A 54555-nucleotide genomic window follows, 5' to 3' on the forward strand; every position below is an offset into this window, starting at 1 on the left:
CATGCGCCTGCGCTGAACCTCCAGACCTGACCCCAACGTGCTCCCATGACGTGGGGACGCCCTTTCAGCTCTGGAGGCCTGACCCATGCACTGGTCCCACACCTTTTACGAACAGCAAGACCGCCTGACGGGTTACTACAGCCAACCCATCCACCCCTTTCACACCGCCCTCGCCGCGCGGGTCACCGCCCACCGGGGACGGCCCGGCACGCTGCTGGAACTCGGCGCGGGCGGGGGGCAGTTTGCCACCGCCGCCGCCCTGGCCGGACACACGGTCACGGCGCTCGACCTGTACAGGCGGGGCGGCGAACACGCGCGCAGGCTCGCCGCTGGGCACGGGGTCGCCGCCGCCGTGCGCACGGTGACCGGGGACTTCTACACCGCCGACCCTGGCGGTCCCTTCGGCACCGTCTGCTGCTGGGACGGCTTCGGGATCGGGGAGGACGCCGACCAACGCTTCTTGCTGTCGCGCGTGGCCCGCTGGCTCCCGGAGGGCGCGGCGGCTTACGTGGGGGTGTACACCCCCTGGTACTGGGCGCAGCACGCGGGGTTTACCCGGCACACGGAGGGCTACACCCAGACCTACGGTTTCGACGCGGACGGGTGCCGGATGCTCGACACCTATGCCCCCACGGCCGCGCCAGCGCTGACCCAGTCGCTGCGCTGCTCCAGTCCCGCCGACCTGCGCCTGTTGCTGCCGGGCACGGGCCTGACGCTGGCGGACGTGTGGGCAGGCGGCGCCTACCACACGCAGGCGGGCGTCTACCAGCCACAGGTTTCGCTGGGCGAGTGCATGAGCGACGTGGCGGTGCTGCAAAGAGGCTGACTGGGGGGGCTGCTGACTGGGGAGCTTGGGCCTGATCCCCTCTACCAGTGCCGCGTGTCGTGGTCGGGTTCCTCGGCCAGCAGCCACAGCGAGCGGCCCCGGGCGGCGGCCTCGGCCTGGGCGCCGAGGAGAACTTGCTGAAGCTGCGGCCCCAGCTGCTTGTGGCGGGCCTGAAAATGCCCGTAGTCGCGCAGCACCAGCGCGAAGCGCACCGGGCGCGCGTCGGGGTCGGTCAGCACGTCGTACAGGGCGTCCCAGTTGCGCCCGAAGTGGTCGGTCAGCCCCAGGCCGCGCAAAAAGGCCAGCATCAGCCCCTCCTTGTCGGCCACGCCCTCCAGATCGACCTCGCGCACCGCGACCTGGTGACCCGCCGCCAGGATGCGCGGCTCGTGCGGAGCGGTCTGGATGCCCTGCGGGGGCTGCTGAAAGACGTTGATCACGGGGCGATCCGGCGAAAGGAGGCGTAATGGTCGGCGGTGTAGTAGCACTCGGCGTCCGGCGGCGTGAGGGCCGCGCAGACGATCCGCCGCGCGCCCCGGTCGTCCTCGCCGGGCGTGGGGACGGTGTACTCGCGGTAGCCGCCGCCCGGACGCGGGGGCAGCAGGCGCTCGCGGTTGCCGAAGGAGCTGCCGTCCTTGCGGTACGGGAAAGGGCCGCCTGCGCGGATCAGCGCCAGGGTGCGCCGCCCCTCGCGCGGAAGGTCGCTCGCCCCGATCCAGCGCAGGCCGCTTTGGGGATCGCGTTCCTCCCGGGTGGGGGCGGCGGGTCCCCGGGTGGGGCGGGGTGCCGGGGCCTGGACAGACGCCGGGCCGACCTGCGTCTCCGTTTCGGGCAGGTCGCAGGCGGCCAGCCCCGCCGACAGTCCGGCGGCCAGCAGCAGCGGCCACAGGCGGGAAAAGGGGTGGCGCAGGCTCACGCCCAGAAGTCTAGGACGCGGCGGGCAGGGCACTCCTTTAGCGATTGCTGGGGCTGGCCCCGGGACCGGCCCTCCTCAGCCCGCCTGCCCGTCCAGCCAGCGCAGCAGGTCCGCGAGTAGCGGCGTCAGGCCCTTGTAGCTCACCTGCTCGGGCGTCATCGTCCGCAGGGCGGCGGCCAGGGCGCGGGCGTCCCCGGGCCGGGCGACCGCTTCCCGCAGCGGGTAGGTGTAGGGCCGGATGGTGAAAAGCGCCCCCTGCGCCTCCGGGAACCCGGTCAGCGTCTGGCGCTCGACCCGCAGGAAGGCGGCGCCGGGGTCAAAGCGGGTGGCGGGCGCGCGGTCGGTGTCTGGCGGGGCGGCCGGGTGGTGGTCCAGCCGGTCTCCCATGCTGACGCCCCAGGCAAAGCGCACGAACGGCCCGCGCGCGATCACGGCCTCCACCAGCCGGGGGGCGGTGGCACTCAGAAGGCCGCCGCCCGCGACCGGCGCGTGGACGGCCGCGAAGTCGCGCCCCAGCTTGTCGCGCGGGTCCCAGTGCTGCGGCGAGAGGACGTGCGCGGCGGCCAGCCAGTCGCGCCCGCCGCCCTCCCCTGCTCGGGCGGGGTCGCGGGCGATCAAGGCGAGGTCCTCGGGGACGTTGAGGCCCAGAAAGTCCAGCGCGTTCAGGGGCGTCACGTCCCCGATCAGGTCGGCGTGCGGGGCCGTGAAACGCTCCAGTCTCTCCACGTTGCCCCAGCGCAGGCCGAGGTCGGCTGCCCAGCCCAGGGCACGGTTGCTGAAGCGCCGCCCGTCCCAGCCCATCACGCCGCCGCTCTCGGCGGCCAGCGTCCGGGCGAGAAAATCCAGCGCCGCCTCCCGCAGCGCAGGCGTCAGGCCCGCCTCACCCGCGTACTCGTGCCGCGCGCGGCGCCAGGCGGCGGCCTTGCTCGCCACAAAACGCCCGTAGTCGCGGTCGAGGGCAAAGGTATGCGCTTCCGGCTGGCCGTCTTCCCTCCACGGCAGCGGCTGGACGCCCAGCCGAAACAGGCCCGCCGACACGCTGTACACCCCGTTCAAAAAGGGGCGGTACACGGTCGGCGGGCGGGTGAACACAGGGACAGTGTGGCAGAGGCGGCGGGGTGCCTGCGGGGCTACAGCCGCCCGGCCCCCACCAGCAGCAGAATCACGGCGCCCACGATCACCCGGTACACCGCGAACCCCTTGAAATTGTTGGTGGAGACGAACTTCAAGAGCCAGCCGATGGCGAGGTACGCCACCACGAAGGAGGTCGCCGCGCCCAGCACCACGTTGAGCAGGCCGATCTCCCCGAAAATCACCTCGCGGCCTTGAATCAGGTTGAGCAGCGCCGCGCCGCCCAGGGTGGGCACGCCGAGGTAGAAGCTGAACTTGGTGGCCGTCGGGCGGTCGAGGCCCAGGACCATCCCGCCCAGAATCGAACTTGCGGAGCGGGAAAAGCCCGGCCACAGCAGCGCCAGGCATTGCAGCGCCCCGATCATCAGCGACTTGCGGACGCCGATCTCCTCGATGGAATGCACGTCCGGCTGCGCGCGGCGGCTCTCGATCAGCCACATCAGCACGCCGCCCACGATCAAAGCCCAGGCGACCACGGTAGGGTTGAACAGCCTTTCCTGAATCAGGTCCCCGAACAGCAGGCCCAGCACGACCGCCGGAAGGGTCGCCACCAGCACGCCGGTCCAGAGCGTCTGCTGGCTGCGGTCGCTGCCGATGTGCCGGATTTTCAGGAAGTCGCGCCAGTAGTACACCAGCACGCTGAGAATCGCGCCGCCCTGAATCACCACCTCGAAGGCGTCCTTGACCTCCTTGGGCCAGGGCACGCCCATCAGGTTGCCGGTGAGGATCAGGTGCCCGGTCGAGCTGATCGGCAGAAATTCGGTAATACCCTCGACGATTCCGTAAATGATGGCGTAAATCCAGTCCATGGTCCGGGGGAGGCTAGCACCCCGGCTGCGGGCGCGGGTCATGCCAAAGGTGGAGGAGGAACAATAGGGCTGTGCCCTTCGAGCCGTATCTGACCCGCTGGGACCTCCTCCCGGACGGCGAGCCGGTCCACACCCCCACCAGCGACCTGTTGCCGGTGCGTTCTCAGGGTCAGGCCGCCATGCTGAAGGTGGCCCGCAACGACGAGGAGGAGGTCGGCCACGGGCTGATGGTCTGGTGGAGCGGCGCCGGAGCGGCGCGGGTCCTGGCGCACGCCGGCCCCGCGCTGCTGCTGGAGCGGGTCGGGGGCGGCCTCCCGCTGACCGAACTGGTCCGGCGAGGGCACGACGACGAGGCTTCGCGGATTCTTTGCCGGGTGGCGGCGCGGCTGCACGCCCCACGCCCAGAGCCTGCGCCCGCGCTGGTGCCGCTGGAGAGGTGGTTTCGCGCGCTGGAACCCGCCTCACGGCAGTACGGGGGCGTTCTGGTGGACGGCGCCGCGACCGCCCGGCACCTGCTGAGCGCGCCGCAAGACCCCCGCCCGCTGCACGGCGACCTGCACCACGCCAACGTCCTGCACAGCCCGGAGCGCGGCTGGCTCGCCATCGACCCCAAGGGGCTGACGGGCGAGCGCGGCTTTGACTACGCCAACATCTTCTGCAATCCCGACCTGCCCACCGCCTCCCGGCCCGGACGGCTCGCGCGGCAGTCGTGGGTGGTCGCGCAGGCGGCGGGACTCGACCGGCACCGTCTCCTCGAATGGGTGCTCGCCTACGCGGGTCTCTCGGCGGCGTGGCACCTGGAAGACGGCCGGAGCGACCTCGCCGCGCCGGTGCTGGAAGTCGCGCGCCTCGCGGCGGCGGAGGGGCGCCGCTGAACCGGAGGGCCGAGCTTTCTGCTACAATTCCCGTTTGGGTGCCCCCGTGACCCCTGCTCCCGCGTGCTGGAACGTCGCGCGTGGGCCTGGCCGCAAGAACGTCGCAACGGACGGAAGGCTGGCACGAGGACGGCAAACTTTTCCCGGATCAACGTTCAGGAGCTTACCGTGTCGTACATTTCCATGAAGCAGCTGCTCGAAGCGGGCGTCCACTTCGGCCACGAGACCAAGCGCTGGAACCCCAAGTTCAAGCGGTTCATCTTTGCCGAGCGCAACGGCATCTTCATCATCGACCTGCAAAAGACCCTCAAGCAGATCGACCGTTCCTTCGATTACATCAAGGACCTGTCCGAGCGCGGCGGCGTGATCCTCTTCGTGGGCACCAAGAAGCAGGCCCAGGAGATCGTGGAACTCGAAGCCCGGCGCACCGGGATGCCCTTCGTGACCAGCCGCTGGCTGGGCGGGATGCTCACCAACTTCCGCACCATGCGCACCCGCATCGACCGCCTGAACGAACTCGACGACATGTTCGAGTCGGGCCGCATCAACGACCGCCCCAAGGCCGAGCGCATCGCCCTGGGCACCGAACGCGAGCGCCTGCTGCGCTTTGTGGGCGGCATCCGCAAGATGACCCGCCTCCCGGACGCGATCTTCGTGGTGGACCCCACCAAGGAAGTCATCGCCGTGCAGGAGGCCAACAAGCTGGGGATTCCCGTGATCGCCTTGGCCGACACCGACTCCGACCCCGACGTGATCGACTACATCGTGCCGGGCAACGACGACGCGATCCGCAGCATCCAGCTGATCGCCCACCGCGTCGGTGACCTGATCGTGGAGGCGCGCGGCGGCGGCGAGGACGTGAGCGGCGGGCGCGTGGAGGGCGAGAACGACGCCATCGTGGCTGCCGAGCAGGGGGAAGAGGGCGACACCGCCCAGCTCACCTCCAGCCAGGGCCGCAGCTAAGCTCCCCGACCACGCATTGTGGGGGCGTCCGGCGGGAGTGCGGGCCGCCCCCTTCTTTGAGAATCAAGAATCCAATCTCCTGGAGGTACGCACCATGATGGAATCGATCAAGAAGCTGCGCGAGCTGACCGGCGCGGGCATGATGGACGTGAAAAAGGCCCTGGCCGACGCTGGAAACGACGAGGACAAGGCGGTCGCCCTGCTGCGCGAGCGCGGCATCGTGAAGGCCGCCAAGAAGGCCGACCGCGAGGCCAAGGAGGGCCTGGTGCGCTTCGTGGTGGACGGCAACAAGGCCGCCATCGTGGAAGTCAACAGCGAGACCGACTTCGTGGCCCGCAACTCCGACTTCCAGGCGCTGGTCGAGAGCCTCGCGCAGGCGGCGCTCAAGGCCGGGACCAACGACGTGGAGGAGTTCAAGAACTTCACGCTGGAGAGCGGCGACACGGTGGGTAACGCGGTCGCGGCGGCGGCGGGCCGGATCGGCGAGAACCTGGTCCTGAACCGGGTGGCCTACGTCGAGGGCGACACGGTGGCCGGGTACGTGCACTCCAACGGCAAGATCGGCGTGCTCGTCGACGTGTCGGGCGGCGACAGCGCCAAGGCCAAGGACGTGGCCCTGCACGTGGCCGCCGAGCGGCCCCAGTACCTCAGCCGCGACGAGGTCAACCAGGACGACATCGAAAAAGAGCGCGAGATCCTGACCAACAAGGCGCTCAACGAGGGCAAGCCCCAGCAGATCGTGGACAAGATCGTGGGCGGCCAGATCGGCAAGTTCTACGAGGAAAAGGTCCTGCCCGAGCAGAAGTTCGTCAAGGACAACAGCGTGACGGTGGGGCAGTACCTGGGCAGCGGCCAGATCAAGCGCTTCGTGCGCTTCGAGATCGGCGCGTAACACGGCACACCCGGGGCGGCGCACACAGCCGCCCTTTTTCACGGGCTTTCACGGGGCCGCGATCCCTCTGCTCCCTTCTCTCCCGCGTCCAGTGGCCCCAGTGGGTCTGCTGGACGTTTTCTCTGCTCCGTTTGTCTCCTGTGGCCCCTTTGCCGCCCGCTTCTCTCCCGCCTGCTTTCCACCCTGCGAGGTCAAGTTCATGTTCAAACGCGTCTTGCTCAAACTGTCCGGTGAATTTCTTGCCGGTGACTCCGGCTTCGGCATCAGCCCCGAGACGACGGCGGGGCTGGCCCACCTGATCACGCAGGCGCACGCGGGCACCGGCGTGGAGCTTGCCATCGTGATCGGCGGCGGCAACCTGTGGCGCGGCGCGCGCAACGGCGCCGGCATGGATCCCGCGACCGCCGACTACATCGGCATGCTGGGCACCGTGATGAACGCGATGGCCCTGCAAGACGCGATGGAGGCCGCCGGGCAGCCCACCCGGGTGATGAGCGCGATCCAGATGCAGGCGGTGGCCGAGCCGTACATCCGCCGCCGGGCGATGCGCCACCTCGAAAAGGGCCGGGTCGTGATTTTCGGCGGGGGCAACGGGGCGCCCTTTTTCACCACCGACACGACCTCGACCCTGCGCGCGCTGGAAATCGGCGCCGACGTGGTCCTGATGGCGAAAAACAAGGTGGACGGCGTGTACGATTCGGACCCCCAGAAAAACCCGGACGCCCGGAGGTTCGACACCCTGACCCACATGGACGTGGTCGAGCGCCGCTTGGAGGTGATGGACGCGACCGCCCTGACGCTGTGTCAGGACAAGGGGCTGCCCATCGTGGTGTTCGACCTGTTCGGGGAAGGCAACCTGCGGCGCCTGCTCTCGGGCGAGCGGGTGGGCACACTGATCCAGACGCCCGTGCCGGACCCCGCCGCCGCAGGCTGAGCCGGGCTGGGCTACAATCTGGCCCGACCCCCAGCCTCCACCCACGACCCCTGTTCAAAGGAGACTTCCATCATGGCGGACATGAAAGCCATTCAGAGTGACGCGCGTGAGCGCATGGGCAAGGCCATCGAGGCGCTGGAGAACAACCTCAGCGTGCTGCGGACCGGCCGCGCCAACCCCGGCATTCTCAAGAAGGTGCTGGTGGATTACTACGGCTCCACGGTGCCCATCGACCAAGTGGCGAGCATCACCACGCCCGACGCGCGCACGCTGGTGATCACCCCCTGGGACCGGGGCGCGCTGAACCCCATCGAAAAGGCGATCCGCGACAGCGACCTGGGCCTGAACCCCAACAACAAGGGCGACACCATCTTTATCAGCCTGCCCATGCTGACCGAGGAGCGCCGCAAGGACCTCGTCAAGAACGCCCGCAACTACGCCGAGGACGCGCGCATCGCCATTCGCAACCTGCGCAAGCACGCGCTCGACGAGGTCAAGAAGGTCGCGGGCGTCGGGGACGACGAGATCAAGCGCGGCGAGGCCGAGGTCCAGAAGATCACCGACGAGTTCATCGCCCGCGTCGAGACGACCTTCCACAAGAAGGAGCAGGAAATCCTCGGGTGAGGGGCATGGGGCCGGTGGCGTGTGGCGTGTGGAGCCGGACCGAGCGCCGTCCACACGCCCCATGCCACGCGCGGCAGGCTGGCCGGAGGTGCCCATGGAGTCGCTGAGCACCCGCGTCCTGACCTCGGTGGTGGGGTTCGTGATGATCAGCGCGGTGGTCTGGGTGGGCTGGGTGGCGATGCTGCCCGCGCTGGTGTTCGTGTCGGTCATGGCGCTGTTCGAGTACATCCGGATGCTCGACCGCAACGACATCGACGTGCGGCGGGTGTCGCTGGGCATGTTCGGCACGGCGATCATCGTGGCGAGCCTGCCGATGCTGCCCGCGCCCCCCTGGGAAGGCGGCTCGTGGCGCGAGGTCGTGCTGACGGTGGCGCTGGGCTACCTGCTGGTGATGGAGGTCATGCGGCCCGGCGAGCGCCCGCTGGAGCGCGTCGTGTACTCGCTGTTCGGGCTGCTGTATATCCCCTGGCTGCTGGGCTACTTCCTGCTGCTGCGCTACAGCCCCGACGCCGGGGACGGCCTGCTGTATTTCGCGCTGCCGCTGCTCGCCACCTTCGCCGCCGACATCGGCGGGTATTTCGGCGGCCACTTTTTCGGTCAGCGCAAGCTGGCGCCGGAAGTCAGCCCCGGCAAGACGGTCGAGGGGGCGATCGGCGGCCTGGCCTTCAGCTTCGTGACCGTGCTGGTGATGACCCAGCTCACCCAGGTCGGCTCGCCGCTCGACGCCCTGCTGATCTCGGTGCTGATCGCCAGCGCCTCGCAGCTTGGGGACCTGTCCGAGAGCCTGATCAAGCGCGCCCTGAAAACCAAGGATTCGGGCAGCAGCCTGCCGGGGCACGGCGGCTTTCTCGACCGCCTGGATTCGCTGCTGTTCGCGGTTCCGGCCACGTACCTGTTCCTGAACATCAGCGTGTTTCCCCGGTAAGCGGGAAGGAAAAACGTGAGCGGAAAGAGAGTCCCGGCCCGTGCCGGGGCTTTCGCAGTTTGGGTCCGTCGCCACGGCCCAGCTTGACGGCCCACGCACCACTTCCCACTATCCACGCCGCCCGCGTGCGCCATGCTGTACAGGTGAACCTGACGGTGCTGGGCAGTACGGGAAGTATCGGAACGCAGACGCTGGATGTGGCGCGCGAGCGCGGCTGGCGGGTGGGGGCGCTGGCGGCGGGGCGCAACCTGGAGCGGCTGGAGGCGCAGGTGCGCGAGTTCCGCCCCGGGGTGGTGAGCGTGGCGCCGGAAGCCTACGCCCGGGCCAGCGCCCTCTTTCCCGGCCTGCGGGTGATCGCCGATCCCGCCGAGGTCGCGGCCCTGCCCGCCGACGTGGTGGTCAACGCCATGAGCGGCCTGCCGGGCCTCCTCCCCACCCGCGCGGCGCTGGAGGCGGGGCGGGCGGTCGCGCTGGCGACCAAGGAGGCGATGGTCACGGCGGCGGCGCTGATCTGGGCGGCGGCGGCGCGCGGCGGGGGCCGGGTGGTGCCGGTGGATTCCGAACACACCGGCGTCTACCAGTGCCTGACCGGCGAGCATCTGGACGACGTGGCCGAACTCATCCTGACGGCCTCGGGCGGCCCCTTCCGCGACGGCCCTGCCGACCTGAGCCGGGTCACGGCCGCAGAGGCGCTGCGGCATCCTTCCTGGAGCATGGGCCAGAAGATCACCATCGACTCGGCCACGCTGATGAACAAGGGGCTGGAGGTGATGGAGTGCGCTTCCCTCTACGGGTTGCCCCTCTCGCGGGTCGGGGTGGTGGTGCATCCGCAGAGCGTGCTGCACGCGGCGGTGCGCTTCCGCGACGGCAGCCTCAAGGGGCAGTTCGGCCCCACCGACATGCGGCTCGCCATCGCCTACGCCGTGGACGCGGCGCCGGGGGGCATGACCCGCCCCGGCGACGTGCGCGGCGCCCGGCGGGGTCCCGAGGTCGCCGGGCACCTGGGCTGGCCGCTGCGGGGCGGGTGGGAATTCCGCGAACCCGACGCCGCGCGCTTTCCCTGCCTGGGACTGGCGTACCGGGCGGGCGAGGCGGGGGGCCTGGCCCCGGCGGCGCTGAACGCGGCGGACGAGGTGGCCGTGCCTGCCTTTCTGGCCGGGCAGATCGGGTTTCTGGACATCCCGCGCGTGATCGAGCGCGTCCTCGACGAGACGCCCTCCGGCGAGCTGAGCTGGGACGCGCTGGCCGGGACCGAAGCCTGGGCGACCGCGCGGGCGCGTGAGCTGGTGGCTGGGGTGCGCGCGTGAACGTCTTCCAGAGCATCGCGGCGGCCCTCAGCCCCCAGGGCCTGCTGTGGACCCTCCTCATCATCGGCGTGGCGACTTTCCTGCATGAGCTGGCGCACTACGCGCTGGCGAAAAAGCAGGGTGTAGGCGTGAAATCCTTCAGCGTCGGCATGGGGCCGGTGCTGTTCAAGCAGGCCTGGCGCGGGACCGAGTGGCGGCTCTCGCTGCTGCCCATCGGCGGCTACGTGGAGATCGACGGCATGGCGCCGGAGGAAGGCCCCGGCGGCGTGTACCGCTCCCCCACCCGGGGCTTCGCGGCGCTTCCGGCGTGGGGCAAGGTCGCCGTGCTGCTCGCCGGGCCGCTGATGAACCTGGCGCTGGCCATCGGGTTGATGACGCTGACCTTCACCTCGCAGGGGGTGCCCGCGCCCGACCGCGCCCGCATCGAGGCCGTGTTGCCGGGGTCGCGGGCGCAGGCGCTGGGGCTGCGGGCCGGGGACGTGGTGACGGCCGTCAACGGGCGCGACATTCCCGACACCTACACCGTGGACGGCCAGCCGCGCGCAGGCTGGGAAACCCTGCGCGACACGCTCGCCACCAGCGGCCCCAAGACCCTGACGGTCGAGCGCGGGGGCCAGACGCGCGAGGTGGCCTTCGACTGGCGGGCGCAGGTGAACGGAGAGCGGCAGCGGCTGGGCATCGAGTACCGTCCGGACGTGCAGCCTGCCAGCGTTCCGACCGCCTTCGTGACCTCGCTGACCACCACCGCCGAGGCGGTGCCGCAGATTCTGCGGGCGTTCGGGGGGCTTTTCGCGCGCTTCTTCACCCTCGACCTCTCGCGCGACGAGAACGTCAGCGGTCCCATCGGCACCGCCGAGATCGTCAGCCAGGCTGCCGCGCTCAGCCCCTGGGCGCTGGCGCAGGTGGCCGTGCTGCTCAACCTGTCGCTGGCTTTTTTCAACCTGATCCCGATTCCGGGGCTGGACGGCGGACGGATCATGCTGGTGCTGGTCGGGGCGCTGCGGGGCCGCCCGCTGACCTTCGCGCAGGAGCAGGCGATCAGCGTGGCGGGCTTCGCCTTCGTGATGCTGCTGATGATGTTCGTGGTCGTGCGGGACGTGAGCCGCTTTTTCTAGCGACCAGCTGTCAGCACACTCCAGGGGTCAGCAGAACAGGTGATCCCCCACACGGCCTCGGGCGCCCGAGGTCGGCTGATCGCTGGCGGCTGGGAGCTGGCCGCCCCAGGCTTTACCATGAACGTGATGCAGGAACCAAAGCCGCAGGGAACCGGGTCGCGCGTGGCGGTCGTGATTCCCGCGTACAACGAGGAGGACACCGTGGCCGCCGTGATCCGCACCGCGCGGGAACTCACGCCCGAGGTCGTCGTGGCGAGCGACGGCAGCCGCGACCGCACCCCGCAGGTCGCGCGGGAGGCGGGGGCACGGGTCGTGGAGCTGCGTGAGAACGCGGGCAAGGGTCCGGCGCTCAAGGCGGCCCTGGAGGCGGCGGACGCCGAATACGTCCTGATGCTCGACGCTGACCTGGTGGGGTTGACCCGCGCGCATCTGGAGCGGCTGCTCGCGCCGGTGCTGGCCGGGGAGGCCGACATGGCCATCGGGGTCTTCGAGGGCGGCGGGAGCTTTGCCAGCGACTGGGGCAACAAGCTCACGCCCAACCTCAGCGGGCAACGGGCCGCGCGGCGCGACTGGCTGCTGGGGGTGCCCCGGCTGGGGCAGGAGCGCTGGCCCGAGCCGCCCATCACCGACCACCTGCGGGCGACCGGCGCCCGCTGGACCTACGTCGAACTCGGTCAGGTCAGCCAGGTGCTCAAGGAGAAAAAACGCGGCTTCTGGAAGGGCGTGGGCTACCGGACCCGGATGTACGCCGACCTGCTGACCTACCGCCAGCGCAGGCGAAGGGGAAAATAGGAAGCCGCGCCCCTTCCCGACGTTCTGCCCTCCCCCCGGGGGCCCTGAACCGCCTTCAGCGCAGGTCCGCGCGAATCCGGGCCGCGAGGGCACCGAGTTCCGCACGCGGCGGAAAACGGCTCCAGTCCCCGTGCAGGGCAAACCCGTCACCCCGCAAGCGCGCGAAAACATGCAGGTGAACGTGGGGCACCTCCTGCCCCGCCGCCTCTCCATCGGCCAGAAAGAGGTTGACCCCCTCACAGGGGACGGCACCCCTCCGCAGCACGCCCAGCAGGTCGCGCCCGGTCCGCATCAGGCTCGCCGCCTCGGCGTCCGTGAGTTCCCCCAGACTCGGCGCGTGCCGCCGGGGCACGACCAGCAGGTGCCCCGGCGTGACGGGATTGAGGTCGAGAAAGGCCACGAGGAGGTCATCCTCGTACACGAGGCTCGCCTCGGCCTCGCCCCGGACGATCCGGCAAAAGACGCACGTCTGCCCCTGGCTTTCCACCCGCCCACCCTACTCCCCGGCGGCGCGGGCTGCCCAACAGAGTTCCCCTCTTCTCCGAACCGCGCGTGCTACGGTGGGCCGCATGTCTGAAGCGTCCGCCTCCCCGGTGTTTGACCGGGCCGCCATCGCGGGGGTGGGGTTGATCGGGGGCAGCGTCGCGCTGGGGCTGCGCCAGCGGCTGCTCGCCCGGCACGTGATCGGTTACGACGCCAGCGTGGAAGTGCTGCGCGAGGCCGAGGCGCTCGGGGTGGTGGACGAGGTGCAGACCAGCCCGGGCGAGTGGCTGCGCGGGTGCGATCTGGTCGTGCTGGCTGCCCCGATGAGCGCGCTGGCGCCGCTGGCCCGCGCGCTGGCGCCCTGGCTCTCGCCGGGTGCGCTGGTGACCGACGTGGGCAGCGTGAAGGCCGGAATCGCCGCCGAGTTGGAGGCGCTGGGCGTGCGGGGCTTCGTGCCGGGGCACCCGATGGCGGGCAGCGAGCGCGGCGGGGTGACCCACGCGCACGCGGGCCTGCTGGAAAACGCGGTGTGGGTGCTCACGCCGACTGACCATACCCCGCTGACGGCGCTGAGCCGCGCCCGCGCGCTGGTCGAGGGCCTGGGGGCCGCCCCGGTCGTGATGCCGCCCGACGCGCACGACGCGCTGGTGGCGACCGTGAGCCACCTGCCGTACCTCGTCAGCCTGGCGCTGACGCACATGGTGGCGCGCGACGAGCGCCTCAGCCTGCTGGCCGCCGGGGGCTTCCGCGACCTGACGCGGGTGGCGAGCGGAGACCCCCGCATGAGCCGCGACATGGTGGTCGAAAACCGCGCGGCGCTGAGAGACGCCCTGGCCCGCTTCCGGCGGCAGCTGGAGCGCCTGGAAGCCGACCTGGAGCAACCGGGCGAACTGCTGATGGCCGCCAGCGAGGGCAAACGCACCCGCGACAGCCTGCCGGTCGTGCGCCGCAGCCTGCTGCCCCCCAAGCACGACCTCGTCGTGGCGGTGCCGGACAAGCCCAACCAGATCGGGGTGGTCACCCAGGCGCTGGGCGCGGCGGGGCTGAATATCAAGGACATCGAAGTGCTGGCGATCCGCGAGGAGGGCGGCGCCCTGCGGCTGGGGCTGGAAAGCGCCGAAGACGTGCGCCGCGCCGCGGCCCTGCTGCGCGCGGCGGGTTTCGAGGTGCGGGGGCGCGGGTGAAGGGTGCGCCTCCAGGTGGACGCAGCTCATGCCCCGGCCCGCTAGAGTGAGCGCCCGGATGTCCGAGCCTGCCCTGCCCGCCGCCCCCTCTGCCGCCGCCCCCGCCGCGCCCCTGGATCAGGGCGAGACGGTGGCGGCCAGCGCCCTTCAGGAGGGAGCCGGGCCAGGCAGCGCGGCCCCGCGCCTGACCGCCATCGACACCTTCCGGGGGCTGACCATCCTGGAGGTCGTGGGGCACCACACGACCGGCATGGCCCTGCGCTACGCCGAGACCGGGACGCTGACGCACGACACGCTGCTGGTGATCAACCGCACCCTGCATTTCGCGGTGCCCGCTTTCGTCTTCCTGTCGGCAGTGGTGCTGACCCGCAGCCTCCTGAAACGCTTCGAGCCGGGGCGCTACCTGTGGCGGCGGCTGACGCGCGGCGGCTGGCCGTACCTGCTGTGGACCGCCCTGTACGCCCTGTGGTACGTCTGGACCGGGCAGCGGGCGCCGGAGACCCTGACCGACCCCGCGCGCTGGGAATACTGGCTGCTGTACGGCAAGGGCAGCTTTCACCTGTATTTCCTGCTGGTGGCGCTGGAAGTCTACGTGGTGCTGCCGCTGCTGCTGCCGCTGGCGCGCAGGCGCCCGCCCATCACGGTGATGCTGCTCGCGGGGCTGGCGGTGCAGTTCGGGGTTTACCTGCTCAACCGCGAGGTGCTGCGCCTGCCCTTTCCGGCAAGCACGGTGCTGTGGTACCTGCTCCCGGTCCTGCTGGGGCTGGGGGTGGGCGCGCGGCTGGGCGAGTTCCAGGCGTGGTGGCGCAGGCGGCGCTGGGCGGTGGTGCCGCTGCTGGCGCTGGCCTACGCGCTGTACCTGCCGGTGGCGCTGGCCTACCTGCGCGGCGAGGGGGTCACGCCGGTCGTGTATTCCAGCCTGAGCTGGAGCTTCACGGCCCTCACGGCGCTCACGCTGCTGGGGCTGGCGTACCGTTTGCAGCGGCGGCCCGGCCCGCTGACCCGGGCGATCTCGGTTCTGGGGACCGTCAGCCTGCCGATCTACCTGATTCACCCGGCGGTGCTGCAAGCGCTCGAACGCCTCGTGCCGCCGGACGGCGACCCCGCGCGGCTGGCGCTCACGGTGGCGGTCTTCGCGCTGGTGGCGCTGCTGCTCCCGGCGTTGATCGGGCGGCGGCTGCTGGGCAAGCGGCTGGGCCTGCTGCTGTTCGGGCGCTGAGGGCCGGTTCCCCCCTGCCCCGGCCGCGCGGCGTTCAGACTCGCTTCAGACAAGTGCCGGGGTCAGAGGCCCGTCACCGCCGGGACGCTAGAGTGCAGCGGTTGATGCGCCGCGCCTTTTTTGTTCTCTCCTCATTGCTGGCTGCCCTGAGCGTGACCGCCGGGGCCGCTGTCACGACCCCCCCGCCGCTGCCGCTGCCGACCGTGCCCGACACGGTGCAGCTCGACCGCCTCAGCGGGCCGTCCTACCTGCGGGTGCCGCCCGCGTGCTACGCGCAGGAATGCGCGCTGGTGGTCGTGTCGCACCCGCGCGGGCAGAGCGCCGAGCGGCTGCACACCAGCCCGCAGGCGCGGGTGCTGGTCGACGCCCTGCTCGCCGCCCCCTTTGCCGTGCTGCTCAGCGACGACGGCGGCGAGAGCACCTGGGGCAGCCCCGCCGCGCTCGCCCAGGTCGCCAGCCTGCGCTGGGAGGCCACCCGGCACTTTGCCTGGAACGGCCGCACCTACGCGCTGGGCCTGAGCATGGGCGGCCTGCTCGCGCTGCGCAGCGCCCTGCCCGGCAGCCCCTACCCGGTCAGCGGCGTGGCCCTGATCGACGGCTGGACCGACCTGCGCAGCGCCTGGGGCACCGCCCTCACGCGCCGCGCCGAGATCGACCACGCCTACGGGCTGGCGGAGGACGAACCCGCCCCCCGGCTCAATCCGCTGCACCTGGCCAAGGCCGCCCCCCGGCTGCCCCTCTTCATGGTCGCCAGTCCCGACGACGGCGTGGTGCCGGTGGAGAACTCCGAGCGCCTCTTTACGCGCGCCGCGCCCGGCCTGAGCCAGTTCGTGAGGGTGCCCGGCCCCCACCTGGGCGGCAACCGCTTCTCGCCCACCCTGGCGCGGCAGCTCGCCTCCTTTTTCGGGCGCCTGGAAGAGCAGGCGGGGGAACAGGCCCGCAAGCGCTGAGGCCTGGACAGGCAGCGGGAGGCCCGTCGCGCTCGGCCTCCCGCTTTCCGTTGTCCGGGCGACTACATCGCTGCCGGCACCTCGATGCCGATCAGGGCCAGCGTCTCCTCGAAGGCCACCCGCAGGCGGGCGACCAGCGCCAGCCGGGCCTCGCGCAGCCCGGCGGGACTCTGGAGGACGTTGGTGGCAGGCTTTCCGGCCTGGTCTTTCGCGTTGAACCAGGCGTTGAAGGCGGTGGCGAGGTCCAGCGCGTACGCGGCGACCACGTGCGGCGAGTGGATGCGCACCGCCTGGGTGACGACCTCGGGCAGGCGGGCGACCATCTTGGCGAGGGTGAGGTCTAGGTCGCTCAGGGCGTCCCAGTCGGCGCCCTGGCCGCCGACCGCGTACCCCGCCTCCTGTCCCCGGCGCAGGATGCTGGCGGCGCGCACGGCGGCGTACTGGACATACGGCGCGGTGTCGCCCTGAAGCGCCAGCGCCTGCTCCCAGCGGAAGTCGATCTGGCGGGTCGGCTCGGCCTTGAGCATCGCGAAGCGCACCGCCCCCAGCCCGATGCGGCGGGCGATCTCGGCGGCGTCCTCCCGGGCCGCCAGCTCGGGGTTGATGCCCTGCAACACGGCCAGCGCCCGGCTCTGCGCCTCGTTCATCGCGTCGTCGGCGCTCACCGCGATCCCCTTGCGGCCCGAGATGGTCTGGCCCTCCAGCGTGACGAAAGCGTAGGAGAGGTGAACCGAGCGCTCCTTTTTGCCCTCCTCGCCCGCCACGCCCAGCGCGCTTCTCACCACCGTCTGGGGGTGGTTCTGACGCGAGTCGATCACGTTGATGACCTCCTCGGCGTGACCGAACCGGCGTTCCAGGTCAGGCTGGCCGTCGGGGGCGCTGGTCCAGACGGTGTTTCCCTCGGGGTCCTGGGTGAAGGGCTTGAACTTCATCCCCTCGAAGAGGCCGAACTTCCAGAACTGGTAGCCGATGTCCTTGGCGGCGTACATGGCCGTGCCGTCCGAGCGCACCAGGACCACGTTGGGTTCTTCCAGCCCCGGCATGAACTCGGACACGTCCATCACCAAGGCCCCGGCGTACTTGCCTTCCGTGGGCCGCGAGGTGTAGCGGCTCTCCCGCAGGATGTTCATCGCCTGCGCGAGAAACCCGCTGCCCACCACGTCGGACTCCCAGTTCAGCAGGTCGTAGCGGGCGCCCAGCCGGAAGCAGGTCTCCAGGTGCGCGTGGACCACCTTCTCGATCTCGCCGCGCAGTTCCCCGGCCTCCAGGCGGTGCATGACGGCGCTGATGCCCTCTTCCAGGCTGGGCTTGGCGGGGTCGGCGTTCAGGCGCACGTAGCCTTCCCCCAGCCAGTGGTCGTACTTCTGCATGCCGTCCCAGACGCGGCCGTAATGCCCGGTGGCGAAGAGGGACTCGGCCGCCTGCCGCCCGGTGTCGTCGATATAGTTCTGGACCTCGACCGTGTGCCCGGCGGCGCGGAAGATGCGCGCCATGCTGTCGCCCAGCACGACGTTGCGCAGGTGCCCGACGTGCAGCTCCTTGTTGGGGTTGACCGAGGTGTGCTCGATGACGACCTTGCCGCCGCGCGCCTCCACCCCGGAGGGCCGCTCGACCACGCCCCGCACGAAGGCGCCCACGTCCACGAAGAAGTTCAGAAACGGCCCGGCGGCCTCCGCCCGGGCGATGCCCTCCGGAAGCGCGACCTTCCCGGCCAGCTGCGCGGCGACCGCCGCCGGACTTTGCCCCAGGGCCTTGGCCAGCTGGAAGGCGGCGGGCGTGCCGTAGTCGCCGGGCTTGCCCACGGGCGTTTCCTGAATCGCCACGTCAAAGGGGAGGGGCAGCGGCGCCCCGAGTTCGGCGGCGGCCTGCTCGACGGCGGCCTTGAGTTGAGCCTTGAGGTCCATAAGAGGGAAGTTTAACAGTGAGTCGGCGCTTATTTCACCGTGAAGACCGCCTCGCCCACGAACTGCCCCAAGCCCAGCCGCACGCGGTACTGACCGGGCGGCACGCGGCGGCCGAGACTGTCCTGGCCGTCCCAGCGGGCCTCGCGGGTGGTGGACTCGCCGGGTTGCAGGACGGTGACCAGAGGCCCGACTGTCTGACACGGCCCATTGCCCATCTGCCAGACACGCAGGCCATCGGAGACGCGCTCAATGGCGAGGGGATCGCAGGCGGACTGATACGTCTCCAGTGGTCCGTCCGTCTTGTTCGTGACCTTGAGCGTGAAGGCGTAGCCCTGCGCTTCGGGCGCGACGGTGACGGCGGCGCTGTGGGCGAGGGTCGGCTTCGTCGGGAACCGGGCGGGCGGCGCGACCTCGATCTCAATGGCCCCCAGGTTAAGGCCGCGCTTCTTCAACTCCGCCAGGAACGCCTCCCGCGAGAGTTCATCCGCGAGTTCGAAGGACAGGAGCGTGTCCGGCCTGGAGGAGCGGCTGCTGCGGCTGTACCAGCGGGCGCGGCTGGCGTCCAGGGCGTCGTGATAGGCCTGCGGATTCGGCGTGGGGATGGGACGGTTTCCCCGCACGACCAGCGCCGTGACCGTCCCGCTTCGCAACCACCCCGACCCCGCCGCCGCGCTGACGTTCCAGCCGCTGCGGTAGTGGACCTGTGCCCCGACCTTCTGCGGCCCCAGCGCCCGCGCATAGGTGTAGCTCGTGCGGGGGGCCAGGGTCAGCCTCTCGCCCACGCGGCGGCAGACCGGCGCCCCGGCTTGCGGGCGCAGCTCACCCACGGTCTCGTCGCGCAGCAGTGATTCGCCGTTCAGGAACTCCGTGAAGCGTTTCAGCACGGGGCCGCCCAGCGCCCGGCAGGTCAGCGTGACAGGCGCTGTGGAAGGATTTCGCAGTGTCAGGGTGAGGGTCAGCGGTGGGGGCGGGCCGTTTTGATAGGCGTGGTAGCCCTCCGGCTCCAGCCGGAACTGGAGCGCCGGGGCGGTCTGGGCCTGGGCACAGGCGGCGAGCGCCAGGACCAGGGCGGCGGACAGCCGGAAGCGGTGGGGCATGGCGCCAGCGTAGAGGGGTGAGGTGACCTCCACCTGAACCCCTTTCACCCCCGTCCGCCACGCGCCAGACTGCGCCCATGTCCGACCCCACCTCCCCCACCCCGCCCGTGCCCGACGCCGAGACGCTGGCTTTCCTTCAGGACGTGCTGGAACTCGTGCGCTTCGGGGACGCCGCGCAGCTCGGGCCACTGCTGGAGCGCGGCCTCCCGGCCAACCTGCTCAACCAGAAGGGCGACAGCCTGCTGCTGCTGGCGAGCTACCACGGCCACCTGGAAACGGCCCGGCTGCTGCTGGCCCACGGCGCCGACCCCGAACTGTTCAACGACCGCAGCCAGACGCCGCTGGGCGCCGCCGCCTTCCGGGGGGACCGGGCGATGGCCGAACTGCTGCTCGGCGGCGGGGCCAGGGTGGACGGCGCCGGGCCGGACGGCCGCACCCCCCTGATGCTGGCGGCGATGTTTGACCGGACCGAGCTGGTCGAGCTGCTGCTCTCGCGCGGGGCCGAGCTGCGGGCGCGGGACGCCGCCGGAGCCTCGGCCCTGGACGCCGCGCGGCAGATGGGCGCCGGGAACACGGCGGCCCAACTCGCGGCGCGGCTGGAAGGCTAGCGCTACGGCACCTGCACGCGAATGGGCGGGGCCGTCACCCGCGCGGCCTGACCGCCCAGTTGCCCGTCGAGCCAGGCACTCAGGGTGTAGGTGCCCGGCGGCAGCGGCGGCAGCGTGCGCCGCAACGTGAGCGTCTCGCCGGGGGCCAGGGTGCGCGAGAGCAGCAGCTCCGGGCAGGCGGCGCCCGGGGGCAGCGCGGGCGGGGGCAGCGGCTCGCCGCCCGCGCGGGCCAGGGCGACGAAGGGCGGCAGGCCGCAGTTGCCCCAGTTCATCCCGGCGGCGTAGCGCAGGGTGACAGGCTGCTGGCCGGTGTTGCGCAGCGTCAGTGTGGCGGCGACGGCGCCTGCCCCCGGCGCCACGCTGGCCCCGGCCTGGGCCGTGAGGGGCGAGCCGGGCGCCACCACCGCCGGGGACGCCGCAGAAGGCGAGAGCGAGTCGCGGACCGTGCCCAGCAGCGCGCAACTGCCCAGCAGCGGCGGCAAGGCGAGGATCAGCAGGGGCTTCATGGCACACCACCTCCGGAGGGGCGAGGCGAACGAACGGTGACCCGCACGGGCCGCGCCGGGATCTTGACGCGCGCCCCGTCCGCCAGGCCCGCGAACCAACCTTCGATCAGGTACTCCCCGGCAGGGAGGTCAAGGGGGCGTGTGAAGGCGACGCGGCCGCGGGCGGGCAGGGTCTTGGCCTGAAGTTCCTGGCTGCACAGCCGGGGTTCGGCACCGGGAACTGGAAAGACGACCTCGCGGGTGCCCACCCGCAAGACGCGCACCGTGGGAGCAAAAGCGCAGTTCTGGTCGTTGTCGCGGCCCAGCGAGAGGGGCAGCGGGGCCGCCCGGCTGGACTTCAGCGTGAGGGTCAGCGGCACTGGCCCGGTCACGCGGCGGGGCGCGGCGAGGCTGGCGCCGACGCCCGCAGGAGCCGCCGCAGGTCCGGAAGTGGAGGTCTGCTGCGCCTGCACCGGCACCGCGCAAAAGGCCGCCAGGGTCAAGGCGGCCGGAGTCAGGGCCGCCGAAGTCAGGGTGCGCGAGGCCATGGTCCGAGCGTACCCGGTGGGTGTGATGCCCGGCTGAAGAGGCGCCCCTCCCCCCCGGCTCCCTTCCCGCCGCCTGCGCCGCCTACTGGGCCGCGGTCTGGGCCGCGTAGAAATCCGCGATGCCCGAGGCGATGGCCTGGGCGAAGCGCTCACGGCCCGCCGGGTCCATCAGGAGGCGCAGGTTGCCGGGGTCGGTGAGGTAGGCGGTCTCGACGAGCAGGCTGGGCTGGGTGGTGGGGCGGGTCAGGGCCAGATTGGCGCCTGGCTTCAGGCCCGCGCCGGGGCCGAGTTCCGGCAGGGTGCGCCGCAGGGCGCTCAGGATCGCGGCGGCGGGGGCCTCGGCCTGCGGGTGGGTGAAGTACACCTCCGGGCCGCGAATCCCGCGCGGATCGCGGCCGTCGGGCAGGGCGTTGGCATGAACCGAGACCAGCAGGTCGGCGCGGGCGGCCTCGGCCTGAAGGCCGCGCTCGTACAGCCCCAGGGTCACGTCGGCGCTCCGGGTGAGGACCACCTCGGCGCCCGCCGCCCGCAGCAGCTCGGCAGCGCGCAGGACCAGCGGCAACATCAGCGCCTTTTCGGGCACGCGCAGGGCACCGGCCCCGCCGTGCTGGGTGCCCCCGTGCCCGGCGTCCAGGGCGATCACCCGTCCGGCCAGCGGGCGCGCGGCGTCCAGCGTGGGCGGGCGGCGCACGGTCAGCCACAGGTCGTCCCCCTCGTAGGTGGCGAAAAAGCCCCAGGCCTGCGGGGCGCTCAGGTCCAGGCTCAGGCGCGTGACGCCCAGGGCCACCGGCTGCACCTCGGCCCGCGCGATCAGCCGGTCGGCCAGCGGCGCGGGCAGGGTGGGCGGCGTCTCCAGGCCGTACAGCGTGAGGCTCAGGCGGCGCCCCCCCTGCTCCTGACTCAGGGTGAAAGGCACCCGCGCGCCCCCCAGCCCGATCCGCACCCGCAGGTCGTCTGCCGGGAGGGGCGCGGGCGGAAGAGGGGCCAGCTCCGGGGTGGGGAGCGGGGGCGCCCCGGCGGCCGCAGGCGCTTCCAAGGTCACGGTGCCCCCCCGCGCCGGGGCGGGCGAGCCGGGCGTCAGCTCCAGCTGCCCGGCGGTGATCAACACCCCCACGCCGGGCGCCAGCCGGGCACGCACATCCTGGCCCACCCGCCCCACCAGCCGGAAGGTCATCCCGTCGCGCGGAAAGAGAAACGGCTCCCCCCGCAGCGTGGTGGTCACGTTGCCCGCGTCGTTGAGGCCCAGGCCACGCACGCTGCCGGGCCGCTGGATGCCGGTGCGGGGGCCGCTGCCCGCCCGCAGGCCGCCCAGGCTGGTCAGGCGGCCGGGCGCGGCGGCCCCCACCGTCCGGCCGTCGCGCCCGGTCAGCGTGACCGTCACGGGGGCCGCCTGGAACAGCTGCGCCGTGGGCAGCGTGTAGGTCGCCGCGTACTCGCCGGGGCGCTCCTCGGTGAGTGGAACGGGCGGCCCCTCCCCCACCCGGAAGGTCGCCCGGCCTCCCGGAGACCCCCGGAACGCCACCCGGACGCTGCGCTCGGCCGCGCTGTCCCCGGCGGGGTCCCAGAACTCGTGGTCGGCGGCGGGGCGCAGGCTGGCGCGCTCGATCTGGGTGGGGGCAGCGGGAAGCGGGGCAGCCGGGGTGCGAATCACCCGCAGGGTGCGCTGCCCGCTCTGCCCCCCCAGCGTGGTGACCAGCCGCAGGTCGTTGGTGCCCACCCGCAGCGGCCACCACAGGATGAAGAGGCCGTCGGGTCCTACCGGCGCGGCCTGCGTGCCGATGCTGAGAGACGCGCCGGGAGGCACGCTGCCCTCCAGCAGCACGTGGTCGAAGGCGACCCGGTGCTCCGGGGGCGGATAGGCGACGAACACCTCCGGCGCGGCGCTGGCCCCGGTCAACGCAGGGGCAGCGAGCAGGGCGAAGGCCAGGGCGGCGCGGCGCGGGAGCATAGGGGGAGGTCTACCACGCGCGCGGCGGGCGGGGGAAGGCGGCCGCCTTCCGCAACTGACCTACAGTGAGCCATGCCTAACATCAGCCCCGGGGAAATTATCGTGCTGCTGTCCTTGCTGGCCCTGCTGCTCGGTGGCCTCTGGGTAGTCGTGCGAGTCATTCGCCTCGCCGGGCGCAGCCGGGAAGCCGAACGTATTCAGCAACTGGAAGACCGTGTGCAGGAACTGGAGCAGTCAGGCCGGACACGGTAACGGGGTCTGCCGATCTGCCTCCGGCCCTGTCCAGCCGCCCGGTCAGTTCGTGGGCCGCAGCCCCTGCAACTCCTCCGGCAGCTCCTCGGCGTAGAGGTCGCGCCAGGCCTGGCCGTCGAAACTCACCTCGGACTCGATGAAGTACTGCGCGGGGTCGTCGGGGTCGGCCAGCGCGTCGGTGGGGAGGTCGAGACGCACGGCCTGCACGGGCGGCAGTTCTCCCACCCCCCCCAGCCAGGGCGCCTCGTCCGCAAAGGTCTCCGCGAGCAGGGCGCGGGTCCACCCGGCCCAGGCTGCGGGGTCGCCCGCGCCGGTCGCGCCGCGCAGGTCCCCGCGCAGGCGGTCGGCGTGCTCCTCCGGCACGTCCCCCGGCGTCCATTCGATGCGCCCGTCGGCCCAGACGGTGACCGGCACGGTGTCCACGTCGAGCATGGAGCTGATCAGCTCCCCCAGGCCGGAGGAGTCCTCCTCGGTATGGACGGCGCCGGGGTCGGCGTAGAGCTGCCAGGTTTCGCTGTCGAGGGTGTACGCGCCCGCGTCCGGGTCCAGATGCACCTCCAGCCCGCCCAGGAAGGCCAGGGCGAAGGGGGACCCCAGCGGCGTCTCCTCGCGCAGTTCCAGCGTCACGCGGCGGGCGGTGGGCGTTCCCTCCTCGCCCGGCGGGTCAGCCTCCGCCCGCGCGAAGGCCCCCAGGTGGGCGGCCTCCCAGCCCTCCGGCCCGCCGCCGTGCCACCCGCGCACCAGGGCCTCCAGCTCCTCCAGCATCTCCTCCGGCGGCTCGGGGTCGAAGTCGATGCGGCCCTCGCGCCAGTGTTCGGCGCGCAGCGAGGCGACCAGACGCCCCGGCTGCTGCGCCAGCGGATGCCGCAACAGTTCGCGCAGGCCCGCGACCGGGTCCGCCTGCCCCGGCAGGCTCTGCCAGCGCTCGCCGTCAAAGGAATGCTGCCGCGTCCGCACCCGCAGCGCCGCGCCGTCTCCATCGCCGTCCAGCAGGGCGTGGTCGCGCGTCAGGCCCGGGGAGCCGTCCTCCAGCGTGCGGGCGCCGAAGCCCAGCACCAGCTCGCCCGCCAGCCGCCGCAGCGGGGGCACGGGAATGGCCTCCAGGTCCCCCGGTGTCCGCAGGGCCTCGCGGGCCAGCCCGGCCAGCACGTAGGCCCGCCGGTAGGCCCTCGCCCAGCCCTCCGCCTGCGGCTGCGTCTCGCGCAGCGCCGTCAGCAACCGCTCACGCAGCGCCGCGTCGTCCGGTCCGCGCCGCAGCGTGACCGTTCCGTCCAGGGCGATCTCGGCCTCGAAAGGATGCACCGTGGGCATCAGGCCCAGTTGTTTGCGGCGTTTCGCTTCACCCATAGCCACAGGGAAGCACACACGGGGCGCCGAAGGGCAGCCCTCACCGCCCTGAGGTTCACCCATCTTTCTTATCCCGACGGCTACCTCACGCCGGGCGGGAACCGCAAACCGTCATACCACCGTCAGAAAACGCCATTAGAATCCTGAGCGGACATGAAGAGACTGCAACTCCCCAGTGCGATGCTCGGCCTCACGGTGCTGCTGACGGCGTGCCCCGGCCCGATCAATGAACCGCCCCGACCCCCCGCCCCGACCACCCACAGCCTGACGGTCAAGCTTGGCGGCGTGCCGAGCGCGCCCGTAACGATCACGAACACGACGACCAAGACCCAGGTGTTTAGCGGCACGCTGGAGGGCGGCAAGACCTTCGGCGACCTGAAAGCCGGGGACGTGTTCGAGGTGACGGGCGCGGCAGTCAACGGGTATACGGCCCCCGCCACGCAGACGGTCACGCTGGACGCGAATAAGACCGTGACGCTGGCGTACGCGGCGGCTCCCGTGACGCCGCCCGCTCCCACGCTGCACACGCTGACGGTCAAGCTGGAGGGGACTGGCAGCGCTCCGGTCACGGTCACGAACGAGACGACCAAGATCCAGGTGTTCAGCGGCTTCGTGGAGGGCAGCAAGACCCTGGAAAATCTCAAGGCTGGCGACGTGTTCCGGGTGGAGGCGGGCAGCGTGGACGGCTTCACGGTTCCCACCGCGCAGACCGTCACGCTGGACGCCAGCAAGACCGTGACACTGAGTTTCGCAGCCCTACCCGGCACGACGCTGGACCCCAGCCGCGTGCGGGGCACCCTGGACGGCTGGACCTTCGGGACGGGCGACCTGAAGGCGTACTTCAGCTTTGGCAGAACGGTCGTGGCCGCGAGTACGCCGACCATCACGCTGTCCGGGAACGTGGACGCGGGTCTGCCCACGCCTGGGCAACTCTCCCCTTTCCTGGAGGACTGCACCTTCACCGGGCAGCGCAGCGCCCCCGACTTCGGCTCGGAGATGGCCAGAGGCGCGACCTACAGCCGACAGGGTGATTTTCTGGGCTTCGTGACTGAGCAGACCACCGACGGGCGTGACGTGGTCCGCGTGTACTCCGATACGGCGGCGACCTTCAAGGGCACTGCGATCTGCCCGGGATCCCAGCGCCTGGACCTCGACCTCCGCGTCGTACAGGGCTGGAACGCTTTTAGCATCGCGGAAGTCAGCAGCGGTGAGTACCGTTACGACCTGCGTTTCCGCAACCTGGAGGCCGGGGCCCGCACCACCCTGACCCTTGACCGCGCCCGGGAGAGTGTCTCGGTGTTCTTCCGGGACACGAGCGACCTGACGCTCCGGGCCGGGAAGTCGGCTACCCGCGAGGTCGTGTTCGCGCAGACGGGCGGCTTGAGCGGACAGGTGACGCTGGAGACCAACGTTCCCGGCGTGACAGTCACGCCTTCAACCGTCACCCTGCCCACCCTCGGCACCCAGGGCGCGGGTGGGCGCGGCCTTCAGGCCCTAAGCGCCGCCGTGCAGCCGCAGGCGCTGGGCGCGGCCCTGACCTTCAGCGCGGACGAGAACGCCGCCTCCTACAGCGGCCCGCTGACTGTGATCGTCAAGAAGGGCGCAACCGAGGTCGGACGCGGCACGCTCTCCAGCTTCCGGTTGACCGCGCCGAGCGTGATGGCAAACGTGCCCTACGGCACCAGCCTCAGCCTGGCCCGGGGAGAGACCCGGGGGGTCACCTTCAGCGTGTTCAGCCAGGAATTCTTCAGCGGCACCACGACCGTCACGCTGAGCGGCCTGCCTGCCGGAGTGACGGCCTCCACCGAGACGGTCACCCTGGCCGAGAGCGGCAGCGCCCAGGTCACCGTGCAGGTCAGCGCCAGCGCCGACGCCCCTCTCGCCACGGTAAATGCCCGCGTGACCGGGCCGAAGGTCCGCAACACCCAGGGCGCCCCGGACACCGTGCCGGTCACGGTCACGCCCGCGCGCACCCCCCTGGACCTGAACGGGTTCCAGCGGGCCGTTCCAACCCCGGGCGGGCTGTGGGTCATCACGCCTGAGCAGTACAGCGGCGGCGCGTCCTCGTTCACCCTGCTGCGCATGCAGGGCGGGGCGGTGGCGCAGCGTGAGGTCCTGACCGGGCGGCCCACCCTGCTGCCTGCGCCCAACGGCGACGCCCTGCTCGTGACCGAGGTGAACAGCGCCGGAACGCTGACCTACACCCTGACCCGCCTGCGCCCCGACGGCACCCGCACCGCCCGGACGTTCGGCGTTCAGGACGGCCAGAATTTCGCACGGGGAGCGGTTGACGCTCAGGGCAACCTGTGGTTCCTGAAAGACACCTCCTCGGCCACGTCCTCGGCGGCGCTGGCCCGGGTGAACTTCGAGGCGGGCACCGTCACGGTCGTGGACGCCACCCGGCCCTACCGGGGGTACGAGTCCCTGAGCGCCAGCCCCGACGGCCAGACAGTCGTCGTGCTGCCCTCCTCGAACACCACCCTGTACCGCGTCGACGTGGGCAGCGCCGCCGTGAGCACAGTGACCCTGGACCGGACGGTCAGCTATTTTGAAGCCGCCGCCACCGACAACGGGGGAACCGTGTACCTGCCCCAGTATGACGGCGTGCTGCGCGTCAGCTCCTCGGGCACCACGGCGCTGTTGCCCCTCACCGGCTCGTTCAGCCTGCTCGGCCTCGACCGCGCCGCGCCGGGGACGCTGTGGCTCAGCCGCGCGTCCGAGGTGATCAGGCTCGACACGGCGAGCGGCAGCACCCAAGTCATCCCGCTCTCCGGCAGCACCTCCAACCCGAACAGCTTCCTGGCGGGCGGGACTCCCGACGCTTCCGGCGGGGTGTGGGCCGTGACCGGTGAATCGGCCTACGACCAGGCGACCGGCAACATGGTCACGCGTTACTTCGCCAGCCTGCTGAAGTAAGCTCCGCCCTTTTTCGCCGCGTGACCTCACCCGTCACGCGGTGTTTTCATGGTCCAGCCTCGCCGCCACGAAGCCCCCCTTCTTCCCCTCCTCCAGCCGCGCAAAGGCCACGTCGGGGTCGTGCGGCGTGCAGATCACCGCGCCTTCCTCGAACCACCCCGGCAGGTAGCGCTTGCGCGTCTCCAGCGTGGTCACGGGATAGAGGTCGTAGCCCATGATGTAGGGATAGGGCGTGTGAGCCAGGGTCGGGATCAGGTCGGCGGCGTACACCAGCACCTGTCCGCCCGAGCGCAGCACCACCCCCTGCTGGCCGAGGTTGTGGCCGGGCAGCGGCAGTACGCTCAGGCCGGGAAGCAGTTCGTGTTCACCCTCCACCACGTCGAAGAGGCCCGCGCCCGCCACCGGCTCGATGAAGTCGGCCACGTAGCTCGCGCGGCTGCGTTCGTGGGTGTGGCGGGCGTCGTGCAGTTCCTGGCGCTGCACCACGTAGCGGGCATTCGGGAAGGTCGGCTCGCCGCCCGGGGTCACGTTGCGCCCGGCGTGGTCGAAATGCAGGTGGGTGTTAATGACCAGGTCGATGTCCGCAGGCCCCAGGCCCAGGTCGGACAGGCCCCGGAAGACGGTCTCGTCGCGGTCGAGGGCGTACATCGCCTCGAATTTCTCGCCGCCCCCGTCCCAGAAGCCGGTCTCGACCAGAACGTTTTTCCCGCCCAGCCGGATCAGCAGCGGGTTGATGCGGAGGCGGATGCGGTTGAGGTCGTCGGCGGGCGAGACGCGCTCCCACAGGACCTTGGGAACGCTGCCGAACATCGCGCCGCCGTCGAGGCGAAACTGGCCGTCGGTGAGGGAGTACACGTCGGCCTCGCCGACTCGCAGATGCTGGGTCCAGGACATTCGGGGAGTGTAGAGCCTGCGCCGCCCCCCGCACGGAACCCGGGGTGCCGTGGGTGAAGTCCGGTTCACCCCGTCCCCACCCGCTTCCCGTTCCCGGACCGGAAGACTGGCCGCATCCGCCGGGCCAGCGGGCCGGGCCACCTCATCCGGGAGGCGTGACATGACCCAGGGCATGAGCATGAAGATGACGGACCTGCAAGACCTCTACCTCGAGCAGCTTCAGGACGTGTACTCGGCCGAGCGGCAGCTGCTGGAGTCACTCGGAAAGATGGCGCAGGCGGCGAGCACTCCCGAGCTGCGCCAGGGCTTTGAGCTGCACGCGGGGCAGACCCGCGAACAGATCGCCCGCCTGGAGCGGATCGTGGGGGAGCTGGGCGGGCAACCCGGCGGCAAGACCTGCCAGGCGATGCGCGGCCTGGTCGCCGAGGGCCAGGAGATGATCGAGCGCCAGGCCGACCCCGCCGTGCGCGACGCGGGCCTGATCGCCGCCGCGCAGCGGGCCGAGCACTACGAGATTTCGGCCTACGGCACCCTGCGGACCTACGCCGAGATCCTGGGCCGCACGGAAGACGCCGAGCTGCTGCGGACCAGCGAGGACGAGGAAAAGGCCACCGACATGAAGCTGACCGGGCTGGCCCGCAGCATCAACATGCAGGCGCTGGGCTGAGGCCGGGAGAAAGGAAGCGGGGCCACGGCGCTTGAACCCGTGGCCCCGCTCACTCGTGAACCTCTACTTCCGGCAGCCCCGCGCGATCTCGGCGGCCAGGGCGCCCACGTCCTGCCCCTCGCGCACCGCGTTGATAAAGGCGCTGCCCACCACCACCCCGTCCGCGACCGCCGCGACCTGCCGGGCGGTGGCCGCGTCCTTGACCCCGAAGCCCACGGCGACGGGGACCCGGGCGTGTTCGCGGGCCAGGGCCAGCATCGCGGGCACCTCGGCCAGCGCCGTGCCCTCACGCGCCCCAGTCACGCCGGTCACGCTGACGGCGTACAGGAAGCCGGTGCAGGCTTCGGCGACGAGTTTCACCCGCTCAGGCGTGGAGGTCGGGGCGATCAGGAAGGTCACCGCCAGCCCGTGCTCGGCGGCCAGGTCCGCGATTTCCAGGTCCTGGTCGGGCGGCAGGTCGGGGAGGATCAGGCCGTCCACGCCCGCCTCGGCGGCCAGGCGCATGAACTCGCGCGGGCCGACCGCGTAGATGGGGTTGACGTAGGTCATGATCACGAGCGGGGTGTCGTGGCGCGCCCGCAAGTCCCGGACCAGCGCCAGCGTGCGCCGGGTGCTGGTGCCGCCCGCCAGCGCCTGCTCGGAGGCCCGCTGGATGGTCGGGCCGTCCCCCAGCGGATCGGAGTAGGGAATCCCGACTTCCAGCAGGTCGGCCTGTTCCAGCAGCGCGTCGGCCACGGCGGGGAAGCCTTCCGCCGTCGGGTACCCAGCGGTCATGAAGGGAATGAAGGCGGCGCGGCCTTCCGCCCCCGCGCGGGCGAAAGCAGCGTGGATGCGCTCGGCGCCGCGGGTCAGGGTGGCGGTCATGCGCGCACCTCCCCGCGCTGGCCCTGGGGCTGCTCCAGTTCCAGCAGGCGCATCACCTCGGCCACGTCCTTGTCGCCGCGTCCGGAGAGGTTCACCACGATCACCCCTTCCGGCCCGAGTTCGCGGGCCAGCTGGACGGCGTGGTAGATCGCGTGGGCGCTTTCGAGGGCCGGAATGATGCCCTCCAGGCGGGTCAGCAGTTGCAGGGCCTCCAGCGCCTGCGCGTCGGTGATGGGCACGTACTCGGCCACGCCCGTTTCACTGTAGTGGCAGTGCTCGGGGCCGATGCCGGGGTAGTCCAGCCCGGCGCTGACCGAATGCGGCGGGACGATCTGGCCTTCCGAATCGTTGAGCAGGTACATCATCGAGCCGTGCAGCACGCCGACGCGGCCTCCCGCGACCGAGGCGGCGTGTCTGCCGCTGTCCACCCCTTCCCCGGCGGCCTCGGTGCCGATCAATCGGGGGCGCTGGTCTTCGGGCAGATAGGCGTAGGGCGCAAAAATCCCGATGGCGTTGGAGCCGCCGCCCACGCAGGCGACGATGGCGTCGGGGGCCGGGCGGCCTTCGAGCGCCTGAAGCTGCACCTTGGTTTCCTCCCCGATCACGCTCTGGAAGTCGCGGACCATCGCGGGGTAGGGGTGCGGCCCCACCACGCTGCCCAGGATGTAAAAGGTGTCGCGCACGTTGGTCACCCAGTCGCGGATCGCCTCGTTGGTGGCGTCCTTGAGGGTCTGGGTGCCGGAGGTGACCTCGCGGACCTCGGCGCCCAGCAGCCGCATCCGGAAGACGTTGAGGGCCTGGCGGCGGATGTCCTCGCGGCCCATGTACACGATGCACTCCAGCCCCAGCAGCGCGGCGGCGGTGGCCGAGGCGACCCCGTGCTGCCCGGCGCCCGTCTCGGCGATCACCCGGCGTTTGCCCATGCGTTTGGCAAGCAGGGCCTGCGCGAGGCAGTTGTTGATCTTGTGCGCGCCCGTGTAGTTCTGGTCCTCGCGCTTGAGGTAGATTTTCGCGCCGCCCGCGTGCTCGGTGAGCCGCTGCGCGAGGTACAGCGCGCTGGGACGGCCCACGAACTCGCGCAACAGACGGTCCAACTCTTGCAGGAAGGCGGGGTCGGCCTTGGCGGCCAGGTACGCCGCCTCGAGTTCGTCGAGCGCCGGAATCAGCGTCTCGGGCACGTAGCGCCCGCCGAAGCGCCCGAAGCGCCCACGGGCGTCCGGCTGCGGGTAGCTCGGCAGCGTGACAGAGGCGGAGGAGGTCATGCCCTCATGCTAGCGAGGCCCCCCTAACGGGCGTTAGGGAAACTTAGACAACTGGTCTAAGTTTGTGACTTCGGGAGGAATCCGGCAGCGCTCAGGTGCCCGCGCCACAGCGGCAGCAGTTCGGCGGCCTGGACGGCCCCAGGCACGTCCCAGCCCAGCGAGCGGGCCAGGGCCGCGAGGACCCGTCCGGGGGCCTCCCCCGCCTCCCGCAGCGCCTGCACGGACGGCGCCCCCCCGCGCTTGGCGAGGCGCTCGCCCCGGAAGTCGGTCAGCAGCGGGACATGCAGATAGCGCGGCGTGGCGAAACCCAGCGTCCACTGCAAGGCGACCTGCCGGGGAGTGGCGGGCCAGAGGTCGGCGCCGCGCACCACGTCCGTCACGCCAGTCAGCGCGTCGTCCACGACCACGGCGAGGTGATAGGCGAAGACGGCGTCGTTACGCTGAAGGACGAAGTCGCCCACCTCACGGAGGAGGTGCTGGCAGAGCGTCTCGCCGGTCAGGCTGTCGTGGGCGCACACGGTCTGGTCGGGAACCTTCCAGCGCGTCGCGGCGGGGCGCTGAGGGTCAGAGGGGCGGGCGCGGCAGGTGCCCGGATAGACGGGTTCGGCCCCGTGGGGCGCTCCGGCGCTGTCCTGAATCGCCTCCAGCACCTCGCGGCGGGTGCAGGTGCAGGGGTAGGTCTCCCCCGCCCTCGTCAGCCGGGCCAGCGCGGCTGCGTACACGTCCAGCCGCCCGGACTGCCGCGATTCGGCGTCCCAGTCGAGGCCCAGCCATTCCAGGTCGCGGCGGGTCACGTCATAAGCCCAGGGCCGGACCCGCCCGCTGTCGAGGTCCTCGAACCTCAGCAGGTGCTGTCCGCCCAGCGCCCGCGAGTGCAGCCAGGCGAGGAGCGCCGTGCGGGCGTTGCCCAGGTGCATCGCTCCGGTCGGGCTGGGCGCGAAACGGCCCACGAGGGGGGAGGGTGGGAAAGTCACGCTCCCCAGGCTAAGGCTCCGGGCAACGGCGCAAGGTGGCAAGCCGCCCACGGACAGGCGCAGAATATTCAGCACCTCACCCGGCGCGGGCCGGGCGCCCGCCCCCGGCCCCGACCCGACCTGCCGGACAGCTCAGGGAGGTCCACCATGAAGACCGCCGCAGAGTCCGCCGCACGGTTTCTCATCCCTCCGCAAGGCGGGACGGCGCTGGTCAATCCCATTGGCGGGCCGATGGTGCTCAAGCTGGGAAGTGCCCAGACCGCCGGGGCCTACTCGGTCCACGACAACCTGCTGCCGCCCGGCTCTCCGGGGCCGCGCCCGCATCTGCACCGCTGGCACGAGGAGACGTTTTACGTGCTGGACGGAGAACTGAGCGTGCGGGTGGCCGAGCAGACCGTGCAGGCCCCGGCAGGCTCGTTCGTGGTCATTCCGCGCGGCACCGTTCATCAGCCGTTCAACCCCCACCCAGACCCCGTCCGCGTGCTGCTGATCTTTTCTCCCGGTGGCATGGAAGACTTCTTCGTGGAGGCGGCGCAGGGACGCCATCCCCTTCAGGCTCTCCCGCAGGACCCGGCCGCGCAGGCGAGCTTGCAGGCCTTGACCGGGCGCTACGGGTACGAATTCGCGGAGCTGCCCCCGGCACGCTGACCCCGGACCCCCGGCACGCCATCATGGCCGCATGACCGACCCGCGCGTGCAGACGCTGCTGACCTCCGAGACGTACTGGACCGCGCGGGCGCTGCGCGAGCAGGGCAGCCGCTTTTACCGGGCGCTGGGAGACGCGCTGGACGCCGCCGACCTCGGTAACCGCCGCCGCCTGTACGAGGGCTGGACCCAGGAGCTGTGGGACTTCTACGAACGGGGCCTGCGCCTGGAGGAGGGTGAGCGCCGCTCCGGCGCTGGCGACGGCTGAAAGGTCGCCGCGTACAGCGCCTCGCGCGCCAGCGTCCACAGGGCGCTCCACGCGGCTTTCATGCTGCCGTTACGTGGGGGGCCGGGGGACGTTCCCGGGCGTACACTGCCGCGCATGACCCTTCCGCCCGCCTCTGTGCCGCAGGCCACCCTTCTCGCCGTGTTCGCCCACCCCGACGACGAGGCCTTCAGCGTGGGCGGCACGCTGACCCACTACGCGCGCAGAGGGGTGCGGGTGGTCCTGGCCTGCGCGACCCGGGGCGAGGCGGGCAAGATCACGGTGCCCGGCATGACGGTGGACGACCTCGGCCAGCAGCGCGAGCAGGAGTTGCGCGAGGCCTGCCGCGCCCTGGAACTCGGGGAGGAACCCGTCTTTCTGGACTACCACGACTCGGGCCGCTACGAGCGCACCCGCCATGACGACCCCCTCGCGCTGATGAACGTGAACCCGCTGGACGTGGAGGTCAAACTCCGCGCCCTGATCGCGGACGTGGGGCCGCAGGTCATCGTGACCTTCGATCCGCACGGCGGCTACGGGCACGTGGACCACCTTCAGATTCACCGGGCGACCACGGCGGCCTTTTTCAGCAGCGGGCACCTGCCAGGGGGCGGGCCGCAGCGGCTGTACTACACGGCGATGTCCCACGAGGCCGCGCAGGGCATCGCGCGCATGGGCCAGGACCTCGACCCGCTGGTCTACGGGGTGGGCGAGAGCACGGTCGCCGTGCGCCTGAACGTGGCCGCCTACGCCGAGAACAAGAAAGCCGCCCTGGCTGCCCACGGCACCCAGACGGGCGAGACCAGCCTGCTGGGCCGCCTGTCGCCCCAGGAGCGCGCCGAGATGGAAACCCGGATGCTGGGCACCGAGGGCTTTTCCATCGGCGGCACCCGCACCGCCCTGGCCCGCTACCCGCTGCGCGGCCTGTTCGACGGCTTGCCGGGGTATGAGGCGCTGGACGGGGAGGAGAGCGGACGGTAGGCGCCAGGCTGTCAGGAACGTGGACCGGAGCGGCAAGAGCCTTCCCGGTCCACCTTCCTCAACCCGCGCCCTTGCAAGACCTGTGGCGGGTGGGGACCCGAACGGCCCTCGGTCCCTGCCCGGCCACATTTTCCGCGTGCGCGCCGCTTCCTGACCAGGAGTCCTGGGAGGGACCTGACCCCTCCCCGTCCGGGCAACTCAGTGCAGCAGTCGCCGCACCGCGAAGCGCACCCGGCCCAGGCTGGCGACCTCGTCGAAGGCGGTCAGCAGCACCTGATCGCCGTGGGGGGTCAGCAGCACCGGGCCGCCGTCGAGGTCGAGCAGCAGGTCCTGCCACTCGCCGCCGCCCAGCGCCGCTTGCAGGCTGGTGACCACCGCGCGGCCCGCCTGCACCACGCTGATATCGCTGCCGCCCCCCGCGCTGCTCACGATGCCGCCCGCCGCGTCGATCAGGGCGACGTGCCGGATACCGCGCACCTCCAGAAGCTGCGAGATCACGCCGGCTCCAGGCGGGGCAGGCTGCCCAGTTCCAGCGCCAGGCGGGCCAGCAGCTGCTGGGCGGCGCGGGTGTCGGTGCCGCGCGTCTGCGCCACCCCCAGGACAAAGTCGCCGCTCGTCACGGCGACGACCTCGACCCGCTCGCTGGTAAAGGCGAGGCGGGTGACGCTTCCGGCGCCCAGGCGGCGGGCCGTGCGGTCCAGGCCCACCTTGAGCGAGGCGAGTTCGGCCGCCAGGGCGTCTCCCCCCTCGCCCAGCAGCTCGATGGGCAGGCCGTCAGGGCCGACCAGGGCGCTGGCGACCACGCCCGGCACCCCGCGCAGGGGGTCGAGTTTGACGCTCACAGGTAGCCCTCCAGTCGGCGGGCGGCGTCCCGGCCATACAGCCGCGCCTGCCCCAGGTTGCTGCGGGCGTCCAGGGCCAGCAGCAGGAAGAAGTCGGAAGTGATGGGGTGCAGGTACACGCTGAGGCGCTCGCCGCGCAGGTACAGCTCGCGCGCCGCGCCGCCCCCCAGCGTGCCCTCGTAGGCCAGGGTCGCGGCCCGCAGCAGCCCGGCGTGTTCGGCCACGAGAAGATTCAGGTCGGTGGTGGCCGAGGCGTGGCCCTCGACCAGCAGGCCGTCAAGTCCGCCGATGGCGGCGGCCCAGGCCCCGTCCACGTCGGCCACCAGTTGCGTGAGATGGGTGAGCATCGCCGCGATGATAGGGGGCCTGCTCACGCAAAATTCTCACAGGCCCATCAGGCGACCGGGGAACTCCTGAAGCCGCGCGGTAAGCGCCGACTGCTCGGCCCGCCCGAAGCCCCAGGCGGCCAGGTAAAGCCCAGGATTTCCCCAGCGGGTCTCCAGATGGTCCAGAGCGGCCAGAATGTCCTCCAGCCGGGAAGGGGCGAAAGGAGCCAGGCTCGCCCAGGCCCCGAGCGTTTTGCTGGCCTGGGCGTCCGCGTAAAAGTCCGCCAGCGCTGGCCCGCTGGCCGCGTGGTCTGCCGCGATCTCCGCGCGCGGCACGTCCGCCAGCTCCAGACACAGCGCCACGATCAGGCCGGTGCGGTCCTTCCCGGCGTGGCAGTGCAGCAGCACCGGGCCGGGCGGCGCGTCCAGCACGGCGCCGAGAATGGCGACGATCTGATTGGCGGCATGGTCGAGATGCGCGCGGTAGTGATCGGCATTTGTCTGCGCTTCCGCTGTGGCCGTGTTCAGCGCGCGGTTGCGGTGAGGCAGCAGCGGCAGATTCAGGTATTCGGGGCGGCCCAGAAACGGCGGCGGGTCCCGGTCGCGCTCGGTGCGGTTTCGTAGGTCGATAATCCGGGCGAATCCAACGGCCAGAAGTTCTTGCCTTCCCCGCCCGCTCAGGCGGCCGAGGGTGCCGCTGCGGCACAGGCCCGGCAGCGGGCGGCGGAAGTTCAGGGCGCCGTCGGGGGGAGTGAACACGGGGCTATGGTCGCGCTTCGGCGGTGGTCCGCGCCCCCCCTCTCCATCCTGTTTTTCGCGTCCGGGTGCGGTAGAATAGCCGCAGTTGAGGGAATGGGCGCTATTACGCTAACAGCATAATCTGGTATACTCATTCTATTCCCGGCGCTGTACCGGGCCTCTCCCCCTCCCCTCGTCAGCGGGCCACCGGGCCTGACTGGCGCCCCTAGACTGGAGTCTCATGACTGGAATCCACCCTGTTGACATCACCGCTGAGGTCAAGACCAACTTCATCAACTACGCGATGAACGTGATCGTGGACCGCGCGCTGCCCGACGTGCGCGACGGCATGAAGCCGGTGCAGCGCCGCATCATGTACGCGATGCTGCTTGAGGGCCTGGCCGCCAACCACAAGCACGCCAAGAGTGCGTCGGTCGTCGGCGAGGTGATGAAGAAGTACCACCCCCACGGTGACTCCTCGATCTACGACGCGATGGTGCGGCTGGGGCAGTGGTGGAACATGCGCTACACCCTGGTGGACCCGCAGGGCAACTTCGGCTCCATCGACGGCGACCCGCCCGCCGCCATGCGCTACACCGAAGCCCGGATGACCAAGGTCGCCGAGGAAGTGCTGGCCGACCTCGAAAAGGAGACGGTCGATCACAAGCCCAACTACGACGAGACGACCGTCGAACCTGCGGTGCTGCCTTCGGCGGTGCCCAACCTGCTGATCAACGGCGCGACCGGGATCGCGGTCGGGATGGCGACCAACATCCCGCCGCACAACCTCACCGAGATCAGCAACGGCCTGCTGGCGCTGATCGACAACCCCGCGACCAGCCTCGACGAGATGATGACCCACGTGCTGGGACCGGACTTCCCGACCGGCGGACGTATCTCCCGCCAGGGCATCCGCGAGGCCTACGCGACCGGGCACTCGGGCCTGAAGGTGCGCGGCAAGGCCCGCATCGACGAGAAAAACGGGCGCACCCAGATCATCATCTCCGAGATTCCCTATCAGGTGAACAAGACCAACCTGATCCAGACCATCTCGGCGATGTACAAGGCGGGCAAGATCCCCGACATCAGTGCGTTGCGTGACGAGTCCGACCGCAAGGAGCCGGTGCGGATCGTGATCGAGCTGAAGCGCGGCGCGATCCCGACGCTGGTGCTCAACCAGCTGTACAAGTACACCCAGCTGCAAAGCACCTTCACGGTGATCAACCTCAGCATCGTGAACGGCGAGCCGCGCGTGCTGCCCCTCATCGACACCATGCAGGCCTTCTTGAACCACCGCCGCGACGTGGTGACCCGCCGCACCGCCTACGACCTGAAAAAGGCCGAGGAACGCGCCCACGTGCTCGAAGGTCTGGTCAAGGCGCTCGACCATATCGACGAGGTCATCAGCCTGATTCGCGGCAGCAACACCGGCGCCGAGGCGCGGGACGTGTTGATGGCCCGCTTCGGCCTCTCGGAGATTCAGTCGCAGGCGATCCTGGATATGCGCCTCCAGCGCCTCGTCGGCCTGGAGCGCGAGAAGCTGATGGCCGAGTACGACGAGCTGCAAAAGACCATTCAGCGCCTGCGCTCGATCCTGGGCGACGAGAAGCTGCTGTGGCGCGAGATCAAGAAAGAAATCCGCGACATCCGCGACCGCTACGGCGACGAGCGCCGCTCGACCATCACCGACCTGGAAGACGACATCTCCAAGGAGGACCTGATCGCGGTCGAGGACATGGTGATCACCATGACCCGCGCCGGGTACCTCAAGCGCACCAACCTGACCGCCTACCGGGCGCAGGGGCGGGGCGGGCGCGGCGCCTCGGGCGGCAAGCTGCGCGACGAGGACATCAACACCCGCGTCTTTGTGGGCAGCACCCACGACTACCTGCTGTTCTTCACCGACCAGGGCCGGGTCTTCCACGAGAAGATCTACGACCTGCCGGAAGCGGGCCGTGACGCCAAGGGCACCCACATCCGCAACCTGCTGCCTTCCCTGCGCGAGGACGAGAACATCGCGTCCGTGCTGAGCGTGAAGGGCTTCGACGAGGCGGGCAGCTTCGTCTTCGCCACCCGCAAGGGCATGGTCAAAAAGACGCTGATCACCGACTACGGCAACATCACCTCGGCGGGACTGATCGCCATCAACCTCCAGCCCGGCGACGAGCTGATCGGCGTGGACATCCAGCGCGACGGCGACGACGTGGTGCTGGCGACCCGCGAGGGCCAGGCGATGCGCTTTGCCGCGACCGAGGTGCGCGACACCGGCCGCGCCACCCAGGGCGTGATCGGCATCCGGTTGCGCGAGGACGACTGCGTGGTCAGCATGGCGCTGGTTCCCGGCGGCGACGACGGCAGCGAACTGCTGGCGGTCAGCGAGTACGGCCTGGGCAAGCGCACCCCGGTGGGCGACTACCCCAGCAAGGGGCGCGGCGGCCTGGGCGTGATCACCCTCGACGTGACCGACAAGACCGGCAAGCTGGTCACCCTGACCCACGTGGCGGGCGACGAGGAGCTGATGGTCCTCACCGAGAAGGGCACCGTGATCCGCACCCGCGTCGAGGAGGTCCGGGTGACCGGCCGCAACGCGCAGGGCGTGAAGGTCATCAATATCGGCGACAAGGACCGTGTGATCAGCGCCTTCCCGATCCGCCGCGAGGACGAGCTGTAAGCCCACAGCGGCCCTCCCGCAGCGCCCGGCCCCGGATGGCTGGGCGCTTTTTCGTCGCCTGCCCGGTCCGGGCCACCCGGCCGCCTCGCCGCGCGCACCTATGAACCCGCCATGAGGAGGGGCGCCGCCGCGCCTGCCCCCTTTTGTTCGACGTGGAGCCGACTCGCGACCGGAGAGGCGCAGGGACGCTTCGTAAGCTAAATGGCGGTTAAAGAAACAAAACTGTTTACAAAATAGTGACCGTAGGTTACACTGTGATCCATGCCGGGATGTGCCCGGTTCATGTCAACACCAACGCCGAGGAGGCGACCCCAATGACCCAGACCAATTCGCTGACCAAGACCTTCGTCGACACCGTGACCTACCGCCCCGGCGCGGTGATCCTCTACCCCGGCAAGAGCGACATGCTCTACCGCGTGGCCTCGGGACTCATCCGCGTGCACACCATGGACGACGACGGCAACGGCCTGACCCTGCGCTACGTGAAGCCCGGCGAGTACTTCGGCGAGGAAGCGCTGGCCGGCGTGAACCGCGCCTACTTCGCGGAGGCCGTGACCGACTCCAGCGTGGACGTGATCAACCCGGCGCTGATGAGCGCCGAGGACAACCTGGTCGTGACCACCCACTTGGTCAAGACCCTGGAGCGCGCCTACGAGAGCATCTACCGCCTGGTCGGCAAGCGGCTGCGTGCGCGCATCGCGGGCGAGCTGCTGGAACTCAAGGACACCGCGCTGGCGACCCAGCTCGACTCCGGCGAGACGATGATCTACGCCACCCACGACGAACTGGCCGCCGCCGTCGGCAGCGTGCGCGAGACCGTCACCAAGGTCGTCGGCGAACTCAGCCGCGAGGGCGTGATCAGCGCCGGGTACGGCAAGATCACCCTCAAGAACGAGCAGGCGCTGAGCACCATCGCCGCTGCCTGAGTCTCCCTCTCCAGCGTTCAGGCCGTCCGGTTCACGCCGGGCGGCTTTTTGTGGGCGCTCCAGTGTCTCGGCCAGAGGGACTCGTGACTGCCGCTGCGCCGCCAGCGCCCGCTAGACTCGCCCGGATGACGACCTCTTCTTCTCCCTTCTCTCCCGAGCGGCCCCTGCGCGTCGCGGTGATCGGCAGCGGTCCCAGCGGCATCTACGCCGCCGAAGCCTTGACCAAACAGACGGCCCTGCCGGTCGAGGTGGACGTGTTCGACCGCCTGCCCACCCCCTACGGCCTGGTGCGCTACGGGGTGGCGCCCGACCACCTCACGATCAAGAGCGTGACCAAGGGTTTTGAGAAGACCCTCTCGGACCCCCGGGTGCGCTTTCTGGGCAACGTGGAGTTCGGCACCGACCTGACCTACGAGGAGGCCCGCGAGCACTACGACGCCCTCGTCTACACGGTGGGGGCGTCCTCCGACCGCCGCCTGGGGATTCCCGGCGAGGACCTGCACGGCTCCATGAGCGCCACCGAGTTCGTCGCCTGGTACAACGGGCACCCCGACGCGGCGGCGCGTGAGCTGGTGCTGAACGCGACCGGGGTGGCCGTGGTCGGCGTGGGCAACGTGGCGCTGGACGTGAGCCGCATCCTGTCCAAGACGGTGGCCGAGTTGCGCGAGTCCGACATCGCCGAGCACGCCCTGAGTGCCCTGGAACGCAGCCCGGTGCAAGACGTGTGGGTGCTGGGCCGCCGGGGTCCCGCGCAGGCGACCTTCACCACCAAGGAACTGCGCGAGTTCGGCGAGCTTGCGGGCGCCGACCCCATCGTCAAGCCCGCCGAGGTGCAGGTGGACGAGGCGGCCGAAGCAGCCCTCACCGACAACGTGAAGAGGAAGAATCTGGAAGTGCTGCGCGACTTCGCCGTGCGGACCCCGGAGGGCAAGGAGCGGCGCATCCACCTGCGGTTCCTGGTCTCGCCCGTCGAGATTCTGGACGACGGTGAGGGGAACGTGGCGGGCCTGAGGGTCGAGCGCAACAGGCTGGACGAGAACGGCAACGCGGTCGGGACTGGCGAGTACGAGACGCTGCCCGTCCAGATGGTGCTGCGCTCCATCGGCTACCGGGGCGTCGCGCTGCCGGGCGTGCCCTTCGACGAGCGCCGGGGCGTGATTCCCAACGAGGGGGGCCGGGTGGAGGGCCGACCCGGCGAGTACACGGCGGGCTGGATCAAGCGCGGTCCCAGCGGCGTGATCGGCACCAACAAGAAAGACGCGGTGGACACGGTGGCGGGGCTGCTCGCGGACGCCGGGGCCGGGGCCTTTCCCGCCGCGCCCGACGGGGAAGCGACCCGCGCCGCCGTGGACGCGCGGCTGGCACGCAAGGGCGTGGACGTGTACACCTTCGAGGACTGGCAGGTGCTCGACGCCCACGAACTCGCCCAGGGCCAGGGCCAGGGCCGCCCCCGCGCCAAGGTGGTCCACAAACGCGAGATGCTGACGCACCGCCGCAAGGCGTAAGCGCCGCCGCACAGCGCCGGGAGGGCAGGGGGGGGCCAGGGACGAATGCGCCCCGGCCCCCCTGCCATACTCTGTCATGCAAGACGCTCCCCGGACGGACGTGCTGGTGGTCGGCGGCGGCCCGGCGGGGCTGTACGCGGCCTTTTACGCAGGCTGGCGCGGATTGAGCGTGCGCGTGCTGGAGGCGCGGGGCGAGCTGGGCGGGCAACTCACGGCCCTCTACCCCGACAAGTTGGTCTACGACGCGCCGGGGTCGCCGCAGGTCCGGGCGGCCGAGCTGGTCCGGTCGCTGGAGGCGCAGCTCGCCCCGCTGGGGGTGGACCTGCGGCTGGGCGAGGTGGCCCGCACGCTGGAGCCGGACGAACAGGGGGGCTGGCGGGTCGGCACGGACCGGGCGGCCTACCCGGCGGGCGCGGTCATCCTGGCGGCCGGGCTGGGGGCGCTGCTGCCGCGTGAGGTGCGGGTGCCCGGCGCGCAGACGCACCCGGACGTGCGGGCCGACCTGCCCGACCCGGCCCACCTGACGGGTCGGCGGGTGCTGGTGGTGGGCGGGGTGCCGCAGGCGACGCGGGCTGCGCTGGACCTCGCCGGGGCGGGGGCGAGCGTGACCCTCACCCACCGCCGGGCGGGCTTCCGGGGCGATCCGGGGACGCTGGCGCGGCTGGAGGCCGAGCGGGAGGCGGGCCGGGTGCAGGTCCTCGCCCCTGCCGTGCTGGAGGCCCTGACGCCGACCGGGGCCACCCTGAGTGTGAGTGGGGAGACGCTCGACCTGCCCGCCGACACCGTGCTGGTCCTCAACGGCTACCTCCCCGACCTCTCCCCGCTGCTGGGCTGGCCGCTGGCCTGGGAGGGCGAGTACGTGCCGGACGGCCCCGGCGGGCAGACCGCGCTGCCGGGCGTGTACGTGGTGGGCGACCTCGCGGAGTCGGGCGGGGACTTCAAGCTGCTGTCGCTGGCCTTTGCGCAGGCGGCGCTGGCCGCCAACCACGCCGCGCACCACGTCCAGCCCGGGTTGAAGGTGAGGCCGGGCCACAGCAGCGAGCGGGGCGGCTACCCGGCTCCGGCACGGCCCGGGGGGGAGCGGCAACCCGGCTAGAATGCCGCTTATGGCTTTTCTGTCCGTGCTGCTGCTGGTCGTCGCGTTTGGGGTCGGAAGCCTGCCGCTGGGCCACTGGCTGCTGACCCGCCTGGGCGTCGACCCGCGCCTGAACAGCGCGTACAACCTGGGCGTGGAGAACGTGCTGCGCCGGGTCGGGCCGGGGCTGGCGGCGGCGAGCGCGGCGCTCGATTTCGGCAAGGGGTTGCTCGCGGTGCTGATGGCCTCGGCGCTGGGATCGCCCGAGCTGTGCGTGCTCGCGGCGCTGGCGGCGTACCTGGGGCACCTCAACCCGCCGCGCTTCCTGTACGGCGAGACGCCGCCGCGCGGGCGGGGCAATCTGGTGCTGCTGGGTGTGCTGGCGGGCCTGTCGGTGGCGGGCGGCCTGAGCCTGTGGCTCACCGTGACGCCGATCGTCGTCTACGCGGCGGTGCTGGGCTTCTGGGGCTATGCGAGCGCGGCGACGCTGGTGGGCCTGCTGGCGTTCGCGGCGCTGGTGGCCGTCTCGCCGCTGGGGGTTCCGGCCAAGCTGGGCGCCCTGGGGCTGCTGGTGGCCGCCGCGTGGCGCTTCAAGGAGAACCTGGGCCGCCTGCTGGACGGCACCGAGCCGCCCTCGCTGGGCGAGGTGCCGCTGGCGGGCAAACGGGACGATCAGGTCGTCGCCGCCTTCATGATCCACCCCATGAACCTGGAGAACTTCTGGTCGGCGCGGAGATTCGCCTGGATGAAGCCGCTGGTCGAGCGCGGCCTGCTCAGCGAGGCCAGCGTGCGCCACATGGCGGCCCAGGTGCGTCCCATGAAGGTGGGCGAGCTGCACGGCATCAAGACGGTGGGAGGCAAGGAAATTCGCTGCTACCTGCTGAGCAGCCCGCTGCTGCCCGACGTGTTCTCCTCGGACCCCGAGCTGGCGACCCGCCGCGCGATCGAGGGCGCCCGGCTGGCGCGCGAACTGGGCGCCGAGGTCTTCGGGCTGGGGGCCTTCTGGTCGGTGGTGGGCGGCAAGGGCGTGGACGTGCAGGCCGCCGTGCCCGAGATCACCATCACCAACGGCGGGGCGTACACCAGCGGCACCATCAAGGCGGCGATTCCCGGCATCCTGCGCCACTTCGGGGAAACGGGCCGCGACCTGCGGCAGGCAACCGCCGGAATCGTGGGGGCCAACGGGGTGGTTGCCTTCGGCATCGCGCGGACCATCGCCCCGCAGGTCGGCAAGGTCATCATGATCGGGCGCGACCTGGGGCGGTTGGAGCGCAGCGCCGCCACCCTGCGCCGCTCAGCGAAGGACACCGAGATCGTGACCACCACCAGCTACGACACGCTGAAGGAAGCCGACCTGATCTTCAGCGCGACCTCGGACCCCAACCCGGTGATCTTCCCCGAGCACGTGAAGCCCGGCACCTGGATCTTCGACGAGGGCCGCCCCGCCGACGCGCACGAGAGCGTGCTGGAGGTTCCTGGCGTGCGGCTGATTCCGGGCGGCGTGGTGCGGCCCCCCGGCGGCATGACCAGCAACATCGATCTGCAATTCGGGGAGGGCGCGGTGCCCGCCTGCCTGGCCGAGACGCTGATCATCGCCGCGACCGGCGAGCACCACCGCAAGAGCCTGGGGCCGCAGACGCTGACCGAGAACATCAACTTCTTCGTGGAGCAGGCCGAGCGGCTGGGCTTCACGGTGGTGGACTGAGCGTTGGTGGTGGCCTGAGCGCAGCAGGCCCCCACCCCGCCTGCCCCGGAAACCTTCACGGCCCGTCAGCAAACTTACCCTGCCGGGTCAGGCGGGCGCCCTATCCTGCCGGAACGATGTTTGCCGTCCCCAGGCCGCTGCGCCGCTTTCTGCTTCCCCTGCTGACCACCTGTGGCCTCGCCCTGAGCGGCGGCGCGGGGGCCGCCGAATTGCCGCTGGGCCTGGGCGGCGTGCTGCCTCCCGCGCCGCTGAACGCGGGCGCCCTGACCTGCGCCGCCCCCACCGACCCGCTGGACCTCGCCCTATGGCGGGTGACGACGGAGGGGGGCAGGCGGCCCGACCTGTCCTGCGCGAACGCCTTCGTGGGCTACCTGCGAACGCCGCGCACGTCCACCCAGCCGGACGCCTTTGACGTGACGGCCTCCCAGATTCGCCAGGCCCGCAGCGAGGTTTTGCTCGCCAGCATGGAATGGCAGGCGGGCGAGGGGCATCCCGGCTGGACCTTCGCGCAGGCGGTGCGCGACCTGTACGGCAAGGTCCGCGCGACCCCGGCGGCCTACCCGCAGGGCATGACGGTGCGGGTGTCGCTGGGCGGCTACCCCGACCTGAAACGCGACGACGGCGCGACCCAGCCGCTGGCCCTGGTGCGCGACCTGCGGCGGCTGGGCGTGCCGCTGAGCGATCCGGCGAACCGCTGGCAGCTCGCGGTGGCGAACTACCCCTATTTTCCGCACAGCCACGCCAAGCTGCACGTGATCGACGGGGTGGACCTGACCGTGGCGGGCTACAACTTCACCGACGTTCACCTGCCTGGGGTGGGCCAGCCCGAGCGCAACCTGCAAGACCTTGGCCTGCGGATGCGCGGTCCGGTCGCCCAGGACGGGGTGGCGGTGTTCGACGACCTGTGGCGGCTCTCGCGGCAGGTGGGTTGCCCGCCGGGCGTGACTGCGGACGACGTGGCCCGCCGCTGCCGCCTGACCGCCCCCGAGCCGCCGGTCCACCCGGCCTCCGCGCACCGGGTCCAGCCGTCGGGAACCGCTCGCGCCTTCCTGCTCTACCGCCGCCCCGGCTTCGATCAGGCCGACCGGGCGCACCTCGCGCTGCTGGGGCAGGCCCGCCGCGAGATCGACCTGATGCAGGTCAACTTCAGTCCGCGTCTGGAGTGCTGGCTGTCGTACCTCGACCCCGACGAGTGCCCGGTGGATCGCTGGCCGGTGTACATGCAGGCCGTGCTGCACGCGATGGAACGCGGCGTCAAGGTCCGGGTGCTGACCGTGGGCGACTGGATCGACCGGGTGTCCAACCGCAGCGGGATCGCCCTGCTGCGGCTTGAGGCGCGGCGCCGGGGAATCGAGGACCGCTTCGAGGCCCGCTACGTGACCCGCCGGATGCACACCAAGGCGCTGACGGTGGACGGGCGGATGGTGCTGGTGGGCAGCATGAACTTCCACTTCTCGGCCTGGGGACCGCTGGGGCTGAACGAGGCGGTGCTGGCGACCAGCGACCCGGCGGCGGTGGCGGGGCAGCAGGCGAGCTTCGCGGACATGTGGAACAACCACACCCGCGAGGCGCCCCCCGAGTGGTGGATGCGGAACGTGCAGGCTCCCCCCCGCTGAGAGGCGCTCCGGGACTTCCCGCACCCTCTCGCCCGCAGCCCCCGCCTACACTGGGGGCATGTCGGGGCCTTTTCATGGTTGAACGCATCCACCTTGCCAAGCCGCGCGGCTTTTGCGCGGGCGTGGTCATGGCGATCGGCGCGGTGGAAAAGGCCGCGCGGGCCGAGGACCGGCCGGTGACGGTCTACCACTCCATCGTCCACAACCACACGGTGGTCGAGCGGCTGCGCGGCGAACACGACGTGCATTTCGTGGAGAGCCTGGACGACATCACGGCGCTTCCGGCGGGCAGCGAGACGGTTGTGTTCAGCGCCCACGGCATCAGCCCGGCGGTGCGCGAGCGGGCGCGGACGCTGGGCCTCGCCACCATCGACGCGACCTGTCCGCTGGTGACCAAGGTCCACACCGAGGCCAAGAAGTACGCGCGCGAGGGCTACACCATCCTGTTGATCGGCGACAGCGCCCGGCACCAGGAGGTGATCGGCACGCGCGGCGAGGCGCCCGAGCACACCATCATCGTGGGCGTCCTCGGCAAGACGGGCGAGGGCCTGCACGACCCACACACCGTCGAGGTGCCCGACCCCGCGCGGGTGGTGGTCCTCACCCAGACCACCCTGAGCGTGGACGACACCCGGCGCACGGTGGACATCCTCAAGGCCCGCTTCCCGGCGCTGGTGGTGCCCCCCAGCGAGGACCTGTGCTACGCCACCAAGAACCGCCAGGACGCGGTCAAGGCCATCGCGCCGGGGGTGGACGCCTTTCTGGTGCTGACCAGCACCCATTCCAGCAACGGGATGCGCCTGTTGGAACTCGCGCGGGACCTGTGCGGGCGGGCCGAGCGGCTGGAGACGGACGCCGACCTGGCGGGCCTGGACCTGGGCGGCGTGAAGGCGCTGGGCATCACCAGCGCGGCGAGCACGCCTGACGACCTCGTGCAGCGGGTGGTCGCGCACTTCCGCGCGCTGAATCCCGCCCTGGAAGTGGTCGAGGAGGGCGAGTGGGAAAACATCGAGTTCCGCGAGCCGAGGAAAATCCTGCCGACCGAGAATCTGCCGCGCACCATGCAGTGAGGGGAACGGTCGAGGGCGGCTGAGCACGGAGGCGTAGAGGTCAGGACCTCCGGTGAGGGCTGGAGGATGCTGCCTCCCCCACGACTTCCATCCCTTCAAAAGAACGTCAGAGGGGCCTTTGCGGCGCAGCTTAGCGAGTCCACACCGTCCAACCCGCACGTCCTCTGCGCCTTCTGCCCCGCCGCCCTGGAAGTCCGGTCGGGAAGTGGCCCTGGAGAGCTGGGGAGAGTTCCGGAATCCGTAGCCTTCCTCACTCCACGCGCCGGGTCTACTCGTCTGCTGCGGGCACCGGAGACGGCGGACCGGCGGGCAGCCACCACGGCGCCACGATGGCCCGGCTGCGCGCCCACTCGAAAGCGAACATCTGCCTGTACTCGGTGATGGCCCCGGGATCGCTGGTGGCGAGCGTGTACTCGTTCAGACCCAGCGGTCCGAAGCCCGAATGGTGCAGGTTCTGGCTGCCCACCGTGAGCATCGCGCCGTCGATCAGGGCGGCCTTGGTGTGCAGGCCGCCCGCCGGGCCGTACCAGCGGGCCTGGACGTGCCCGGCCAGCCCCAGCGGGGCCAGTTCGGCGTGCAGCCCACGCAGCAGCCCCAGCGTCTCGGCCTGAAGCAGGGGGTCGTAATCGAGCAGCAGCCGCACGGTGACCCCGCGCTCGCGAACCGCCCCCACCACCGCCCGCCACACCGGCAACTGACGCTCCGGCGGGCACCCCGGCTCCTCGGCGAGGTCGCCCAGGCACCCCAACGTGCCGCTGATCTGCGACTGCATCAGGTCGATGCTTCTTTCCGAGGCGCCGAACAGCGCCGTGACCGCCTCGTCGGCGTCCGGATAGCTGCGCCGCCGGTAGAGGGGATAGACGTGGGCGCCTCCGGCGGCGGCCGCCGGGCCGGGCCACAGCAGCGGGTAGGGGTCGGTCGGCGCGCTGAAGGCGCAGTCGCGGCGCAGGGTCTGCGGGGTGGGCACGGCCCGGCAGCTCAGCCTGCGGCTCAGCTCCCAGCTGTCGCGGAAGGCGGCGGCCCCGTGGCGGGCAGCGGGGCCGCGCACCGCCAGCGCGAGGTCGGTCAGGTCCAGCCCGCCGGGGAGGCCTGCGGGCACGTGAAAGAAGCTGATGTTGTAGCCGCCCGCCAGCAGCGCCTCGCCGTCTTGCACGACCAGCTTGAGGTGGCTGTGCGGCAGCGCGTAGGCGTAGTTGGCGAGTTCGAGCCGCCAGCCGGGCACCGTGTCGCCCAGCAGCGGCACGCCCGCCGCCAGCAGGTGCCGCGCCGCCGCGTAGGCGCTGGCGGTGGGGTCGAGCAGCGCGTCGAGCCGGACGGTGTTGCCCAGCAGAATCCGCACGGTCAGGCCCGCCGGATAGCGGTCCGGGTGTTCGGCGAGGTCGCGGCGCAGCTCGGCGATCACCCGCGCGACCCCGGCGCCGGGGGCCTCTGGGCCGTCATCCCAGACCATGTTGGCGATCAGCAGCTCGCGCCTCGTCTGGCGCAGCCGGGCGTACAGCGCGCCGAAGCCTCCCTGGGCCTGGGAGGTGCGCGGCTGGGCGCCCCCCGCCGGGTCCGCCTGGAAAGGGTGCGCCTGGGGAAAGTGCAGCAGGCCGTCGATCCGGTTGCCGCAGCTCAGCGCCGCGCCCTCGCCCACCGTGCGGTCGTAGAGCAGGCGGTCCAGCGGCGCCTCCGGTGGCGGGCAGCGGTTGAGGCCCAGGCCGTCGAGCGCCGCGAGGTCGGGCGGGGGCAGCGCTCCCCTCACCACGGTCAGACCGCCGGGAAAGACCCGCCCCCGCGCCCCGGCGCCCGGCCACGGCCCCGCCAGCAGCACCAGCAGGGCGAGCAGCCACGCGAGAGGGCGGGAGGGCACGGCGGCGGACATTCCAGGCAGGATAGAGCCGCGCGGCCCTGTCTCCGGCGCGGGGAGGGCTGGCCCGGCCAGAGTCTGAAGGCGCCATGAGGGAGGCCCAGGCGGGCGGGGCGCGCCGGCCCAGACCTGCCGCCGCCGGGATGCTCTAGCCTGCGTCCATGAAGATCCTCAGCGTGAACGTGGGCCAGCCTACCGCCGTGCAGGTGGGGGGGCGCACGGTCGTGAGCGGCATCCGCAAGCATCCGGTGCCGGGCCGCGTGCGGGTGACGGCGGCGGGGCTGGACGGCGACCGGGTGATGAACCGCAAACACCACGGCGGCCCCGATCAGGCTGTCTACGTCTACACCCGCGAGGACTACGACCACTGGGCCGAGCTGCTGGGCCGCCCCCTGGAGCCGGGGACCTTCGGCGAGAACCTGCTGCTGAGCGGCCTGGAATCGGCGGAGGTCCAGGTCGGTGAGCGCTTCCGGGCCGGTTCCGTGCTGCTGGAGGTCACGGCCTGCCGGATTCCCTGCGGCACGCTGGGTGCCCGCCTGGGCGACGCGGGTTTCGTGAAGCGCTTCGCGGCCGCCCGCCGCCCCGGCTTCTACGCCCAGGTGTTGGAGGCGGGCGACCTGGGCCACGGCGACCCGGTCACCCGCGAGGCCGCCCCCGCCGGAGCGCCCCGCGTCGTGGACACCTTCGACCTGTGGTTCGGCCCCGCGCCCGCGCGGGAAGAGCTGGAGCGCTGGCTGGGCTACCCGCTGGGCGCGCGCCTGCGCCGGGGCGTGGAGGAGCTGTTGGACAGATGACGGCGCAGCAGCGCCAGGAAGAAAAGCGCCGCCTGCTGGCCGCCTACGACGCCCAGTTGCGTGAGGGGGCCGAGATGGCGTCGGCCACCAGTTACGACCGCGCCGGGCCGCTGTGGCGCGGGAAGTTCGGCGACCGGGGCTTCGTCTCCTACCGCTCCCTGGAGGGCTACACCGGACAGGCCCTGGATGCCCTGATCGCCCGAACGGTCAGCCATTACGCCGCCGACCCCCAGATCGCTTCCGCCGAATGGAAGACGCGGGGGCACGACGCACCGGCCGACCTCGCTGCCCGGCTCCAGGCGCACGGCTTCCAACCGGAGGAGGAGGAGACCGTCATGGCCGGTGAGGCCCGGCACCTCGTTCAGCCGCCCGGCTTGCCAGAAGGCGTCCGCGTGCGCCGCATCGACCATCTGCCCGACCCCTTTCCCGAAGTGGTCCGGGCGGCCGAGGCGCAGAGCCGGGCGTTCGGCTTCCCCTTTGGAGTCGAGGACTTTTTGCGGCGTCTGGACAAAAATCGCGGCCAGGTGGAGCTGTGGGTCGCCGAAACGGCCCAGGAGGTCGTCTGCGTGGGCCGCCTGGAAGTGGTGCCCGGCACGGAGTTCGCGGGCCTGTGGGGCGGGGGCACCCTCCCGGAGTGGCGCGGCAGAGGAATCTACCGGGCACTGACCGCCGCGCGGGCACAGGCGGCGCTGGACCGTGGGGTCCGGTATCTCTACAGCGACTGCACGGCGTATTCGCGGCCCATCCTGGAGCGCAGCGGTCTGCTGCCCATCACGACCACGACACCTTACGTCTGGACCCGTCCGTAGGACAGAACCCGGCGGAATCGAGCACCCGCCCACCCGCGAGGTTCAGGCCCGCAGACGGTCGCCGTATTCCTTGCGGAGCTTGGAAACCTTCGGGGCGATCACGGCCATGCAGTAGCCCTGGCGTGGGTTGCGGGCGTAGTAGTTCTGGTGGTAGGCCTCGGCGACGTGAAACTCGCTGGCCGGTTCGATGGTGGTCACGATGGGGCGGCCAAACACGTCCTGCGCCGTCAGGTCCGCGATCACCTCGCGCGTCTCCTGCTCCTGCCCGGGCGTCAGCGGAAAGACCGCCGAGCGGTACTGGGTGCCCACGTCGGCGCCCTGCCGGTTGAGGCTGGTGGGGTCGTGGGTGGCGAAAAACAGCGTCAGCAGGTCCTTGAAGCTCACCTGCGAGGGGTCGAAAGTCACCCGCACCGCCTCGGCGTGCCCGGTCCGGCCGCTGCACACGCTCTCGTAGTCGGGGGTGGGGGTCTGCCCCCCGATGTATCCGCTTTCCACCTTCAGCACACCGCGCACATCCTGCATCACGGCCTCGGTACACCAGAAGCACCCGCCTGCCAGGATCGCCTGCTGCCTCTGCTCGCCGCTCTGGGAAATCATGCCCGGATTCTGCCGCCTGCGGGGGCACGGCAGGGAGGGATCGGGCACGGTTGGGGCGGTGGCGGGAAAAGAACGGCCAGTGCCCACCTCCTCACCCCACCTCCTCACTGGGTCAGCAGCCGCGCCGCCACCAGCACCACGATCACCCCGTACATCACCTTCACGAAGCCGCTTCCGCGCAGCATCGCCATGCGGGCGCCCAGGGTGGCTCCCAGCGCGTTCGCCACGCCCATCGGCAGCCCGATCCACCAGACCATCTGGCCACCGATTAAAAAGAACAGGAAGGCGCCGAGGTTGGTGGCGAAATTGATGGTGCGGGCGTTGCCGCTGGCGCGGACCAGATTGAAGCCCACCAGCGCGAACAGGAACATCAAGAAGGTGCCGGTGCCGGGACCCAGGAAGCCGTCGTACATCCCGATGATGAGGGCGCCGGGGAGCGTCAGCGCCAGCGTGCGGGCGGTCAGGCCGGGGTAGCGGTCTTCCAGGCCGAAGCGCTTGTTCGCCAGCACCAGCGCGCCCACGCCCAGAATCACCACGCCGACCAGGGTGCGAAAGGCGTCGGGGTCCACGAAGCGCACCAGAAAGGCGCCCAGCGCGCTCCCGACCAGGGCCAGCGGAATCATCCTCAACACCAGCGCCCGGTCCACGTGCCCTTTGCGCCAGTACTGCACGGTCGCGCTGCCCGACCCGAAGATGGCGAGCAATTTGTTGGTGGCGACCGTCTGCGCGGGCGACAGGCCCATGAAAAAGAGCGTCGGCAGCGTGATGGTGCCGCCGCCCCCCGCCACCGCGTCGATGAACCCGGCGAGAAAGGCGAGGGGGAGGCCGTAGAGGAGCACTTCGGGGCCGGGCACGGGGGGCAGTATAGGAGCCGTCAGCAGGCCGGGAGCTGGTGCTCAGGCTCCGTGCCTGCTGAAAGCTGAAGGATGACGGCTGACCGCTTTCCTACTCCTGATCCTTCCCGAGGTCGCTGCCGCGCCGGGTGGCCGCCACGACCGCGCCCATCAGCGCCCCGCGCACGCCCGCCGCCTCCAGCACCTCCAGTCCGGCGATGGTGGTGCCGCCGGGGCTGGAGACCTCGTCCTTGAGCAGGCCGGGGTGCGCCCGCTGCTGGAGGAGTTCGCCGCTGGCGACGAGCAGCTTGGCGGCGAGTTCGTTGGCCAGGGCGCGCGGCAGCCCCATGCGGACGCCCCCGTCGGCCAGCGCCTCGGCGACCACGGCGGCGTAGGCGGGTCCCGAGGCGCTCATGCCGGTAAAGGCATTGAAGAGGTGCTCGGGGAGGTCGTACACGTCGCCCACCGCGCCGAACAGCGAGTGCGCGAAGGCCAGGTCGCCCGCCAGTTCCGCCTCGCGCGGGGCCGTGATCGCGGTCTGGCTGCGCCCGATGGTGGCGGCGAGGTTGGGCATCACCCGCACCACGCGCTTGGTGCCCAGGCGGCGGCCCAGGGTGGCGGTGCTGACGCCCGCCATGGTGCTGATGTACCCGGCATTCTCCTGCGCCAGCCCCTCGCTGATGCCCGGAAACACGCGCGGCTGCACGCTGACCAGGATGCGCTCGGCGTATCTGAGGTCGGACTCGCCGATCAGGTGGGCGCCGGTGCGCGAGGCGAGGGCGGCCACGCGGGCGGCATTGGCGTCGAGCAGGCCGATGTCCCCTGCGGGCATCACACCGCGCGCCAGGACACCCTCCAGCAGAGCGAGGCCGAGTTTTCCGACGCCGACGATGGCGAGTCTCATGGGGGAGAGTGTAGCGGGCGGGTGGGCCGTGGCTCGCCTGGAGAGGAGCCGGGAAGCGGCCCCAGGCCCTAGACTCTCCCCCATGCTCGTGTACCACCTGCCCGGCACCCTGGAAACCCGCGAACACGACCTCGACCTGCTGTGGGAGGCGGGCGCGACCGGCCTGGAGGAACGCGCGGGCGTGATCCGCGCCTATTTCGAGGCGCGGACCGAGCTGCCCGCTGCCCTGGCGGACGGCGAGTGGCGCGAGGAGGCCGACCAGGACTGGCAGGCCGAGTTCCGGCGCACGCTGCGCCCGGTGGTCGCGGGCCGGATCACCATCGTCGCGCCGTGGCAGCGGGAGGAGGTGACGGCCGGGCAGACCCCGCTGGTGATCGAGCCGGGCATGGCCTTCGGGACCGGCCACCACGCGACCACCCGGCTGGCGGTGGAGGCGCTCTCGGAATTGGGGCTGGAGGCGCTGGGGCCAGGCGGGCAGGGCGCGCGGGTGCTCGACGTGGGCACCGGCAGCGGCGTGCTCGCCATCGCGGCGGCGCTGCTGGGTGCCCGCTTCGCCTTCGGGGTGGACATCGACCCCATCACCATCCCGATCGCCCGCGAGAACGCGGAGATCAACGGGGTTCCGGCGGGCCGGGTGCGCTTCGAGGAGGGCACGCTGGGGCTGGGCCAAGTGGGTGAGGGGCAGGACGCGCTGACCTTTCCTGAGGAGGGCGTGGACGCCTACGACGTCCTCGTCGCCAACCTCTACGCCGAGCTGCACGACCTGCTGGCCGGGGACTACGCCGAGCATCTGGTGCCCGGCGGGGTGCTGGTGCTCACCGGCATCTTGACCGTCAAGCTGCCCCTGGTGCGCGCGGCGCTGGCGCGGGAGGGGTTCGGGGACGTGCAGGAGACCGTTGACGGCGAGTGGGCGCGCGTGACGGCCCGCGCGCCGCGCTGAGGGCCGGACGGTGGCTCCTCACCGGGTCCGGGTGGACGCGCTGGCGCCCGAGATGACCCTCGGCCCCCGCGAGGCGCGGCACCTGCATGTGCTGAGGCTGCGGGCGGGCGACTCGCTGCGGGTGTTCGACGGGCAGGGGGCGGAAGCGGAGGCGACCCTGACCGCGCTGGACGAGGCGCGGGCGCTGCTGACGCTGGGCGAGGCGCTGATGGGCACCGCCGAAACCCCGCAGCCCGTCACGCTGGCGGTCGCGCTGCTCAAGGGCGACAAGCTCGCGGACGTGGTGCGCGCGGCCACCGAACTCGGCGCGGCGCGTATTCAGCTGCTCGTGACCCGCCACGCCGACGCCCGCGAGATCGGGGAGCAAAAGCTCTCGCGCCTGCGCCGGATCGCCCAGGAGGCCAGCAAGCAGTCGCGCCGGGCCGTCACGCCGGAGGTGCTCGCGCCGCTGCCGCTGGCCGAGTGGCGCTGGGAGGGCCAACTGTTCGTCGCGCAGCCGGGCAGCCGGGAGCGGCTGACCGAGCACCTGAGCTGGCAGGCCCCCGTGACGGTGCTCAGCGGCCCGGAGGGAGGCCTCTCGGACCCCGAGGTCGCGGCGCTCACGGCGCGGGGAGCGGTCGCGGTCACGCTGGGGCCGCGCATCCTGCGGGCGGAGACGGCCCCGCTGGCGCTGCTGGGGGCCATCGTGGCGACCGGGGTCTAGCGGTCCACCGCGCCCGGCGCTCACCCGGCCTTCTTACAATGCGGGCATGGTCCGGCCCTCCCCCACCCTGCGCCCGCTGCTGCTGGCGGGCCTGCTGCTGCCCCTGCTGGTGGGCTGCCGCTACACCTATCTCCCGCTGATTCCGGCGCCCGCCGAGGTCGCGCTGCCCACCCGCGTGACGAGCGCGGCCCTGACCCGCGAGGGCGGCGCCCTGGTGCTGCGGGCGCGGGTGGAGGGCCGCTTCGAGCCGGGCTACCTCAGCGTGGCGTGGTTCGACAGCGGGCGCGAGCTGGGGCGCGACAGCGTGTACCTCGACGCGGCGCAGCGCGAGGCGACCTTCCGGCTGGAGGCGCCGGAGGCGGGGGCCTACCGCGCGGTGCTGGCCTTCGGGGGCAACGTGCTGCGGCAGGTCGAGCTGTACGAGGTCGAGCCGTGACGGGCGCGGAGATGACGGGCGTGGTGGAGTGGACGCGCGGCACCGTGGAGCGCTTCGTCTGGCGCGGCAGCAGGGCGGAGGGCGAGGTCCTCCCCTACCGTCAGGAACCCTGGGCCGCCCCGGTGAACTACGGCTGCCTGCCGGGCACCCGCAACCCCGCCGACGGCAGCGAGGTGGACGCCGTGTGGCTGGGGGAGGCGCTGGCGGTGGGTACCCACGTTCGCGCCGTTCCCGCCGGGCTGCTGCGGCTGACCGACGGCGACCACAAGGTGATCTTCGGTGATCTGGAGGAACACCACGGGGGCGACCTGCTCGCCTTGCTGGCGTGGTTCGCCCCCGAGCGCGGCGCGGAACTGCTCGGCCCGCAGGAGGCGGCAGCTTGGCTCGCGTCGCTGGACAACACGGAAGACAGGGCGCCGGACCGCTGAGCGGGCCAGCGCCTGTGCGCTGCGGGTCCCTGTCTTTCCTCCCCTACCGCTCGGCCGGGGCCGACTCGCGCGCGCGGTAGAGCTTGGCGGGGCGCCCACCCTGACCGTACTGGTGGTCCAGGCTGGCGCGGCCCGTCCGGACGAGGTGTTCAAGGTAGCGCCAGGCCGTGACCCTCGAGAGCTGCG

The 54555-nt window shown here is 71.4% G+C and carries 57 protein-coding genes (1 of these 57 cut by a window edge); 33 read left to right on the top strand and 24 right to left on the bottom strand.

Translation table 11 applies throughout. The annotated features are described in order from the left end of the window. The first annotated feature begins 85 nt into the window (after positions 1-85). Positions 86-826, top strand: a complete 741-nt coding sequence (locus HNQ09_RS02390; RefSeq protein WP_184024886.1) for a class I SAM-dependent methyltransferase — start codon at positions 86-88, stop codon at positions 824-826. Between the two features lie 41 nt (positions 827-867). Here the strand turns inward: HNQ09_RS02390 and HNQ09_RS02395 are convergent, their stop codons facing one another. The 4 genes from HNQ09_RS02395 to HNQ09_RS02410 all read right to left on the bottom strand — a co-directional run bounded on the left by HNQ09_RS02395 (position 868) and on the right by HNQ09_RS02410 (position 3682). Further along, positions 868-1266, bottom strand: coding sequence for a barstar family protein (locus HNQ09_RS02395; RefSeq protein WP_184024888.1), 399 nt, complete (start codon positions 1264-1266; stop codon positions 868-870). Beyond that, the gene (locus tag HNQ09_RS02400; protein WP_343057583.1) at positions 1263-1742 is read right to left on the bottom strand and encodes a guanyl-specific ribonuclease; all 480 of its coding nucleotides are present in this window, start codon (positions 1740-1742) and stop codon (positions 1263-1265) included. The genes HNQ09_RS02395 and HNQ09_RS02400 overlap by 4 nt, the downstream gene beginning before the upstream one ends. 75 nt (positions 1743-1817) lie before the next feature. Then, on the bottom strand, positions 1818-2834 hold the full coding sequence (locus HNQ09_RS02405; protein ID WP_184024889.1) for a heme-dependent oxidative N-demethylase subunit alpha family protein: 1017 nt from the start codon (positions 2832-2834) through the stop codon (positions 1818-1820). Between the two features lie 38 nt (positions 2835-2872). Beyond that, positions 2873-3682: an undecaprenyl-diphosphate phosphatase gene (locus tag HNQ09_RS02410; protein ID WP_184024891.1), complete on the bottom strand. Its 810-nt coding sequence runs from the start codon at positions 3680-3682 to the stop codon at positions 2873-2875. Positions 3683-3753: 71 nt separating this feature from the next. Here HNQ09_RS02410 and HNQ09_RS02415 point away from each other — a divergent pair, with 71 nt between their 5' ends. From HNQ09_RS02415 to HNQ09_RS02455, 9 genes are all read left to right on the top strand, one after another. After that, the gene (locus tag HNQ09_RS02415) at positions 3754-4557 is read left to right on the top strand and encodes an aminoglycoside phosphotransferase family protein (RefSeq protein ID WP_184024893.1); all 804 of its coding nucleotides are present in this window, start codon (positions 3754-3756) and stop codon (positions 4555-4557) included. A 168-nt stretch (positions 4558-4725) separates the two neighbouring features. Further along, positions 4726-5520: a 30S ribosomal protein S2 gene (rpsB, locus tag HNQ09_RS02420; protein ID WP_184024895.1), complete on the top strand. Its 795-nt coding sequence runs from the start codon at positions 4726-4728 to the stop codon at positions 5518-5520. A 94-nt stretch (positions 5521-5614) separates the two neighbouring features. Next, positions 5615-6412: a translation elongation factor Ts gene (gene tsf / locus HNQ09_RS02425; RefSeq protein ID WP_184024897.1), complete on the top strand. Its 798-nt coding sequence runs from the start codon at positions 5615-5617 to the stop codon at positions 6410-6412. 199 nt (positions 6413-6611) lie between these two features. Continuing rightward, on the top strand, positions 6612-7346 hold the full coding sequence (gene pyrH, locus HNQ09_RS02430; RefSeq protein ID WP_184024900.1) for a UMP kinase: 735 nt from the start codon (positions 6612-6614) through the stop codon (positions 7344-7346). Positions 7347-7418: 72 nt separating this feature from the next. After that, complete coding sequence (gene frr / locus HNQ09_RS02435) at positions 7419-7970, top strand: ribosome recycling factor (protein ID WP_184024902.1); 552 nt, start codon at positions 7419-7421, stop codon at positions 7968-7970. A 94-nt stretch (positions 7971-8064) separates the two neighbouring features. Beyond that, complete coding sequence (locus tag HNQ09_RS02440; RefSeq protein WP_184024904.1) at positions 8065-8895, top strand: phosphatidate cytidylyltransferase; 831 nt, start codon at positions 8065-8067, stop codon at positions 8893-8895. 143 nt (positions 8896-9038) lie between these two features. Beyond that, positions 9039-10202 carry a 1-deoxy-D-xylulose-5-phosphate reductoisomerase gene (gene dxr, locus HNQ09_RS02445; protein WP_184024906.1) on the top strand — a complete coding sequence of 388 codons (1164 nt, stop codon included), beginning with the start codon at positions 9039-9041 and terminating at the stop codon, positions 10200-10202. Further along, positions 10199-11317: a site-2 protease family protein gene (locus HNQ09_RS02450; protein WP_184024908.1), complete on the top strand. Its 1119-nt coding sequence runs from the start codon at positions 10199-10201 to the stop codon at positions 11315-11317. Before dxr ends, HNQ09_RS02450 begins: the two co-directional genes overlap by 4 nt. A 126-nt stretch (positions 11318-11443) precedes the next feature. Next, on the top strand, positions 11444-12109 hold the full coding sequence (locus HNQ09_RS02455; RefSeq protein ID WP_380002562.1) for a glycosyltransferase family 2 protein: 666 nt from the start codon (positions 11444-11446) through the stop codon (positions 12107-12109). 55 nt (positions 12110-12164) lie between these two features. Here HNQ09_RS02455 and HNQ09_RS02460 read toward each other — a convergent pair whose 3' ends face one another. Then, entirely contained in the window at positions 12165-12596 is a 432-nt protein-coding gene (locus HNQ09_RS02460; protein ID WP_184024910.1) for an HIT domain-containing protein, read from the bottom strand. Between the two features lie 82 nt (positions 12597-12678). On the opposite strand from HNQ09_RS02460, the gene HNQ09_RS02465 reads away from it, so the two are divergent. The 3 genes from HNQ09_RS02465 (at position 12679) to HNQ09_RS02475 (ending at position 15945) form a co-directional block, all read left to right on the top strand. Then, a complete protein-coding gene (locus HNQ09_RS02465; protein ID WP_184024913.1) occupies positions 12679-13776 on the top strand; it encodes a prephenate dehydrogenase in 1098 nt (365 codons plus the stop codon). Between the two features lie 58 nt (positions 13777-13834). Further along, the gene (locus HNQ09_RS02470; protein ID WP_184024916.1) at positions 13835-14995 is read left to right on the top strand and encodes an acyltransferase; all 1161 of its coding nucleotides are present in this window, start codon (positions 13835-13837) and stop codon (positions 14993-14995) included. Between the two features lie 104 nt (positions 14996-15099). Further along, on the top strand, positions 15100-15945 hold the full coding sequence (locus HNQ09_RS02475; RefSeq protein ID WP_184024918.1) for an alpha/beta hydrolase family protein: 846 nt from the start codon (positions 15100-15102) through the stop codon (positions 15943-15945). 62 nt (positions 15946-16007) lie between these two features. Here the strand turns inward: HNQ09_RS02475 and HNQ09_RS02480 are convergent, their stop codons facing one another. Both HNQ09_RS02480 and HNQ09_RS02485 read right to left on the bottom strand, forming a co-directional pair. Beyond that, positions 16008-17849, bottom strand: a complete 1842-nt coding sequence (locus tag HNQ09_RS02480; RefSeq protein ID WP_184024920.1) for an arginine--tRNA ligase — start codon at positions 17847-17849, stop codon at positions 16008-16010. Between the two features lie 29 nt (positions 17850-17878). Next, a complete protein-coding gene (locus HNQ09_RS02485; protein WP_184024922.1) occupies positions 17879-18946 on the bottom strand; it encodes a BsuPI-related putative proteinase inhibitor in 1068 nt (355 codons plus the stop codon). Between the two features lie 77 nt (positions 18947-19023). On the opposite strand from HNQ09_RS02485, the gene HNQ09_RS02490 reads away from it, so the two are divergent. Further along, positions 19024-19554, top strand: a complete 531-nt coding sequence (locus HNQ09_RS02490) for an ankyrin repeat domain-containing protein (protein ID WP_184024924.1) — start codon at positions 19024-19026, stop codon at positions 19552-19554. 2 nt (positions 19555-19556) lie between these two features. On the opposite strand, the gene HNQ09_RS02495 is transcribed toward HNQ09_RS02490, so the two are convergent. The 3 genes from HNQ09_RS02495 to HNQ09_RS02505 form a co-directional block, all read right to left on the bottom strand. Beyond that, entirely contained in the window at positions 19557-20060 is a 504-nt protein-coding gene (locus HNQ09_RS02495; RefSeq protein ID WP_184024926.1) for a hypothetical protein, read from the bottom strand. Then, on the bottom strand, positions 20057-20587 hold the full coding sequence (locus tag HNQ09_RS02500; RefSeq protein WP_184024928.1) for a hypothetical protein: 531 nt from the start codon (positions 20585-20587) through the stop codon (positions 20057-20059). Before HNQ09_RS02500 ends, HNQ09_RS02495 begins: the two co-directional genes overlap by 4 nt. 82 nt (positions 20588-20669) lie before the next feature. Continuing rightward, complete coding sequence (locus HNQ09_RS02505; protein ID WP_184024930.1) at positions 20670-22535, bottom strand: N-acetylmuramoyl-L-alanine amidase family protein; 1866 nt, start codon at positions 22533-22535, stop codon at positions 20670-20672. 72 nt (positions 22536-22607) lie between these two features. Here HNQ09_RS02505 and HNQ09_RS02510 point away from each other — a divergent pair, with 72 nt between their 5' ends. Beyond that, a complete protein-coding gene (locus tag HNQ09_RS02510; RefSeq protein ID WP_184024933.1) occupies positions 22608-22787 on the top strand; it encodes a hypothetical protein in 180 nt (59 codons plus the stop codon). Between the two features lie 42 nt (positions 22788-22829). On the opposite strand, the gene HNQ09_RS02515 is transcribed toward HNQ09_RS02510, so the two are convergent. Beyond that, positions 22830-24134 carry a hypothetical protein gene (locus HNQ09_RS02515; protein WP_184024936.1) on the bottom strand — a complete coding sequence of 435 codons (1305 nt, stop codon included), beginning with the start codon at positions 24132-24134 and terminating at the stop codon, positions 22830-22832. A gap of 153 nt (positions 24135-24287) precedes the next feature. Between HNQ09_RS02515 and HNQ09_RS02520 the strand changes: the two genes are divergently transcribed. Next, complete coding sequence (locus tag HNQ09_RS02520) at positions 24288-27050, top strand: NHL repeat-containing protein (RefSeq protein WP_184024939.1); 2763 nt, start codon at positions 24288-24290, stop codon at positions 27048-27050. A gap of 33 nt (positions 27051-27083) precedes the next feature. Here the strand turns inward: HNQ09_RS02520 and HNQ09_RS02525 are convergent, their stop codons facing one another. Further along, complete coding sequence (locus HNQ09_RS02525) at positions 27084-27944, bottom strand: MBL fold metallo-hydrolase (protein WP_184024942.1); 861 nt, start codon at positions 27942-27944, stop codon at positions 27084-27086. A gap of 160 nt (positions 27945-28104) precedes the next feature. Between HNQ09_RS02525 and HNQ09_RS02530 the strand changes: the two genes are divergently transcribed. Next, entirely contained in the window at positions 28105-28611 is a 507-nt protein-coding gene (locus tag HNQ09_RS02530) for a YciE/YciF ferroxidase family protein (RefSeq protein WP_184024945.1), read from the top strand. 63 nt (positions 28612-28674) lie between these two features. Here HNQ09_RS02530 and trpA read toward each other — a convergent pair whose 3' ends face one another. From trpA to gluQRS, 3 genes are read right to left on the bottom strand one after another with little or no spacing between them, the layout of a single operon-like run. Next, complete coding sequence (gene trpA / locus HNQ09_RS02535) at positions 28675-29475, bottom strand: tryptophan synthase subunit alpha (protein WP_184024948.1); 801 nt, start codon at positions 29473-29475, stop codon at positions 28675-28677. Then, positions 29472-30737, bottom strand: a complete 1266-nt coding sequence (gene trpB / locus HNQ09_RS02540; RefSeq protein ID WP_184024951.1) for a tryptophan synthase subunit beta — start codon at positions 30735-30737, stop codon at positions 29472-29474. Before trpB ends, trpA begins: the two co-directional genes overlap by 4 nt. A gap of 56 nt (positions 30738-30793) precedes the next feature. Beyond that, positions 30794-31711 (bottom strand): tRNA glutamyl-Q(34) synthetase GluQRS, encoded by a 918-nt coding sequence (gluQRS, locus tag HNQ09_RS02545; protein WP_184024955.1) that lies wholly within the window; start codon positions 31709-31711, stop codon positions 30794-30796. Positions 31712-31858: 147 nt separating this feature from the next. Here gluQRS and HNQ09_RS02550 point away from each other — a divergent pair, with 147 nt between their 5' ends. The 3 genes from HNQ09_RS02550 to HNQ09_RS02560 all read left to right on the top strand — a co-directional run bounded on the left by HNQ09_RS02550 (position 31859) and on the right by HNQ09_RS02560 (position 33602). Further along, on the top strand, positions 31859-32359 hold the full coding sequence (locus HNQ09_RS02550; protein WP_184024959.1) for a cupin domain-containing protein: 501 nt from the start codon (positions 31859-31861) through the stop codon (positions 32357-32359). Between the two features lie 31 nt (positions 32360-32390). Beyond that, entirely contained in the window at positions 32391-32624 is a 234-nt protein-coding gene (locus tag HNQ09_RS02555; protein WP_184024962.1) for a hypothetical protein, read from the top strand. A 114-nt stretch (positions 32625-32738) separates the two neighbouring features. Then, positions 32739-33602 (top strand): PIG-L deacetylase family protein, encoded by an 864-nt coding sequence (locus HNQ09_RS02560; protein WP_184024965.1) that lies wholly within the window; start codon positions 32739-32741, stop codon positions 33600-33602. Positions 33603-33800: 198 nt separating this feature from the next. Here the strand turns inward: HNQ09_RS02560 and HNQ09_RS02565 are convergent, their stop codons facing one another. From HNQ09_RS02565 to HNQ09_RS02580, 4 genes are read right to left on the bottom strand one after another with little or no spacing between them, the layout of a single operon-like run. Then, positions 33801-34100: a roadblock/LC7 domain-containing protein gene (locus tag HNQ09_RS02565; RefSeq protein ID WP_184024968.1), complete on the bottom strand. Its 300-nt coding sequence runs from the start codon at positions 34098-34100 to the stop codon at positions 33801-33803. Further along, on the bottom strand, positions 34097-34444 hold the full coding sequence (locus HNQ09_RS02570; RefSeq protein WP_184024971.1) for a roadblock/LC7 domain-containing protein: 348 nt from the start codon (positions 34442-34444) through the stop codon (positions 34097-34099). The genes HNQ09_RS02565 and HNQ09_RS02570 overlap by 4 nt, the downstream gene beginning before the upstream one ends. Beyond that, on the bottom strand, positions 34441-34791 hold the full coding sequence (locus tag HNQ09_RS02575) for a roadblock/LC7 domain-containing protein (protein WP_184025207.1): 351 nt from the start codon (positions 34789-34791) through the stop codon (positions 34441-34443). The genes HNQ09_RS02570 and HNQ09_RS02575 overlap by 4 nt, the downstream gene beginning before the upstream one ends. A gap of 36 nt (positions 34792-34827) precedes the next feature. After that, positions 34828-35529: a tyrosine-protein phosphatase gene (locus tag HNQ09_RS02580; RefSeq protein ID WP_184024973.1), complete on the bottom strand. Its 702-nt coding sequence runs from the start codon at positions 35527-35529 to the stop codon at positions 34828-34830. A gap of 220 nt (positions 35530-35749) precedes the next feature. Here HNQ09_RS02580 and gyrA point away from each other — a divergent pair, with 220 nt between their 5' ends. The 7 genes from gyrA (at position 35750) to ispH (ending at position 46076) form a co-directional block, all read left to right on the top strand. After that, positions 35750-38179 carry a DNA gyrase subunit A gene (gyrA, locus tag HNQ09_RS02585; protein ID WP_184024976.1) on the top strand — a complete coding sequence of 810 codons (2430 nt, stop codon included), beginning with the start codon at positions 35750-35752 and terminating at the stop codon, positions 38177-38179. A 314-nt stretch (positions 38180-38493) separates the two neighbouring features. Beyond that, positions 38494-39105, top strand: coding sequence for a helix-turn-helix domain-containing protein (locus tag HNQ09_RS02590; RefSeq protein ID WP_184024979.1), 612 nt, complete (start codon positions 38494-38496; stop codon positions 39103-39105). 125 nt (positions 39106-39230) lie between these two features. Then, entirely contained in the window at positions 39231-40610 is a 1380-nt protein-coding gene (locus HNQ09_RS02595; RefSeq protein ID WP_184024982.1) for an FAD-dependent oxidoreductase, read from the top strand. Between the two features lie 76 nt (positions 40611-40686). Then, positions 40687-41706, top strand: a complete 1020-nt coding sequence (locus tag HNQ09_RS02600) for an NAD(P)/FAD-dependent oxidoreductase (RefSeq protein ID WP_184024985.1) — start codon at positions 40687-40689, stop codon at positions 41704-41706. Between the two features lie 10 nt (positions 41707-41716). Continuing rightward, positions 41717-43390: a glycerol-3-phosphate acyltransferase gene (locus tag HNQ09_RS02605; protein ID WP_184024988.1), complete on the top strand. Its 1674-nt coding sequence runs from the start codon at positions 41717-41719 to the stop codon at positions 43388-43390. Between the two features lie 116 nt (positions 43391-43506). After that, on the top strand, positions 43507-45006 hold the full coding sequence (locus HNQ09_RS02610; protein ID WP_184024991.1) for a phospholipase D-like domain-containing protein: 1500 nt from the start codon (positions 43507-43509) through the stop codon (positions 45004-45006). 74 nt (positions 45007-45080) lie between these two features. Then, positions 45081-46076, top strand: coding sequence for a 4-hydroxy-3-methylbut-2-enyl diphosphate reductase (gene ispH / locus HNQ09_RS02615; protein ID WP_184024994.1), 996 nt, complete (start codon positions 45081-45083; stop codon positions 46074-46076). Between the two features lie 268 nt (positions 46077-46344). Here the strand turns inward: ispH and HNQ09_RS02620 are convergent, their stop codons facing one another. Further along, a complete protein-coding gene (locus tag HNQ09_RS02620) occupies positions 46345-47940 on the bottom strand; it encodes a phospholipase D-like domain-containing protein (protein WP_184024997.1) in 1596 nt (531 codons plus the stop codon). A 146-nt stretch (positions 47941-48086) separates the two neighbouring features. On the opposite strand from HNQ09_RS02620, the gene HNQ09_RS02625 reads away from it, so the two are divergent. Further along, complete coding sequence (locus HNQ09_RS02625) at positions 48087-48719, top strand: MOSC domain-containing protein (RefSeq protein WP_184025000.1); 633 nt, start codon at positions 48087-48089, stop codon at positions 48717-48719. After that, entirely contained in the window at positions 48716-49528 is an 813-nt protein-coding gene (locus tag HNQ09_RS02630; protein ID WP_184025002.1) for a GNAT family N-acetyltransferase, read from the top strand. The genes HNQ09_RS02625 and HNQ09_RS02630 overlap by 4 nt, the downstream gene beginning before the upstream one ends. 42 nt (positions 49529-49570) lie before the next feature. Here HNQ09_RS02630 and msrA read toward each other — a convergent pair whose 3' ends face one another. From msrA to proC, 3 genes are all read right to left on the bottom strand, one after another. Continuing rightward, positions 49571-50125, bottom strand: coding sequence for a peptide-methionine (S)-S-oxide reductase MsrA (gene msrA / locus HNQ09_RS02635; protein WP_184025008.1), 555 nt, complete (start codon positions 50123-50125; stop codon positions 49571-49573). Between the two features lie 104 nt (positions 50126-50229). Then, positions 50230-50979, bottom strand: a complete 750-nt coding sequence (locus tag HNQ09_RS02640; RefSeq protein ID WP_184025010.1) for a TSUP family transporter — start codon at positions 50977-50979, stop codon at positions 50230-50232. Between the two features lie 91 nt (positions 50980-51070). Further along, entirely contained in the window at positions 51071-51862 is a 792-nt protein-coding gene (proC, locus tag HNQ09_RS02645; RefSeq protein WP_184025012.1) for a pyrroline-5-carboxylate reductase, read from the bottom strand. Between the two features lie 82 nt (positions 51863-51944). Here proC and HNQ09_RS02650 point away from each other — a divergent pair, with 82 nt between their 5' ends. From HNQ09_RS02650 to HNQ09_RS02665, 4 genes are read left to right on the top strand one after another with little or no spacing between them, the layout of a single operon-like run. Next, complete coding sequence (locus HNQ09_RS02650) at positions 51945-52802, top strand: 50S ribosomal protein L11 methyltransferase (protein ID WP_184025014.1); 858 nt, start codon at positions 51945-51947, stop codon at positions 52800-52802. A 10-nt stretch (positions 52803-52812) separates the two neighbouring features. Beyond that, on the top strand, positions 52813-53505 hold the full coding sequence (locus HNQ09_RS02655) for a 16S rRNA (uracil(1498)-N(3))-methyltransferase (RefSeq protein WP_184025016.1): 693 nt from the start codon (positions 52813-52815) through the stop codon (positions 53503-53505). A gap of 46 nt (positions 53506-53551) precedes the next feature. Then, on the top strand, positions 53552-53941 hold the full coding sequence (locus HNQ09_RS02660) for a hypothetical protein (protein WP_184025018.1): 390 nt from the start codon (positions 53552-53554) through the stop codon (positions 53939-53941). 11 nt (positions 53942-53952) lie between these two features. Continuing rightward, positions 53953-54369 (top strand): inorganic diphosphatase, encoded by a 417-nt coding sequence (locus HNQ09_RS02665; RefSeq protein ID WP_184025210.1) that lies wholly within the window; start codon positions 53953-53955, stop codon positions 54367-54369. 43 nt (positions 54370-54412) lie between these two features. On the opposite strand, the gene HNQ09_RS02670 is transcribed toward HNQ09_RS02665, so the two are convergent. Next, positions 54413-54555, bottom strand: partial view of a response regulator gene (locus tag HNQ09_RS02670; RefSeq protein ID WP_184025020.1) — the end only. 553 nt of this gene lie beyond the right edge of the window; only the last 143 of its 696 coding nucleotides appear in the window; its start codon lies off the right edge, out of view — the gene reads right to left on this strand; it ends in the stop codon at positions 54413-54415.

It is taken from the genome of Deinococcus budaensis, from assembly GCF_014201885.1.
Lineage (GTDB): Bacteria > Deinococcota > Deinococci > Deinococcales > Deinococcaceae > Deinococcus > Deinococcus budaensis.

Excerpts from the sequence above, each read along its gene's own strand:
- HNQ09_RS02390 (WP_184024886.1), top strand. The coding sequence starts at position 86 with ATGCACTGGTCCCACACCTTTTACGAACAGCAAGACCGCCTGACGGGT.
- HNQ09_RS02410 (WP_184024891.1), bottom strand. The coding sequence starts at position 3,682 with ATGGACTGGATTTACGCCATCATTTACGGAATCGTCGAGGGTATTACC.
- tsf (WP_184024897.1), top strand. The coding sequence starts at position 5,615 with ATGATGGAATCGATCAAGAAGCTGCGCGAGCTGACCGGCGCGGGCATG.
- pyrH (WP_184024900.1), top strand. The coding sequence starts at position 6,612 with ATGTTCAAACGCGTCTTGCTCAAACTGTCCGGTGAATTTCTTGCCGGT.
- frr (WP_184024902.1), top strand. The coding sequence starts at position 7,419 with ATGGCGGACATGAAAGCCATTCAGAGTGACGCGCGTGAGCGCATGGGC.
- HNQ09_RS02440 (WP_184024904.1), top strand. The coding sequence starts at position 8,065 with ATGGAGTCGCTGAGCACCCGCGTCCTGACCTCGGTGGTGGGGTTCGTG.
- HNQ09_RS02455 (WP_380002562.1), top strand. The coding sequence starts at position 11,444 with ATGCAGGAACCAAAGCCGCAGGGAACCGGGTCGCGCGTGGCGGTCGTG.
- HNQ09_RS02465 (WP_184024913.1), top strand. The coding sequence starts at position 12,679 with ATGTCTGAAGCGTCCGCCTCCCCGGTGTTTGACCGGGCCGCCATCGCG.
- HNQ09_RS02470 (WP_184024916.1), top strand. The coding sequence starts at position 13,835 with ATGTCCGAGCCTGCCCTGCCCGCCGCCCCCTCTGCCGCCGCCCCCGCC.
- HNQ09_RS02475 (WP_184024918.1), top strand. The coding sequence starts at position 15,100 with ATGCGCCGCGCCTTTTTTGTTCTCTCCTCATTGCTGGCTGCCCTGAGC.
- HNQ09_RS02480 (WP_184024920.1), bottom strand. The coding sequence starts at position 17,849 with ATGGACCTCAAGGCTCAACTCAAGGCCGCCGTCGAGCAGGCCGCCGCC.
- HNQ09_RS02485 (WP_184024922.1), bottom strand. The coding sequence starts at position 18,946 with ATGCCCCACCGCTTCCGGCTGTCCGCCGCCCTGGTCCTGGCGCTCGCC.
- HNQ09_RS02490 (WP_184024924.1), top strand. The coding sequence starts at position 19,024 with ATGTCCGACCCCACCTCCCCCACCCCGCCCGTGCCCGACGCCGAGACG.
- HNQ09_RS02495 (WP_184024926.1), bottom strand. The coding sequence starts at position 20,060 with ATGAAGCCCCTGCTGATCCTCGCCTTGCCGCCGCTGCTGGGCAGTTGC.
- HNQ09_RS02500 (WP_184024928.1), bottom strand. The coding sequence starts at position 20,587 with ATGGCCTCGCGCACCCTGACTTCGGCGGCCCTGACTCCGGCCGCCTTG.
- HNQ09_RS02505 (WP_184024930.1), bottom strand. The coding sequence starts at position 22,535 with ATGCTCCCGCGCCGCGCCGCCCTGGCCTTCGCCCTGCTCGCTGCCCCT.
- HNQ09_RS02510 (WP_184024933.1), top strand. The coding sequence starts at position 22,608 with ATGCCTAACATCAGCCCCGGGGAAATTATCGTGCTGCTGTCCTTGCTG.
- HNQ09_RS02515 (WP_184024936.1), bottom strand. The coding sequence starts at position 24,134 with ATGGGTGAAGCGAAACGCCGCAAACAACTGGGCCTGATGCCCACGGTG.
- HNQ09_RS02520 (WP_184024939.1), top strand. The coding sequence starts at position 24,288 with ATGAAGAGACTGCAACTCCCCAGTGCGATGCTCGGCCTCACGGTGCTG.
- HNQ09_RS02525 (WP_184024942.1), bottom strand. The coding sequence starts at position 27,944 with ATGTCCTGGACCCAGCATCTGCGAGTCGGCGAGGCCGACGTGTACTCC.
- HNQ09_RS02530 (WP_184024945.1), top strand. The coding sequence starts at position 28,105 with ATGACCCAGGGCATGAGCATGAAGATGACGGACCTGCAAGACCTCTAC.
- trpA (WP_184024948.1), bottom strand. The coding sequence starts at position 29,475 with ATGACCGCCACCCTGACCCGCGGCGCCGAGCGCATCCACGCTGCTTTC.
- trpB (WP_184024951.1), bottom strand. The coding sequence starts at position 30,737 with ATGACCTCCTCCGCCTCTGTCACGCTGCCGAGCTACCCGCAGCCGGAC.
- HNQ09_RS02550 (WP_184024959.1), top strand. The coding sequence starts at position 31,859 with ATGAAGACCGCCGCAGAGTCCGCCGCACGGTTTCTCATCCCTCCGCAA.
- HNQ09_RS02555 (WP_184024962.1), top strand. The coding sequence starts at position 32,391 with ATGACCGACCCGCGCGTGCAGACGCTGCTGACCTCCGAGACGTACTGG.
- HNQ09_RS02560 (WP_184024965.1), top strand. The coding sequence starts at position 32,739 with ATGACCCTTCCGCCCGCCTCTGTGCCGCAGGCCACCCTTCTCGCCGTG.
- HNQ09_RS02575 (WP_184025207.1), bottom strand. The coding sequence starts at position 34,791 with ATGCTCACCCATCTCACGCAACTGGTGGCCGACGTGGACGGGGCCTGG.
- gyrA (WP_184024976.1), top strand. The coding sequence starts at position 35,750 with ATGACTGGAATCCACCCTGTTGACATCACCGCTGAGGTCAAGACCAAC.
- HNQ09_RS02590 (WP_184024979.1), top strand. The coding sequence starts at position 38,494 with ATGACCCAGACCAATTCGCTGACCAAGACCTTCGTCGACACCGTGACC.
- HNQ09_RS02595 (WP_184024982.1), top strand. The coding sequence starts at position 39,231 with ATGACGACCTCTTCTTCTCCCTTCTCTCCCGAGCGGCCCCTGCGCGTC.
- HNQ09_RS02600 (WP_184024985.1), top strand. The coding sequence starts at position 40,687 with ATGCAAGACGCTCCCCGGACGGACGTGCTGGTGGTCGGCGGCGGCCCG.
- HNQ09_RS02605 (WP_184024988.1), top strand. The coding sequence starts at position 41,717 with ATGGCTTTTCTGTCCGTGCTGCTGCTGGTCGTCGCGTTTGGGGTCGGA.
- HNQ09_RS02610 (WP_184024991.1), top strand. The coding sequence starts at position 43,507 with ATGTTTGCCGTCCCCAGGCCGCTGCGCCGCTTTCTGCTTCCCCTGCTG.
- ispH (WP_184024994.1), top strand. The coding sequence starts at position 45,081 with ATGGTTGAACGCATCCACCTTGCCAAGCCGCGCGGCTTTTGCGCGGGC.
- HNQ09_RS02620 (WP_184024997.1), bottom strand. The coding sequence starts at position 47,940 with ATGTCCGCCGCCGTGCCCTCCCGCCCTCTCGCGTGGCTGCTCGCCCTG.
- HNQ09_RS02625 (WP_184025000.1), top strand. The coding sequence starts at position 48,087 with ATGAAGATCCTCAGCGTGAACGTGGGCCAGCCTACCGCCGTGCAGGTG.
- HNQ09_RS02630 (WP_184025002.1), top strand. The coding sequence starts at position 48,716 with ATGACGGCGCAGCAGCGCCAGGAAGAAAAGCGCCGCCTGCTGGCCGCC.
- msrA (WP_184025008.1), bottom strand. The coding sequence starts at position 50,125 with ATGATTTCCCAGAGCGGCGAGCAGAGGCAGCAGGCGATCCTGGCAGGC.
- proC (WP_184025012.1), bottom strand. The coding sequence starts at position 51,862 with ATGAGACTCGCCATCGTCGGCGTCGGAAAACTCGGCCTCGCTCTGCTG.
- HNQ09_RS02650 (WP_184025014.1), top strand. The coding sequence starts at position 51,945 with ATGCTCGTGTACCACCTGCCCGGCACCCTGGAAACCCGCGAACACGAC.
- HNQ09_RS02660 (WP_184025018.1), top strand. The coding sequence starts at position 53,552 with ATGGTCCGGCCCTCCCCCACCCTGCGCCCGCTGCTGCTGGCGGGCCTG.
- HNQ09_RS02665 (WP_184025210.1), top strand. The coding sequence starts at position 53,953 with ATGACGGGCGTGGTGGAGTGGACGCGCGGCACCGTGGAGCGCTTCGTC.